This window comes from Ruegeria sp. CDSA246, assembly GCF_059611225.1.
In genome coordinates this window covers 169,930-222,352 of the sequence record NZ_JBXWPD010000006.1, presented here as the reverse complement: position 1 = coordinate 222,352, position 52,423 = coordinate 169,930, and the positions used below count along the sequence as shown (strand labels likewise).

Below are 52,423 nucleotides of genomic sequence, written 5' to 3'. Positions count from 1 at the left end.
GTCCAGCCGATCAATGCTTTCGCGATGCTCTTTCAGCAACGTCGCAGCCCGTGTCACAGGGTTGTTCATTGGCCGGTCCTCTCAGCGGTCAAAGCGGTGTCGGAAATGTCGATTATCGGGTGCCGCCAAACCTGGCAGCGTTCGCCGACAACCTCGCCTTCGCGCTCATAAGTGGCACCAAGACGTTCGGCTAATGCGCGCGAGCGGTCATTCGCGTGGGCGATGTATGAGATCGGACCGTTCACCCCCTGGTGATGGGCGGCATAGGCGCGGGCAGCCATCGCAGCTTCGTATGCAAGGCCCTTGCCTTCGAAGCCGTCGAAAACGACCCAACCTAATTCCGGCTCATCCCAGCCCGGGGCGTTGATGATCCCGGTCCAGCCTGCAAACGCGCCGCTTGCCTTTTCAACGATGTGCCAACCGCCGTAACCCATGATGGCCCAGTGCCCGAACCGGCCCAAAAGCGACCGCCATGCCTCCAGCGGCGTTTTTGGTCCACCGACCATACGGCTGCGGTCCGACGCGAAGAAGGTTGTCATCGCGGGCAGATCACCCTCTTGTGGTGCCCGCAGGATCAGGTTTTCTGTTTCAACGGTGGGGATGGTGTACGACGTCATGCGTAGGCCTCGATCCCGCCATTCACCAGATCGGCCGGCGCAGGGTGCCGCCAGACCTGCATTGTACCGAAACCCGGGTGTTCGTAGGTATAATCAAACTGCGCGCCCAGCCTTTCGGCCACGGCCTTGCTGCCCAGATTGTCCGGATCGATCAGAGAAATCGCCGTTTCCCACCCCAGCACATCATAGGCATGCGCACGCGCGGCCAGAGCGGCCTCGGTCGCGTAACCTTTGCCGGTGGCGTTATTCATCAACGTCCAGCCGATTTCGGGCTCGGGCCAACTGTGTGGGAACCACAGGCCCACATGGCCGACATAGGTGCCGGTGCCCTTTTCTTCGACGCCCCAGAACCCATATCCGCGCATGGCCCAGTGACCCAGCAGCATCGCCATTGCGCGCCAAGTTTCGTCCGGGCGTTTTGGGCCGCCGACGAATTTTGAGGCATCGCTGGCAAAGAACTCGGCCTCGGCTGCGAAGTCAGCTTCGCAGGGGGCACGCATGATCAGGCGCTCGGTTTCCAGCGTCGGGATCGCCATGGAAAGTGTCATGCCTGCACCTCGCCATAGCGCCAGACATGTTGGTCTGCGCCAAAGGCGCTCTCAGCCATGGCGTCACGGGACGCACCAAGGCGTTGAGCCAGCGCATTCGAGCGGACGTTGGATGCCGATACATAGCTGACGAACTGGCCGGACCCGAGCAGGTCAAAACCGAAGTCGCGAACGGCAGTGCAGGCCTCAATGGCGTAGCCTTGCTTGCGGTATTCGGTGCTGAAAACATAGCCAAGCTCGGGTTCTTGATCGTCCCATTCCAAGCCCAGAATGACGAAGCCAATGACCTGACCGCCATCTTTCAGGGTGACCGAGAACAGGCCATGACCATGCAGAAGCCAGCCGGAGGTATAGTAGGAAAACTCGGTCCAGGCTTCTTGCTCAGTGTCGCCAAAGCTTTCTGCACAGACTGACGTCCACACCGGCAGGTCGTCCAAAGTGGGCGCACGCAGGACCAGCCGCCGGGTCTGAATGACCGGCAAGGCCGCGCGATATTGCGCTGCTGCCATCGCCGCCTTTCCAGACGGGGGCTGGGTGCAGCGTGCTGGCGTCACTTTTTCTTTCCGAAACCGCTCAGACCCGGAGGCAGAGCCATGCCGCCGCCCATGCCAGGCATACCGGGCATCTTGCCGCCCATCGCCTTGGCGGCCTGTTCCAGCGCTTTGGGATCCATACCCGCGGCCATGTCCTCGGGCGAGGGTCCGCCTTTGCCGAACATGCCTTTCATGGCCTGTTTCAGCATCTTGCCTTTGCCCATTTTGCCCATCTTCTTCATCATGTCGGACATCTGCCGGTGCATCTTGAGCAGCTTGTTGAGGTCGCTGACCTCTATGCCCGAACCGGCGGCGATGCGTTTCTTACGGCTCGCTTGCAGCAGTTGCGGGTTGGCGCGTTCGCGTTTGGTCATGGACTGGATCATGGCGATCTGGCGTTTGAGCACCTTGTCATCCATGCCTGCTTCTTCGACTTGCTTGGCCATTTTGCCCATGCCGGGCATCATGCCCATCATGCCCTGCATGCCGCCCATCTGGATCATCTGTTCCAGCTGCATTTTCAGGTCGTTCATGTTGAACTGACCTTTGACCATGCGCTTCATCATGCGCTCGGTCTGTTCCATCTCCATCGTTTCCTGGGCTTTTTCGACCAGGGCAACGATGTCGCCCATGCCCAGAATACGACCGGCGATACGGTCCGGCTCGAAGGTTTCGAGCGCGTCCATCTTCTCACCCAGACCGACAAAGCGGATCGGCTTGCCAGTGACCGCACGCATCGACAGCGCCGCACCACCGCGCCCGTCGCCGTCCATCCGGGTCAGGACCACGCCGGAGATGCCGACTTTGGCGTCGAACTCTTCGGCGACTTCAACAGCGACCTGACCGGTCAGGCCGTCGACGACCAGCAGGGTCTCGCGCGGATCAACCGCGTTTCGGACCTGCTCGACCTCGTCCATCAGGACTTCGTCGATATGCAGACGGCCAGCGGTATCCAGCATGTAGACGTCATAGCCGCCCAGCGTGGCCTGCTGCTTTGCGCGCTTGGCGATATCAACGGGCTTCTGGCCCGGCACAATCGGCAGGGTGTCAACGCCAACCTGCGTGCCCAGAACGGCCAACTGATCCATCGCGGCCGGGCGATAGACGTCGAGCGAGGCCATCAGGACCTTTTTGCCCTCTTTCTCTTTCAGGCGCTTCGCCAGCTTACCGGTTGTGGTCGTCTTACCCGAGCCCTGGAGGCCGACCATCAGGATCGGGGCAGGAGGGTTGTCGATCTTCAGCGCACCTGGATCTTCTTCACCGCGCAGGGTGTCGACCAACGCGTCATGCACGATCTTGACGACCTGCTGTCCGGGGGTAATCGACTTGGTCACCGCCTGACCGGTGGCCTGATCCTGCACTTTCTTGACGAATTCTCGAGCTACCGGCAGCGAGACATCTGCCTCAAGCAGCGCAACCCGAACCTCACGCAGAGCGGTTTTGACGTCCTCTTCGGACAGGGCACCCTGTTTGGTCAGCCGGTCAAAGACGCCAGAAAGGCGTTCGGATAGATTTTCAAACATGCCTTCGGCCTCCTATGCCGGTTATCTGGTGGCGTGCCCTAGATAGGATGCGCCGGTTAAATGCACAAACGCCCCCACGGGCGTAACACGCTGGTGGGGGGCGATCCCTGAACGACTCAAGGGACCGGAAGATCAGACGCTTCCGGATGTTGGGTTGGGCTTTAGGCCGATCGGCTGGCAGAGTCAACCTTGCGCGCAGGAAGCCAGTCATTGACCGCATCAACCAGCCGATGCGCACCCCGACCATTTGAGAATGCCTCGACGATGGGATGCCGGCCCTCGCTCATTCCCTTGTCCAATATTAGCACAGGCCGATATCGGGTGGATGTCCCCTTATTGCTTCTCGATGCCGTGCTTTCGATCTCCGCATGGGACAAGTTTGCAAGCAAATGCTCGACGGTATCATAGCCAAAGACGGACTGCCTGCGGATCATTATTTTGTCTTTGTTCCGGTCCAAGATAACCTGAACGCGGCGCACAAAGGCGCAGAAGGCCCCAAGACCCATCCCACCGCCGAATAGGGCAAAGAAGATGCCGAACAAGATGCCCTCACCGCCCTCACTGACCATGAACAGGCCCGCGCCGACAAAAGCCAGAATGAAGAAGACCAGCGTGATGCCGATAAACCATGGCGTATCGGACAAGATCAGTTGGTTCGGAGAATTGCGCGTGACTTTCATGGCGGCACGCTAGCATCGATTTTCAGGCCTGTCGTGGCTTGAATCTGTCAGCGCATTGCGCGATTAGCGCCTCAAACGAGGAGGTACCCATGGATGCGTCATCCGCTTTTCAAGACACGCTGCCGATCAGTTCAGACGCGCTGTTGCAGCGGCTGGATGACGGGGGGCTGAGCTATCGTCTGCACACGCATATCCCCCTGCGCACGGTTGAGGATGCCAAAGGCGTTGAAGAGCAATTCCTGGTACCAGGCGAAAACACCTTGCGCCTCAAGAACCTGTACCTGCGCGACAAGAAAAAGCGGAACTATCTGGTGACGCTGGAACAAAGCCGCGAGATTGATCTTAAGGCGTTGGGCACAGAGCTGGGGATCGGTAATCTGTCGTTTGGATCGGCGGATCGGCTGTTTCAGAACCTTGGCATCCGCCCCGGCGCGGTCAGTCCGCTGGCCATGATCAACGGGGCGTCAAACGATGTGCGGTTCTTCATGGACGCCGCCGCGCAAACGGCGGACGTCATCTATATGCATCCATTGGTAAATGACCGGACTGTCGCCATGACACGCGATGACCTGATGGCATTCTTCGATCAGATCGGATGCGAGATCACCTGGCTGCCGTGATCAATCGCTCAGCGCCTCTTCGAGGGTTGCGGCGACATGGGCGGCGGACGGATTGACGAACAGGTGGCCGTCAGCTTCAAAAACAGGGTCATCCAGGTGGTCGGGAAAGGCCAGCGGCAGTTCGGTGCACGCCAGCAAGATCGCGGTTCCCGGCTTTGCGTGCCTGTCGCAGAATGTTAGTAAAAGAGCGCGCGCCGTGTCTGATGCGCCGCCGTAGAAGTCACTGTCGATCATAGCCTGCATCTCGGCAATTTCCGTTTCGGGCAAGCGATCATTTGCAGTGATCCCTTCAGCGGCCAATCGGTCTGAATAATTGCTGGCCTGCATGGTCACTGTCGTTCCCAGAACCAGGGCTGTGGACGCCTTGGCAGATGCCGTGGCCTCAGCCGTTGCATCGAAAATGCTGAGAATGGGCATGGTGATACCTTGCCGGATCGCATGCAGCCGCGCGTGCGGAGTGTTCGAGGCGATGATGCCAAAGTCGCAGCCCGCGTTTTCAAGTGTTAACAGCGCCTCGCGAAACACCGCGTCGAACCCGGACCAACTGGCCTCGTCTCCGGCGGTTCCCCGCAGGGCGCGTGTTTTGGCCTGCGTAACGGATTCGATTGTCATGGGCGGGATCGGCAGGGGCGAGCTGTGGCCGCGATTGGCAAAGTGCCTGCTGGCCCCTTCTGCGATCGCTCGGTAATAATCCACGGTCGAGGCCCAGCCCACACCGCCCAGAATGCCGATTTTCTTCATGATGAACGCCCAGTCTGCAAATCTCGCTTAAGGCAGACTGGACGTTTCACAAGGTAAAGGCCAGAGGTGGATCAAGCGGCGAGTTGAGTTACCGCTTTTTGGGCATTCGCCAACGCGGCGTCCGCATCCAGCGCCATCTTGTCAGCCGCAATCACGTCGACGTCGTGGATGCCGATGAATCCTAGAACGTGCTTGGCATAGTTGGTGGCAAAGTCGATCTCAGACCCTACCTCGGTGCCGCCGGACGCGATCGCCAGCACGGCGCGCTTACCTTCCAGCAGGCCTTTGGGGCCGGTTTCCGAATAGGCAAAGGTCAGACCCACGCGGGCGACAAGGTCGATCCAGGCCTTGAAGGCCGCAGGCACCGAGAAATTGTAGATCGGCAGCCCGATGACAATGGTGTCGGCGTTTTGCAGCTCGCCAACCAACTCGTCGGACAGGGCCAACAGATCGCGTTGAACCTCGTCACGTTGATCGGCGGGGGTGAAGTTGGCGTTGATCCAGTCTTCGGTCAGCAGGGGCAGGGGGCTGGCAAGATCGCGGCGGATAATGCGTCCGGCGCCAAGGTGCCCGATAATCTGGCCGGAAAGGTCACGGGTGGCGGATCCGGTGCGGCGGGCCGAGGCGTCGATATGCAGGATGGTCTTGGTCATGTCAGGGTTTCCTTTTTGGCGGGGAATCTGCTTCCGGTCCCAATATGAGTGTTGCGTCAGCGAACGAAACGCAGATATACCAACAGGTATTGTTGGATTTTGCACAGTAGGCTTGAGCATGGATAATTGGGACGAAGTCAAAACCGCGTATCAGGTCGCTCGGATGGGCACCGTCAGCGGCGCGGCCGAAATCTTGGGCGTTCACCATGCCACCGTGATCCGCCATATCGACGCGATCGAAGCGCGGCTGGGCGTTAAGCTGTTCCAGCGCCACGCCCGTGGCTATACCCCAACCGATGCCGGAGAGGACCTTCTGCGCGTGGCTCAGGCCACCGAAGATCAGTTCAATCAGTTGGTGGGCCGAATGAAAGGGCGTGGCGATGATGTGTCGGGCGAATTGGTTGTGACGTCTCTGGCCTCGCTGGCGCCCTTGGTCGTTCCCGCCCTGTCCGAGTTTCAATCAATGCACCCGGGTCTGATTGTACGTTACCTGACCGGGGACCGCTTGTTCCGCCTGGAATACGGCGAGGCGCATGTGGCCATCCGTGCGGGTGCCGCCCCGGACCAACCTGACAATGTTGTGCAGCCGTTTATCGAACAGGAGGTCGGCTTGTTTGCCAGCAAGTCATATATCGAACGCCGAGGCAAACCAGCGAGCATTGACGAATTTGCAGACCACTTGTTTGTCGGCACGGACGATGAAAACAGCCGCGCTCCGTTTTCCAAGTGGTTGCGTGCCACTGTCCCGGCCGAGGCCATCGCATTCCGCTGTACCAACAATTTCTGCTTGCGCGAGGCGGTTCTGGCCGGGGCAGGGATTGGTTTCATGGCGCGGTGGGAGGCATCGCGCGATCCGGAGTTGGTCGAAGTTATTGAGCCATTGCCCGAATGGTTCGGCAAACTTTGGCTGGTGACCCATGTCGATCTGCATCGCACGACCAAAGTGCAGGCCTTCCTATCGTTCCTTAAGAAAGAATCCAAAGGTTGGCTCTCGTGACACCGCAGGGGCGTGGTCATTTGGCAATGATCACATTCACTCTGCTGGTGGCGGGTAGTTTCTCGTTGGGATCGATTGTTGCCAACCAGATTGCACCGTTGGCGATTACAGCCGGGCGGTTTCTGATTGCGGCCGTCATCATCGGCATTGCGGCGCTTGCCACCACCGGGTTGCCGCGCAGCGCTGCGCACGCGCCGTGGCGATACGCTGTTTTGGGCGGGCTGTTCGCCACTTACTTTGTTCTTATGTTCTACGGCCTGAAAACCGCCGATCCGGTCAGCACATCCGCGGTCTTCACCCTGACGCCGATCATGTCGGCCATCGCCGGATGGGTTCTGCTGCGCCAGATCACCACGCCGCGCATGGCTTTTGCCCTGACGGTGGGGGCTACCGGGGCTTTGTGGGTTATCTTTCGCGCCGATTGGCAGTCCTTTCGCGCCTTCGAGATCGGTGGCGGAGAGATCATCTTTTTCTGGGGCTGCATGGCGCATGCAATCTACACGCCGATGGTGCGTAAATTGAACCGGGGCGAGCCCGCAGTCGTGTTTACATTTGGAACACTGGTTGCTGGTTGTGTGATCCTGACGGTGGTCGGCTGGTCAGACATCCGTGCAACCGATTGGGCGAACCTGCCGCTGATCGTCTGGGTCAGTCTGCTGTATCTTTCTATCTTCGCAACGGCCTCCAGTTTCGTTCTGGTCCAGTTTGCAGCGCTACGCCTGCCGTCGGCCAAGGTTATGGCCTACACTTATCTGATCCCCAGCTGGGTGATCCTGTGGGAGATCGCGCTTGGGCGGCCTGCGCCAACCGTCATGGTGCTGGTCGGTGTCGTTTTAACCGCGATCGCGCTTGTTCTGCTGCTCAAAAGCGAAGAGCAACCTGCGAAAGACACTGCGCCGCTCTCGGAATGACCCTTGTCTTTTGGCCGTAATCTAACAACCCTCGGGTCTGATGAACCATCCCGGAGGGAATGATGAAGCAAGCTATTCTATTTGTCGTCGGTGCGATGTTATCCGCCTGTACGCAAGGAGGGGGGCAGGGGTCGTCGGAGACCGACCTTCAAGGCAGTTGTGAGGCGCTGGTATCGGCTGAGACGGGTGTTCAGGCCGCTGACGTCAACGCGATTTCGACTGAATCGGTACCGACCGGAACAATCACGACAATTGAGGTCACTGGCGCTCAGGCACCGTGGTTGTGTCTTGCGGACGCAACGGGTGTGATCATCGGCGTCGAGTATAGTCAGGAAGGCTAGCTGGGAACCGGCCGAACCGGATGAAATGGTCGGAGTCATCTACATGAGACAGATCAAAGTGCTCTATTCCTGAGCCCGCTAACATCGGCGGCAGGAGGAAGATGCCATGTTTAATCACATTATGATCCCGGTCGATATTCATCTGCCGCCGGAAATTCGCAAAGCTCTGGATGTCGCGGCGCAAATGGCGAGATGGCAAAACGCCCGGATCACGATCGTCAGCGTGACCGGAACCCAGCCGGGCGACGTCACGCATTCAGACGCGGAGATCAGCGTCGAGCTGCAAGCCATTGTGGATCAACTTACCGAGCAGAGTGGCTCCGAGGTTTCAGCGCGCAACATCCACTCGGTAGATGTAGCTGCAGAGGTCGACGGTGATTTGACCCGCGCCGCTGAAGAGATTGGGGCCGACCTAATCGTCGTTGGGACGCACGCACCGCGCATCACGGACCACATCTTTTCCAGCCATGCCGGATATCTGGCCAAACACGCCAAAGTATCGGTGTTTGTAGTTAGATAGATCTAGGGATCGTCTGTTGCGGGCAGTTCGACTTCCAAAAATCGTTCAAACGCATCCAGATTGACCGGTTCGAACTGACCGAACCCCTGCATCCAGACGGATGCCGCGCGCAGCGCATCCGGTTCCAGCTTACACCACTTCACCCGCCCGCGCTTTTCCTGGCTGATCAACCCGGCCTTGGTCAGGATGATCAGATGTTTCGAGATCGCGGCCAGCGACATCTCGAACGGGTCGGCGACGTCGGTGACGGCCATGTCATCCTCAAGCAGCATCGCAAGGATGGCGCGGCGGGTCGGGTCGGCGAGGGCCGCGAAAACGGTATCGAGGTCATTGGACATGCTATCGCTCAATCACAGCGCCCGGTTTTGGTCAACCATTTGGTTGAATATACGAATTGAGTGGTTTTTACGCACGCCGATGGATCGGGACATTTTAATGGTGCTTCAATTACATGAATAAATTGCGTAAATTCAATTACTTAACCTGCGGAAAGTCAGACATTTAACACCGTTGACTCTGTGCCTTGCGCCCCTTAGCACCCTACCCAAGACTGTGCGAGGGAATTGCCCGTGACCGATGATGACCAAAAGCAGCGTATGGCGCAGCTGGAGGCCAAGATCACAGCGGCGAAAAAGGCCAAAGCGCCAAAGCCTCGTGCGGATGCTGACGTGTCCGGGGGCGAGCTTGCCTGGAGGATGGTCATCGAAATGGTTTCCGGTCTTGGGATCGGATTTGGCATCGGATACGGGCTGGACAGCCTGCTCGGGACAATCCCGATCTTTCTGGTGCTGTTCACATTGCTGGGCCTTGTCGCGGGCGTGAAGGTTATGCTCCGCAGCGCGAAAGAGGTTCAGGAGAAACAAGCGGCTGCTGAGGCGGCCGATAAGGACGAGAGGGACTGAACGTGGCAACTGAGACCACCGCAGCAGAAGGCAGCAGCCTGGTTTTCCATCCGATGGATCAGTTCATCGTTAAACCGCTTTTCGGTGACGGTGCGATTGCGTGGTACACGCCGACCAACGTGACTCTGTGGTTGTTTCTGGCTATTGCGGCGATCTTTGCCCTGCTGGTTCTCAGCACCTCGAAACGTGCCATTGTTCCGACCCGAATGCAGTCTGTTGCTGAGTTGGCCTATGGCTTCATCTACAAGATGCTGGAAGACATTTGCGGTAAAGAAGGCGTGAAGTACTTCCCCTATGTCATGACCCTGTTCATGTTCATCGTCTGCGCGAACTTCCTGGGCATGTTGCCCATGTCTTTCACCACCACGTCGCATTTCGCCGTGACCATCCCGCTGGCGCTGGCTGTGTTCCTGACCGTAACCGTTCTGGGTTTCGTCAAGAACGGCGCAAGCTTCCTAGGTCTGTTCTGGGTGTCCAGCGCACCGCTGGCACTGCGCCCTGTCCTGGCGATCATCGAGCTGATCTCGTACTTCGTGCGTCCGGTCAGCCACTCCATTCGTCTTGCCGGTAACGTCATGGCAGGCCACGCGGTTATCAAGGTTTTCGCAGGCTTTGCCGCGATTGCCGTGATCTCACCGGTGTCCGTTCTGGCGATCACCGCAATGTACGGCCTCGAGGTCCTCGTGTCCTTTATTCAGGCCTACGTATTCACCATTCTGACCTGTGTTTACCTGAAAGATGCGCTGCATCCTTCGCACTAAGGTCCGATACCCAAACATCGAAACTTCCAATTCGTAAGGAGAAACATCATGGAAGGCGATCTCGCACACATCGGCGCAGGCCTGGCAGCAATCGGTTCCGGCGCAGCCGCAATCGGGGTGGGCAACGTAGCAGGCAACTTCCTGGCCGGCGCCCTGCGCAACCCTTCGGCGGCTGCTTCGCAGACCGCAACCCTGTTCATCGGTATCGCATTCGCAGAAGCCCTGGGGATCTTTGCATTCCTGGTCTCGCTGCTGCTGATGTTCGCCGTCTAATCTGCGGAACCTGATCCTTACGCGCAGGTGGGTCCAAGCCATAGCGGCCCACCTGTTGTAAAGACAACGTTCCGACGGAGGACATCATGGCGACTGAACCCCTTGCCAAAGAAGTAGCTGGCACCTGCGTCGACGCCTACGGCTCGGCCATCGGTATGCCGCAGCTCTGCTTCGATTGGTTTCCCAACCAGATTTTCTGGCTGGTCATCACGCTGGTCGTCATCTTTCTGGTCCTGTCTCGCGTGGCCTTGCCCCGCATCGCGGCAATCCTGGCGGAACGTCAGGGGACCATTACAAATGACCTGGCTGCGGCCGAAGATCTGAAGGCCAAAGCGGTCGAGGCTGAAGAGGCCTACAACAAGGCGCTGGCCGATGCCCGTTCTGAGGCACAGCGTATCGCAGCGGAAGCCCGCGCTGAAATTCAGTCTGGTCTGGATGACGCGATTGCCAAGGCAGACGCGGAAATCGCTGCAAAGGCGGCTGAATCGGAAAAGGCAATTGCCGATATCCGAGCCGGCGCGCTGGAAAGCATTCAAGTGGTTGCCAAGGACACGGCAGCTGAACTGGTCACAGCTCTGGGCGGCGAGGCGGATGCCAAAGCCATCGACAGTGCAATTGACGCGCAGACGAAAGGATAAGTGACATGCGGAATACTCTTGCCCTTATCCTGACCGTCGGCACCGCCAGCCCCGCGCTGGCCGCAAGTGGCCCGTTCTTCTCGCTTGGCAACACCGACTTTGTGGTCCTTCTGGGCTTCATCGTTTTCATCGCGGTCCTGTTCTACTTCAAGGTTCCAGGCATGATTGGTGGCGCGCTGGACAACCGCGCCGACGGCATCAAATCCGAACTGGATGAAGCCCGCGCCCTGCATGAAGAGGCACGCAGCCTGTTGGCCTCGTACGAGCGCAAGCAGCGTGAAGTGCAGACCCAAGCGGATGCCATCGTGGCTGCAGCCAAAGAAGATGCTATTCTGGCGGCAGAACAGGCAAAGGTCGATTTGGAGAAATCCATCGCCCGCCGTCTGGCAGCAGCTCAGGACCAGATCGCTTCTGCTGAGGCGTCAGCTGTCAAGGAAGTCCGTGATCAGGCCATCACCGTTGCGGTATCGGCTGCCAACGCAGTTCTGGCCAAGCAGATGACGGCCGCACAGGCGAACAAACTGATCGACGCAGCGATTGCGGATGTTGGTGACAAACTGCACTGACACCGACAGATAGCAGACGAGTAACAGAAGTGACCCGGAAGCCGCATGCTTTCGGGTCATTTGTTTTCTACAGGGACGACGCGCGATCCTAGTCTAGTCACTTGTGCAGCGGATCCGAATTGTGATTTGACGGATGCGAAGGCGTTGTTTGGGCGTTTTATGACAGAGCCATAGTGCGTCTACCTTCCTTTCCGGAGGCTCTGGGATTGCACAGAACAAGGTCGGATGAAGTAGAAAACTGAAATCCGGAAACAGGAAAAGAGTGACCGTGCCAGCCACAGACAACACAGTTTCCATGAACATTGTCGGCGCGGTGCGTAACGGGGGTTCGGCTCTGAAAGAAACGATCCATCGGATCGAAGACCTGTCGAAACGGGTAGGGCAATACTCGGTCATCATTGCCACCAATGACAATACCGATGACACCGATCAGATCCTGTCTGAATACGCGAACCAGATTACCGAGGTTCAGATCATTCGGCTGGATGGTGTGATCTCGGACATTTCTGAACGTGTCGAGCGTATCACCGCTGCTCGAAATTCTATACTTGAAACTCTCGAAAAGAATGGTCGTGACAACCACCTGACTCTGATACTGGATTTAGACGGGCCGAACATCTGTCTGAATCCCGAAGCTGTTTTAGCAGCGGCCAAGCGTTCGGATATTCAGTGGGAAGCGGTTTTTGCAAACTCGAGGCCTGCCTACTACGACCTATATGCCTTGCGCTGCCGGGGGTGGTGCGAACAGGATGTCTGGCAACAGATACACAACGCGCGTAAACCTCTGTTTGGTAAACGAAAATGGCGTCGAAACCTATTGAAGACTATGATCCATGACCGTCAGTTTCATATTCCAGAAGATTGCCAACTTATACCTGTCGACAGCGCATTTGCGGGCGCCGGCCTTTATAAAACTCAGGCGTTACGAGGCTTGAGATATAAATGCCGAGATGAGGAGGACCGGCTGGTCTGTGAACATGTCCTGTTTCATCAGGAAATGCGTACACGAGGTGCCAGGCTCTATATCGACCCGGCGTTGATGACTATCGCGCCGCAAGAACATCTTGGTGAAGGCAGCGGAGCACCATTTCCACCGAACCTACAAGACCTTTCGAGCGGAGCAACGTGATCAATGCCCTATTCTCCAATCACCGGGCAACTTGGAGTGTTGCTTTTTGAAAGCGAAGTGATCGGGCGGCACCCGGCAAAGTACTTTCTGGATGAAAGCTGCGGTTTTATCTGGGTGGAAAACCCGACATGGCTGGAAGAAGCGTATAGCGATGCCATCGCGTTGACGGATACAGGGATCGTCGCCCGAAACCTGTCGAACCTGCGCCGTGTTTCAACAGCCATGCGTGCGAATGGTCTTGCAGATGCCCGTGGGATCGACATCGGCGGAGGCTATGGGCTGTTTGTTCGCGGCCTAAGGGACATTGGACTGAATTTTCACTGGTCCGACCCCTATGCAGAAAACCTGTTGGCGCGTGGGTTCGACGCGGATGATGGAACATATGCAGTTGCGACGGCCTTTGAAGTTCTTGAACATTTGCCGGATCCGCTTTCGCACTTAAAAGAGGCGCGCAAGAAATTTGGTTTCGAAACGCTCTTTTTTTCGGCGACTTGCTTCGATCCAAGGGATCTACCGCCGCGCGACTGGTGGTACTGGGCTTTTGAGACGGGCCAGCACATCAGCTTTTTCTCAGAGCAAAGCCTGGATTATATGGCTGAGCAGTTGGAGATGCGGAAAGTCCACCTCCGAGGAGACCTTTATGCCTTCACTGCGCTGGACAGCCTCACGTGGCCCAGCCGGTGGCAGCAATGGAGAATTCTAAAAGCGTTCCGCCGCGCCAGCCTGACGCAACAGGACTATGAAGACATGAAGCAACGCGTAAAGTCGATGCAACTCAAACGTTGACGATCATAGTGTGCCTGCCTCGTGCTGAAGGCGTTGCTGAGCGATTTCTTCGTTTCTTTCTGCTTTTTGCTGATCGGCCATGCAGCGTTCAACAAAGCTTAGATGTTCTTGAACCGCATGTCTGGCCGCAGCCGGGTCGCGTGTCTGAAGCGCCGTGTTGATGGCGCGGTGCTGGTCCAGAATTGCTTCGCGCGTTGTTTGCTGGTGGAACATCATCTGGCGGTTATAGAACACGCCCTGCCGCAACAGATCGTACATTGACCGCATCATATGCAGCATGACCACATTATGGCTGGCCTCGATGATTGCCATGTGAAATTGCGCGTCCAGCTGCGCCTCATCTTCGGTCGCGTCGCGGATGTGGGCGGCTTCCATCTTGTCAAAGATCGCCTGTACCACCTTCAGATCGCTGTCCGAGCCCAGCCGGGCCGCGCGCTCGGCGGCCAACCCTTCCATGTCGCGCCGAAACGAGAGGTAATCGAACACCGCCTCGTCATGGCTGCCGAACAGCCGGATCAGCGCCGGGGAGAAGGCTGAGCCCAGAACCTCGGCCACATAGATGCCGGACCCTGCCTTGGCTGTCAGCAAGCCTTGGTCTTGCAGGTCTGCGATTGCGTCGCGCAGGGAAGGCCGGGATACGCCCAGCCGCTCGGCCAATTCGCGTTCGGCGGGCAGACGTTCGCCGGGGCGCAGTATGCCGCGCAGTATCAGCAGTTCAATCTGGCGAACTACCGCGATTGAAAGCTTTTCGGTCTGAACTTTTTGAAAAGGCATGCGGGCGTCATTCCGGAAATTGGTCAAATGATATGACCACGGATGGCGGCGAGGTTCAAGAATGCGGGGTCACGTGGTCTATAAAATTAGGTCAGCATTGTTGACTTTATGATGTTCCTCTCTACGCTGGCCGTGACTGAGAGCGGAGGAGACTCATGTCTACGCACGAATTGTTCGCCACGCGGACATCCCGGATGAAAGCGTCTGAGATACGCGAGTTGTTAAAGCTGTTGGATCAGCCGGGGATCATCTCTTTTGCAGGCGGCATCCCCGATCCCGCGTTGTTTCCAGCCGAAGGGTTCGCGACCGCCTTTCAAGCTTCGTTGGGTCCGGACCAGCAGGCTCAGGCGCTACAATATTCCGTCAGCGAAGGTTACGTCCCGCTGCGGGAATGGCTCGTCGACCACATGCGTTCTATCGGAGTGGAATGCGGGCTTGAGAACATCCTGATCACATCAGGCTCGCAGCAGGCACTGGATTATCTGGGTAAACTCTATCTGTCGCCGGGCGATACTGCGCTGGTCGGATGGCCGACCTATCTGGGCGCATTGGCTGCATTCAATGCTTATGAACCACGTTTTGACCGGCTCAGCATCAATGGCAACCGGGGCGCGGCAGAATACGCGTCGTCAGCGGGCGAAGGCGCGGTCAAATTCGCCTATCTCTCGCCCGACTTCGCCAACCCGACAGGCGAAACCGTGGATCTACGGGGGCGGGAGGCGCTGCTGGATCTGGCAGATGAGTTGAACTGTGCGGTGATCGAGGATGGCGCCTATCAGGCCCTGCGTTATGACGGGGATGCCATCCCCTCAGTTCTGGCACTGGAATTGGCGCGTAAAGGGTCGATTGAAGATTGCCGCACGATCTATTGCGGAAGCTTTTCGAAAACCCTGTCACCGGGGTTGAGGGTTGGTTGGGTCGTGGCGGCAAAGCCGGTGATTTCTCAATTGGTGCTGATGAAACAGGCTGCCGATCTTCATTCGGCGACCATCAACCAGATGGCCATTGACCAGGTGGCACGGGCTTGTTTCGACACGCATATCCCGATGCTGCGTCGTGTCTATGGTGCCCGCCGCGACGCCATGTTGCAGGCGTTGCAGGACCATATGCCCGATGGCGTGCAGTGGACCAGGCCCGAAGGCGGCATGTTCGTGTGGTTGACATTGCCGGTCGGTACAAACGGGGCCGAACTGTTGGCCCGGGCGTTGGACACGGTCAAAGTCGCCTTTGTCCCGGGTGGAGCCTTTTTCCCGGACGGCAGCGGGACCAACACGATCCGGCTGAGTTTCTCAAACTCGGATGAGGATGCAATCCGCGAAGGTATTCAGCGATTGGGCGAGGTTTTGCGCGCCTGACCGGCGGAAAGGTTTTGTTAACCTTGATGGCGCAATGCTGGGGGTATGATCCGGTATCTGTCCCTCCTAGTGCTGGCCGCTTGCTCGGCCGGCACGCCCCACTTTCGCGATGTGCCTGCGACCCGTGTGGCGGTGAACGGCAGTGTATTTGACGTGCGGATCCGCGATCAACTGGCTGAGGCTGTACGCATCAATTCTCAATATGCTCCGCGCCTTGGCCCCATACGCGACCGGGCCGCACTGGCTATGGCACAGGTGTCAGGTTGCCCGTTGCTGGATGTTCTGGGCGACGCTGCGGTCACTGTGGGCATTCTGGGTTGCGACCGGGAACTTGGGAAAAAGCTGATTTTCGGCAGCCTTCTTCGCGGTCCCTATGAATGTTCCGACTATGGCTACTACGAAGACCATGGCTATCAGGTTTTTGAGTGTGCTCCTTACTGAGATACGCGCTTTTTTGCGTATTTTGGCAAGATATTGTGGATAACTTGGCATGAAATCCCATATCCTGCGTTACTCCGTTGACTCACCCCCAATGGGTTGCGCAGACTTCCAGATATAGGAATCATGGGACGAGCGGCCTTTGCGGTTCAGCAAACTTAAACTCACCGGCTTCAAAAGCTTTGTTGACCCGACCGATCTGATTATCGCGGATGGGTTGACCGGTGTGGTGGGCCCAAATGGCTGCGGCAAGTCCAATCTTCTGGAAGCGTTGCGTTGGGTAATGGGCGAAAACCGCCCCAAATCCATGCGCGGTGGCGCGATGGAGGATGTGATCTTTGCCGGGGCCGCAACGCGTCCGGCCCGCAATTTTGCCGAAGTTGTCCTGACGATGGATAACTCGGAACGTTTGGCGCCTTCGGGGTTCAATGACAGCGATCAGTTGGAAATTGTGCGTCGCATCACCCGCGATGTCGGCAGCGCTTACAAGACCAACGGCAAAGATGTTCGGGCGCGCGATGTCCAGATGCTTTTTGCCGATGCCTCGACCGGCGCGCATTCACCTGCACTGGTGGGGCAGAACCGCATTGCCGAGCTGATCAACGCCAAGCCCCGCGCGCGTCGCCGCATTCTGGAAGAGGCGGCCGGTATCTCGGGCCTTTATCAGCGCCGCCACGAGGCGGAGCTTAAGCTGAAGGGCACCGAATCCAACCTGACCCGTGTGGATGACGTTCTTGAACAGCTTGGCACCCAATTGGCGCAGCTTGCGCGGCAGGCGCGTCAGGCCGCGCGGTACCGTGAGATTGGGGAGCAACTACGGCAGGCTGAAGGCATGCTGCTCTATCGCCGCTGGAAAGAGGCTGACATGGCCCGCCAACAGGCCGAAGACGTCTTGCGCGAGCGGATCACCGAAGCCTCGCGCGCCGAGGCCGAAGCCCGCGCCGCCAGCGCCAAGCGGTCTGAAATCGAGGAAACTCTGCCACCGTTGCGGGAGGAGGAGGCAATCGCCGCCGCCGTCTTGCAACGTCAGCAGGTGCAGCGTGATCAGCTGGTTGATCAGGAAACCCGCGCGCGTCAGACGATCGAGACGCTGACCAACCGAATTCAGCAGTTGGCCAACGATATCGAACGCGAAACCGGCCTGAACAGGGACGCGGGCCAGATGATCGAGCGTCTCGAATGGGAAGCACGCGAACTGGCCAAAGCGGCAGAAGGGCATGACGACAAAGTGGCTAAGGCCGCCGAGATCGCGCGCGAAGCCGCATCTGTGCTGCAGGATCGTGAAGATCACTTGTCGCAGGAAACCGAGGATATGGCGCGTCTTGTAGCCCGTCACCAGTCGGCGCAACGATTGGTCGAAGACAGCCGTAAGACACTGGCCCGGTCCGAGGGTGAGGAAGAGAAAGCCCGCGCGGCGGTAGACGAGGCTAGTGATGCTTTGACCCGTGCCAGCGAAGCGTACGAACAAGCGCAGGAAGGCGAGGAGGAAGCGCGAGAGGCCGCAGAGGCCGCCGAAGAAGCGCTGGCCGCGGCAGATGAATTGCGCAACGAAACGCAGGCGCGCGAGGCCGAGGCGCGCGCGCAGCGGTCCGAGGCCGAGGGTGAACTGGGTGCAATCCGCGCCGAGACATCGGCCCTGGCCAAGCTGGTCGAACGGGATACGGCCGAAGGCGGGCAGGTTCTGGATCTGCTGCGAGTCGAGCCCGGTTATGAAAAGGCGCTGGGGGCGGCACTGGCTGACGACCTGCGTACACCGTTGGTCGACGCCGACGGACCGTCGGGCTGGGTACAAGTTTCGGGCTATGATGCAGATCAGCCCTTGCCCGACGGGGCCGAACCATTGGCGTTGCATGTCTCGGGCCCGGACCGTCTGAGCCGCCGGATCGCTCAGATCGGGTTGGTTGATGCGGATCAGGGCGCGCAGCTGCAAGCCTCATTGAAGCCGGGGCAGCGTCTGGTGTCCCGTTCAGGTGACTTGTGGCGTTGGGATGGATTTCGGGCATGGGCCGAGGATGCGCCAAGCGCTGCAGCCTTGCGGTTGGAGCAGCTCAACAAGCTTGAAGCTCTGAAACAGGAACTTACCCGCGCCGAAGCGCAGGCTGATGGTGCCCGCGCCGCGCATGAAGCGCTGTCGCAGCAATTGGCGGACGTCACCGAAGCAGACCGCCGGGCCCGCGAAGCCCGCCGAGCAGCCGACCAGCGGATGGCGGAAACCGCGCGTCAGCTAAGCCGGGCTGAGGCCGACCGCAATCTGGCGCAGGGTAAGCTGGAAACTCTCGCCCTTGCTGTTGACCGGCACAAGGAAGATGCCATGTCCGCCCGCGCGCAACTGCGCGAGGCCGAGGGAGTGCTGTCCGGCCTGGGTGATGTCGACAGCGCGCGTGCGCAGGTTGAGGATATCAAACAGACGGTCGAGGCCGCGCGGATCACGATGCTGACCCACCGCTCATCCCATGATGAGCTGCGCCGCGAAGGCGAGGCGCGGACGCGGCGGGCTCAAGAAGTGACAAAGGACCTCAGTGGGTGGCGGCACCGGTTGGAGTCAGCAGAAAAACGTATCTCGGAATTGGTCGAGCGCAAGGAAAGCTCTGAGGGGGAACTGTCTGAGGCGATGGCCGCCCCGGGTGAGATCGCCGAGGCGCGTGAAGAACTGAACGAGTTGATCGAAACAGCCGAGGCCCGGCGCGCCGAGGCCGCCGACAAGCTTGCCGAGGCTGAGACGCAGCAGCGCGAGGTTGTGTTGGCCGAGCGTGAGGCTGAACGTTTGGCGTCCGAAGCCCGCGAATCCCGCGCGGCGGCCGAGGCGCGCTGTGACGCAGCCAAGGAAGGCGTCGTGGCCGCCGCTGAGCGGATCGCTGAAGACCAGCAGCTGACGCCGAACCAGTTGCTGAACCAACTGGATGTGAACCCCGACCAGATGCCTGCCGCTGATGCATTGGAGGCCGAAGTAAACCGCCACAAGCGTCAACGAGACGCGATGGGTGCGGTGAACCTGCGGGCGGAAGAAGACAGCAAAGAAGTTCAGGAAGAATTTGACACACTGAACAGCGAAAAGGCCGATCTGGAAGAGGCGATCAAGGCTCTGCGCAGCGGCATCGCCAGTCTTAACCGCGAGGGTCGTGAGCGTCTGCTGACTGCGTTCGAGCAGGTGAATTCCAACTTCGCCTTGTTGTTCAAGCATCTGTTCGGCGGTGGCGAGGCCAATCTGGTCATGGTCGAAAGCGATGATCCGTTGGATGCCGGGCTCGAAATCATGTGCCAACCGCCAGGCAAGAAGCTGTCGACGCTTAGTCTGCTGTCGGGCGGGGAACAGACCCTGACCGCCACGGCGCTGATCTTTGGCGTCTTCCTCGCCAACCCCGCGCCGATCTGTGTGCTGGATGAGGTCGACGCGCCGCTGGACGATGCCAACGTCACCCGTTTCTGCGACCTGCTAGACGAAATGTGCCGCCAGACGGACACTCGCTTCCTGATCATCACCCACCATGCGGTGACCATGGCGCGGATGGACCGGCTGTTTGGCGTGACCATGCAGGAACAGGGCGTCAGCCAGTTGGTTTCGGTCGATCTGAAAAAGGCCGAACAGATGGTCGCCTGATCGTTCACTGCAACGTTATGCCTCAATCGCCCGGTGGCGGGGTAAGGTGGCAGCATGACCCGATATCTGATCTTTGCCTTGTTGGCTGCCAGCCCGGTTGTGGCGGCGGAATGGCCAACAAAACCCGGAGATGTCCCGCTTTCATCTGCCGAGCTGGACGCCCTCGCGGGGCGAACGCTGACCTTCTATGACGACGGACAGTCTAAGTTTTCGGCTGGTGGGGCTTATTCCTTTACCTACGCCAGCGGGGATTCCGCGTTTGGGACATATTCCATTGCCGACGACGGCAGTGTCTGCATCACGTATCGTAACGGGTTCAGCCGCTGCGATCTCTATGTACGCAGCGGTAAGCGCCTAGTTCTGATTGACGAGAAAGGCGACAGATACCCGGTCCGGCCTGAATGAGTTTGGTAGCCGCCTTGACGATCAGGCATCGAATCCAAGTAGGGCATTAGTTGATTTAAGATTCGCGTTTTGCGTTGTCATTTGATCGAAATATTGCCGAATGCTCGCGAAGAATGGTGAGTTTTCCTATCTGAGCCGGTGGTATGCTCTCAAAAAATTCATACTCAATGGGGCTAACAGATGTGCCGATTTCTGGCTTGGGCAGGCGCAAAGCGTTATCTAGATGAATTGGTTCTGAACCAAGAGCAATCGCTTGTCATTCAGAGCCGAAATGCTCTGATCGGAAAGACGCCGATCAACGCAGATGGATTTGGCCTTGCCTGGTATTCCGAACGTGAGACGCCTTGTTTTTACAAGGACACTAACCCCGCCTGGTCGGATGCCAATCTGAAACAGCTTACGCATCACACCCGGTCGCATCTCTTTCTGGCCCATGTGCGGGCATCAACGGGTACCGCAACCTCGCGGAACAACTGCCACCCGTTTGGTGTTGGAAAATGGAGTTTTATGCATAATGGGCAGGCCGGAGGGCATGACCGTATCCGGCAGGAGCTGGACGGGATGATACCACCTGACCTCTACAGCCACCGGCTTGGCGCAACCGAAAGCGAAGCGATTTTCCTGATTGCCCATGGCGAAGGTCTGGATATCGATCCGATCGGCGCCATGGAGCGGGCAGTCCAACGTGTCGAAGATCTGTCACGACGCCGAGGTACAATGCCATATCTTCGCTTTGCCGCTTGTTGGTCGGACGGCGATCGCCTTTTTGCCGCCCGATATGCCTCGGACCGCTTTGCCCCAAGCCTCCACTACAAGGCGTGTAAGGATGGGTTCATTATTTCGTCCGAACCGTTGGACGCGAATAGCGGCGAATGGACTGAAATCCCTGCCAATACGGCGATTGAAACACGGGGAGGGGCGTTGACTTCACACGCGTTTGAACCTAAAGCGCCGCATCACCGCGCCGAGGTTGCATAACTCTGTGGTGTTGCGTCCGGATGCGTCCCGTCTGTGCGGGACGCATCGGGGCTCATAACTGATTGAGCAAATCAGCTGTTGGCCACGCATCCGCGGGCAACCCCAGCCGTGCCTGTTCGGCCTGAACGGCAGCCCGCGTGCCGGCACCCAGAATACCATCGATCTTGCCCACATTATGCCCACGCGCTTGAAGCTTGGTCTGCAATTGCTTCATCTGCGCGCCCGACAGGCCTTGTGGCGGGGAACCTGCGTCATAGATTTGGCCGCCCTCCAACCGCGTACCGAAATAGGCAGCGGTCAGGACATAAACAAAGCTCTGGTTCCATTCGAAATAGACGTCAAAGTTTGGGTAGGCCAAGAATGCGGGGCCGTTGCGACCCTGTGGCAGGATCAGCGACGCGGGCAGATTGGCCAGAGATCCGCTGCGCGCTTGAACGCCCATCGCCTGCCATTCGGATACGGACCGCGACTTGCCGGGGCCGGACAGGGACCAGTCCATCTGGGCGGGAACAGTTACCTCCTGCAGCCAGGGCTCACCCGGACGCCAGCCCAGATGCGACAGCATCTTGCCGCCCGACATCAGCGCATCCGGGGCTGAGGTTTTTAGCGAGACCTTGCCGTCGCCATCCCCGTCCACGCCATTTTCCAGAATGTCGCGGGGCAACATCTGCACCATACCGATCTCACCTGCCCAGGCTCCGGTCGTGCGGTTGGGGTCGAAATCCCCTTGGGTGTAGAGCTCGATGGCTGCAAAAACCTGTGGTCGGAACAACTCAGGTCGGCGGCAGTCATGCGCCAGAGTGACCAGAGCGTTGCGGGTGTTGAAGTCACCTTGTACCGCGCCATAGTCGGTCTCGAACGCCCAGAATGCCAGCAGTACACCGCGCGACACGCCATATTCCCGCTCAATCCGGTCAAACACTGCATCGTATTTGCGAGACATGGATTTGCCGCGATCTATCCGGTTCTGCGAGATCAGGCGGCGGGAAAAATCGATGAACGGTATTTGGAACACGCCTTGCGCCCGATCCGCCTTTAGAACCGCGCTGTCCTGCTGAACACCTTTGAAAAAGCTGTTCACGGTGGATTTATCGAACCCTTGCTGAACGGCCTCGGCCTTCAGACCCTTCACAAAGGAATTGAACCCGCCGCCACATTGGGCCAGGGCGGGAGAGGCGAGCAGGGTGGCGGCAATGATGCCCGAGAGTAAACGCATTTTAGGGTCCGTCAGAAAATAAAGCTGACCCCAACCCACACCGACACGAGCCCCAGCGCAAGCCCCCAAACCCGCCAAAGCATGTCACATGCGCGGAAAATCTCCGGCGCGCCGATGTTACGTGGCGCATCACCGTTGACCCAGGCCAGATCGCGGACCTGTCCGTCATAGCTGCGCGGCCCGGCAAGGGCGACGTTTAATGCGCGCGCCATCGCGGCCTCGGGCCAACCGGCATTGGGAGAAATATGGCGGCTTGCATCCGCGACCATTTCCGGCCAGCGCGTCCATTGACCAGAAAGCGCCACGATCATCACGCAGGTCAAACGGGCAGGGATCAGGTTCAACAAATCGTCCAGACGCGCGGCGGCCCAGCCAAAGTCGCGGTACTTTTCTGACCGGTAGCCGATCATGCTATCGGCAGTGTTGACCGCCTTGTAGATCAGCAACCCCGGCAGGCCTGCGACCAGAAACCATAAGGCGGGCGCAATTACGCCGTCGCTCAGGTTTTCGGCAGCGCTCTCAATCGCAGATCGCGCGACCTGCGCCTCGGTCATGTCCCGCGTATCGCGCGAAACGATCATGGCGACTTTGGCGCGGCCCTCGGTTAAGGAGGTGCGCAGCCCGTCACCGACATCGCGGACATGGGTCACCAGTGACTTCTGTGCCAGCAGAATTGCGGCAAGGATGATTTCGATCACCGGCCCAAACAAGGTCAGCGCGCGGCCCAGAATCAATGCGCCAAAGACCAGAAGCACCACGACGGCCACGCCTTTCAGGTGCCTATTCGTTCCGCGGTTCAGGCGCAGGTCCAACCAGCCGATGACAGTGCCGATCATCACTGCCGGATGACGAATGCGCGACCAGATCCAATCTGGCTCTCCAAGCGCCGCGTCCAGACACATGGCGCAAACCAGCAGAAAAGCTGTGCTCACAACGCGGCCTCAAGCCGGCTCCACCCGTCTGCGGGCGGCAAGCCAAGGCGCAGATAGGTGTTTGAGTAGGGGAATATGCGGCTCCAGATATGGGCGCGGGCGAGATTGGCCTGCCAAGCGGCGGCATCGTCGACGTCATAAAGGCGGAACAACGTAGTGCCCCCGACCAGTTTTGCCCCCTTGCCGGTCACGATCCGGTCTAGCTGTTCTGTCGCTGCCGCCAACTGCTGACGGGTTGCTTTGGCCCAGCCCGTGTCCCGCAGCGCCCGTTCCCCGATCCGAAGGGCAGGGCCAGAGACAGACCACGGCCCGGTCAAATCGTTCAGCTTTGTGATCAGGTCCGGGTGGCCAATTGCAAATCCCAGCCGTAGCCCGGCCAAGCCCCAGAACTTGCCGAAACTTTTCAACACGATCACACCGGGCTGCTCGGCCAGATGAATTAGGGATGCTTCAGGGCAAACGTCACAAAAACTCTCATCAATCACGGTCAGCGGGGCATCGGCGTTCTGTTCGGACCAGATACGTCCATCCGGATTATTCGGGTGCACAAGGACGCGCGCCTCGGCTGGACCGTTCGATTGAACTGTCCAACCTTGCGCGGAGAAAGCTGCCGCGTGTTCGTTGTAGGTAGGTGCTGTGATCTGAACCCGACCCGTCGCAGCAAGTGCAGGCATGCGGGCGATTACTGCTGAAGCGCCGGGCGCGGGCAGAATCGCTGCACCTTTGGGAACGGACCAGAACTGGCGTGCTGCGGCAGACAGCCGTTCGAACGCACCGTGATCCGGCAGCGCGGCCCAATCCGATGGGGTCAGTCCCGACACCGGATACGGGTGTGGGTTGATGCCGGTGGACAGGTCCAGCCAGTTGTCGCGTGCCCCGCCGAACCGGGCGATAGCACCGTCCAGTCCGCCGCCATGGTCGCGCGCGGCACGGGGGTTCAAATCTGCGTTTGGGCTTGCCATCGATGTTCTCGCCGGAATTGCGCGTTTGTTGTGCTTCAAGCGGATTTTCGCCGCTTACACAAGCAAATCCGCGTGATCGGCCCGGATGACCGGCACCATTAACACTTTGTTAAGGAATAAGCGTGATCACAAACCACGGGGGTCGGCACCGCACACTCTACCAAGTGCCGAGGTTGTTGCAAATGAATGTACTGATTGTTGAGAGTAACCCCGACCTTGGTCGGGTCTGGAAAAGACATCTGGAACGGCAAGGCGCCGAAGTGACGCTTGTTGCCGGGCAAGAGGCTGCGATCCTTGCGCTGTACGGCACGGATTTCGATATCATCGTGCTGGATCTGGTGCTGGAAAATGGCAGCGCGTTGGCAGTGGCTGATTTCGCCAGCTATCGCCGCCCCGAGGCGCGGGTGATCTTTGTCACCAACACCACCTTTTTTTCAGACGGATCGATCTTTGCACACAGCCCAAACGCGTGCGCTTATGTGCAAAGCGGCACGCCGCCAGAAGATCTGGCGGCGATGGTCGAGCATTACGCGGCGGGCCGCTGACCGCGCCCGTGCGGTTCCATGTAGTCCAAAACCGGGTTGGTCGGGATGATCCGATGCGGGTTGATGCTTTCGTGGCTATAGTGATAGTGGCGCACGATGTGGTGCATGTTCACCGTCGAAGCGACGCCCGGCCATTGATACAACTCGCGCGTATAAGCCCAAAGATTCGGATAATCGATCAGCCGCCGCCGATTGCATTTGAAATGCAGATGATAGACGGGATCGAACCGGATCAGCGTCGTGAACAACCGCCAGTCAGCCTCGGTCAGGCGATCACCCATCAGATAACGGTTTAAAGTCAAACGGTCTTCCAGCCAGTCCAGTGTTTCAAACAGCGGGTCCACGGCGGTGTCATAGGCCTGTTGGCTCGTGGCAAAGCCGGATTTGTAGACGCCGTTGTTGACGTTGGAATAGATGCGCGCATTCACCTCTTCGATCTCATCGCGCATCGCTTCGGGCCAGTAATCGTCGGTGTTGCCGGTGATCCCGTCAAAGGCCGAGTTGAACATGCGGATGATTTCCGAGCTTTCGTTCGAAACGATCGTCTGCTGTTTCTTGTCCCACAGGATCGGCACTGTGACCCGGCCCGAATAAGAAGTGTCGGCCTTGGTGTAAATCTGGTGGGCAAAGTCCAGACCATAGAGAGTGTCCCCGGTTGCCCCATTGCCATCAGTCTCAAAGGTCCAGCCCTTATCCAGCATGTCGGAATGCACAACAGAAACAGAGATGTGACTGGTCAAACCCTTCAGTTCCCGGAAGATCAGAGTTCGGTGTGCCCAGGGGCAGGCATGGCTTACGTAAAGATGATAGCGCCCGGATTCAGCGTTAAACCCGCCCTTGCCCGATGGTCCGGCGCTGCCATCTGCCGTCAGCCAATTGCGAAACTGCGCGGCGCTGCGTTTGAACGCGCCGCCAGTGGATTTGGTGTCATACCAAGTGTCGTGCCATTTACCGTCGACCAACAGGCCCATCTCATGCCCTCCGAAAAGCGATTTCGCCAAACATAGGCGGTCGCAAGTGCCGTTCCTATGCGAGGGCGCGCGCATCCTTCCTGCGCATACGCACAGGATGGATTGGGATTTCTGTGCAACAAATTGATTTCTCGGCGCTGACTGTGACCGGGTTCACTGGATTTTTACAATTTGCGCCTCACAATAGACTACTCTGTTGGGGGAAATTTTTATGAGTACGTATGTTTCAAAGGAAATTACTGCCGAATTGGATGCGGCCCGAATCGCCGGTTTGAAGAAAACCAGCCGCCTGCGTGTCGAAATTGGCGACAATTCCTATAAAATTCTTCGATTGTGGAAAGACGGCTTTACGGTTGAAGCTGAAACCACGCCGCGACTGCGCGGGCTCGTCGACATCTATGATGGCGCCAACCACCTGTACCAATGTCTGATCATCGCGGATGAGGATGAAGCAGGCGAAATGCGATACGAATTCAAGCGCAGCACGGCCGCTGCCGACAAGGCTCCGCTGGATTTCTACCGCGCGCCGGACGCGCCGATTGCGTTGCTTGGGCACAAGGATTGAGGGCAAGGCCAACGACATTGCCGTTGGCCGCCTCGTTCACTGCAAATCAGCAAATGCATGCTTTAGCCGTTCGCATGCCTCTTCGACCCGCGCACGCTGAGTAGCCAGGTTGAACCGTTCGAAGGTCTCACCCCCTGCGCCGAAACCGGGGCCTGAGGACGTTGCGATTTTGGCATCTTCGCGCAGGCGGCGGACAAACTCTTCATGGGTCATGCCGGTTCCTGAGAATTCTACCCAAGCCAGATAAGTAGCCTGCAACGGCATGGACCTCAGACCAGGAATCTCGGCGATTGCTGCGTCAAAGACCTGGCAGTTGCCCGCCAGATGCGCGACCTGTTCGTCAACCCATGCCGCACCCTCGGGCGAATAGGCGGCAGTTATCATCGCCACGCCCAACGCGCTGGGGTCATAGTCCAGCGTCTGAATGCGGTGCCGCATGGCCGCGCGCAGTTTGGGGTCCGGAATGATCATGTTACCGGTGCGTTGACCGGCGATGTTAAATGTCTTGGACGCCGCAGTCAGGGTCACGGTCCACGGCCGCGCATCCGGCGCAGCCACATCCATCGGCACGAACGTATTGCCAGGATAAACCAGATCGTGGTGGATCTCATCCGAGACCAAAATCAACCCATTACGTTCGGCGAATGCGGCCACGGCACGCAATTCATCCGGTGTCCACACCCGGCCCGAGGGGTTTTGCGGCGAGCACCACAGCAACAGCTTTTCCGACCCGTCCAGACGCGACTGAGCGTCGTCCAGATCCAGCCCATAGGTTTCGCCTTGGCGAACTAGCGGGCACTCGACAACGCGACGTCCCGATTTGTTCACCTTGTGGGCAAACTCATGGTAGACGGGGCTGAAGATGACGACGCCGTCGCCGGGTTCGCTCCAGACATCCAGAGACAGGGCGATCGCATTGCCTAACCCCTGTGAAGTCAGCACCCAATCGGTGTCGATGTCCCAGCTATGGCGGTTCTTCATCCACCACTGAATCGATGCCAGATATTCCGGGTGAATCCACGAATACCCAAAGACCCCATGGTCAGCCGCTTTGCGAACCGCATCAATTACGCAAGGCGCTGTTGGGTAATCGGAATCTGCCGTCCACATGGCCAGCCCGTCCTGCGGGGGCACACCGTAGATTTGCTCCATCTTATCCCATTTTGAACTGTTGGTTCCCCGGCGGTCGATCAGGTCGTTGAAAGTCATGTCTGCTCCATCTGTCCGGACGAAAGCTAGCTACAATTCCAGCGGGTGCAAGGGGGGCGTTGCGGTGCAGTGCGGGATGGCCTAAATCAACCCCATGAAACGTAATATCCTGATCCATCCCGACCCCCGCCTGAAAAAGGTCTGCGCGCCTGTGGCAGATATCAGCGACGAGCTGCGCAAGCTGGCCGACGACATGCTGGAGACGATGTATGACGCGCCTGGCGTTGGTCTGGCCGCGCCTCAGATCGGCGTGCTGGATCGGTTGATCGTGTTGGACTGCATTAAGGAAGAGGGCGAAGCCCCGCGTCCGCTGATCATGTTCAACCCCGAGGTTATCGCCTCGTCCGATGAGACCAATGTCTACGAGGAAGGTTGCCTGTCGATCCCCGAGCAATTCGCCGAAGTCACGCGCCCCAAAGTGGTTGATGTCACGTGGATTGACCAGGATGGGAACTTGCAACAGGAAACATTCGACGGCCTGTGGGCGACCTGTGTTCAGCATGAGATCGACCATTTGAACGGCAAGCTGTTCATCGACTATCTCAAGCCGCTGAAACGGCAGATGATTACGCGGAAGATGCAGAAACTAAAGCGCGAGCAGGCCCGCGCATGACCGCTCGCACCTGCCTGCCATGGCCCGACAAACGCCTGCGCACCAAGGCGGAGGACGTCGCCGAGATCACCGATGAAATCCGTGCCATCTGGGACGACATGATCGACACGATGGAGGCGATGCCCGGTGTTGGCCTTGCCGCGCCGCAGATCGGCGTCATGTTGCGACTGGCTGTGGTGGACGGCTCGGCTGAACGCGGTAAGGCTGTGCGTCTGGCCAACCCGGAAATCCTGCACAGCTCAATCGAATTGCGCGAACATGATGAGGCCAGCCCGAACCTGCCTGGTGTTTCGGCCAAGGTGAAGCGCCCACGCGCGGTGACGGTCAAGTTCCTGAATGAGCAGGGGATGGTGGATCGCCGCGACTTTGTCGGGATCGAAGCCACAAGCGTACAGCACCAGATCGACCATCTGAACGGGAAGATGTATTTCGACCGGCTCAGCAAGGTCAAACGGGACATGCTTCTGCGCAAAGCCAAAAAGCTGGGGTAGAGATGCGCGTTGTATTCATGGGTACGCCCGACTTTTCGGTTCCGGTTCTGGATGCGCTGGTCGAAGCTGGGCATGATATCGTCGCCGTGTATTGCCAGCCCCCGCGCCCGGCTGGTCGGGGCAAAAAGGACCGACCGACACCGGTTCACGCACGCGCCGAAGCGTTAGGCCTGACTGTCCGCCATCCGGTGTCTCTGAAATCGTCAGATGAACAGGATGCCTTTGCTGCACTGAACGCAGATGTGGCTGTGGTGGTCGCTTATGGCCTGATCCTGCCGCAGCCCATTCTGGACGCGCCTGCCCAGGGATGTCTGAATATCCATGCCAGCCTGTTGCCGCGCTGGCGCGGGGCGGCCCCGATCCATCGCGCCATCATGTCCGGCGATGCGCAAACCGGTATCTGCATCATGCAGATGGAGGCCGGTCTGGACACTGGCCCGGTTCTTATGCGCGAAGCAACCGATATCGGGGTCGAGGAAACCACCGACCAGTTGCATGACCGGCTGTCGATAATGGGCTCCAAACTGATCGTTGAGGCTTTGCATGACCTGCCGGATCTGACGCCCGAGCCGCAGCCCGAGGTCGGTGTGACCTATGCCGCCAAGATCGACAAATCAGAGGCACGGATTGACTGGTCCCGGCCCGCAGCAGAGGTGGACCGGCAGATCCGTGGTCTGTCCCCGTTCCCAGGTGCCTGGACCGAGATTGACGGGGACCGCGTGAAACTACTGGCGTCGCGTCTGGCCGAGGGGCAGGGCGTACCCGGCGAAGCTCTGGACGATGCCTTGACAATAGCTTGCGGCGAGGGTGCCGTTGATCTGTTGCGCCTGCAACGGGCGGGCAAAGGCGCACAGAATAAGGAAACCTTTCTGCGGGGCTGGCCTGTGGCCAAGGGAAGTCGGATTTAGAAGGAATAACAGACTTGTACATGACTTTGATGGGGACGGTGTTAATCGCAGCCGTCGTTGGAAGCCTCGCGGAAAAAACCGGGTTTACCCGAAACGGCTATCTGCAATCTATCATCATTTGTATCGGCGGTGCCTTTCTGTTTTTCTTTGCTCAGATCATGTTTGGCAGGATGTTCGGGTTTAACCTTGCTTTTGGGTCCCCGGGATTGAACGCTATTGTGTCATCCGTCGGCGCGCTGATCATCGTGCCGACTCATTGGAGGAAGTGACATGCCTGTCATCGCCCTGATCGTTATCGGAGCCGCCGCAGGGTTCCTGGCCACCCGTTTAATGCGGATCGAGGCCAACATTCCCACAACCATGTTGATTGGCATCGTTGGTGCACTGGTTGGCGGATTTCTGTTGCGGGCCTTGATCACCGTGGCAGGATGGTTGTCCGGATTTGTAGGCGCGGTTCTGGGTGCGCTGCTGGTAATCTGGATATGGCAGACCTATCTACGACGTTGAGCGGGGCTACCGCTCGTCGCAAATCACTGTTGATCCCAACGATTTCGAATTGCGCGTCGCCATTTTAAAGCGATTGGCTTCCTCTGCTGACATCCAGTGCATTTCGTCCTCGGACGCTGCATCAAGCGTGAACCAATAAAAGGCCGGGTCGACACCAATATCATTGAAATAGTCGAGATAGCGATCGTGCTCGGGGTGGTTTTCGGGCAGGTTGGCAGCCACATATCCGCCGCCGCCCCAGCTATGAACCCCGACACATGCGCCAGGTTCCAGAGTGCGACGATTGCCTGCCAGGAACAGATCGGTGCCACCAGAGGCGACCAAGCCGTTTGAGGGCACCACAGTATCGAACCCTTCGTCCCGAACAACGCGGCTGAAAACGACATTTGCATCATCATCGACCGAGCCTTCGATGTTCTGCAGTACAAGTGTCTTGATCTCGGGATTGGCCGCAGTGATTTCTTCAAAAGCGCTGAGTGTCGTGTGATCAATAGCCCCCGAAGCAACGATTTCGTCGCCTTGTACAACGAAGCTGACCGCGTCGTATCGCTCTGCACACGCACCCAGAAGAGCTAGTGAGGCGACAAAAATGGGGAAAGTGAATTTCATTTCAGTTCTCATTTCTGTGGCACAGGAAATGCAGATCGAACATTTTGCACCCATTTATTGCCGCGGCGGGCGCGCCTTGTAAACCGGAAGCCGCCAGCCAAACACCAATGATCCCGCCCGCAATGCCCAGCAGATCAACGCACATGCGGCCAGTGTGGCCAGCTCGTCGAAACCAAGTTGGGTCGCAATCACAGCGGCAAAAGCCCCGGCAAACGCGCAAGAGACGTAGAGCTCACCCTGTTTCAGGACCAGTGGCACTTCGTTGCAGACCACGTCCCGCATCAGGCCGCCAAGGCAGCCCGTTGTGACGCCCATCAGCACAACGATGACACCGGATTGGTTCAGAGACAAGGCTGCGCCAGCACCTGCTGCCGCGGCAATCGACAGAGCGAAACTGTCCAGCCAGACCAGCAAGTTGTATCGGCTTTCGACCAAATGGGCTGTGAAAAACACCACCACGGCAGCCGCTGTGGCGATCAGGATATAGTCCGGTTGACCAACCCAGAACACCGGGTGCCGGTCCAGCAGCAGGTCGCGGACGGTTCCGCCGCCCACAGCAGTCAGGCAGGCCATAAAGGCAAAACCCACCAAATCCAGCTGTGCCCGGCTGGCCACCAATGCACCCGTCAGGGCAAAAACCAGAACTGAGGCATAGTCGAGCAGTGCCAGACCGCTCACGTTTGCGCCTTTTTTGGTTTGAACGGGGCCATGCCCGCGCGGGCCAGCTCGTCGGCTTTTTCGTTTTCGGGATGGCCAGCATGGCCTTTGACCCATTCCCAGGTCACGTCATGGCGGGCCTGTGCCTCATCCAGTCGCTGCCACAGATCGACATTCTTGACCGGTTTCTTGTTCGAGGTCTTCCAGCCGTTGCGTTTCCAGCCGAAAATCCAGCCGGTCACGCCATTTTTTACATAGGCGCTGTCGGTCACCACAGTGATCTTCGAGGCCCGCTCCAGGGTTTCCAGCGCGCTGATCGCGGCCAGCAATTCCATACGATTGTTGGTGGTCTCAGCTTCGCCGCCGTTCAGCTCGCGTTCTTTCAGGACTTTCTCGCCATCCATTGCGCGCATCAACACACCCCAGCCCCCGGGACCAGGATTGCCCGAACAGGCACCATCGGTATAGGCAAACAACTCAGGCATGGGCGATCACCAGAATAAAACCGTCATAAGATCCAGCCAGGCCTTTGCCCACGCCAGTTGTGATCCGGTCAATTGTGAACCCCGCCTTCGCCAGAGCCTCTTCGATCTCGGTCTGTGAGAAATAGGTGTAATAGCGATCAATGTCGTCGCGGTGTTCACCGGTTCCCAGTTTCAGACCAAGGAAAAAGATACTCTCAGGCTTGAGTGCCCGGTGGATGGCCGCCAAATGGCGCGGGAAATCCTTGCGCGGCGCATGTAGCAGCGAAAAGCTGGCATAGATGCCGTCAAACGTGGCCGTTTCGGTCACATCGTCAAATGTACCGACATGCGCATCCACGCCATTTTCGCGGGCGTGTTCCACAAAGGCCGGCGTCGCATCCAATGCCCGTACCCGCAGCCCCTCACGCATGAAGAACATACTGTCCGCCCCGGGGCCTGAGCCGAGGTCAAGCACATAGCCGCCCGGCGCAACCGCTTCGGCAAAGGCCATGCGGGCCTCGATCTGTTCGGGCGGCAATGGGACGCTCAGGTACTCGGCAACACGTGTGGTGTAGGCGTCAATTGTCTTGCGGTCGGTCACAGGTACACTCCTACGGCAAGGCATATCAGGACGATGGCTGTCAGCAGAACGCGCAGCCTCAGCCACCATGTTGGGGTCAGCCGCCAATATGCAAATATCGCATCCAACATCAGCAAACCGGCGAAGCCGTACATTAGGTTGATGCCCGCCTCAACAGGTCCACCGCCGGTCATGAAAAACGCCCAAAGCGCCGGGAGGACTGACAGCACATAGCATGTCGCTGCCTTACTGCCCGAGGTCTTGGTGGCGAACCCCCACAGAACACCGGACATAAAACTTAAAATCACAGAGCCGTAGAACAGTTGAATATACGGTCCGACGAACCGCGACCCAAGCTCTTGCCTGCCCCAATCCTGCAAATCGCCGTTCAAGGAGGTCAGCGCGCCCCAAATGAACGGGATCAACCCCGCCAGCGCCAGAACCAACGGCGCCCTGGGGACGCCTCTCATGCGGTTTGCCTCAGGACGCGGGGCACTTTGAATTCGACATTTTCGACGGCGGTTTCGACCAGTTCAACCGTCACGTCATAGTGGGTGTCGAAAGCGTCAATCACCTCATTCACCAGCACTTCGGGTGCTGAAGCGCCTGCGGTAATGGCGATGGTTGAGATGCCTTCCAGCGCCCGCCAGTCGATATCGTGGGCGCGCTGCACCAATTGCGCATAGTTGCACCCGGCGCGGGCCGCAACCTCGACCAGTCGGCGTGAGTTCGAAGAGTTCGGTGCGCCAACAACAAGCAAAGCATCCGATTTTGGAGCCACGGCTTTGACGGCCTCTTGCCGGTTGGTGGTGGCGTAGCAGATGTCTTCCTTATGCGGGCCAACGATGGCCGGGAACCGGACTTGGAGGGCTGCGATAATATCCTTGGTGTCATCCACCGAAAGCGTCGTCTGGGTGACAAATGCCAGCTTTTCCGGATTGCGTACCTGAACCGAGGCCACGTCATCGACGGTTTCAACCAGCAGCACTTCGCCGTCGGGCAACTGGCCCATGGTGCCGATGGTTTCCGGATGGCCCTTGTGCCCGATCATGATCATCTGCAATCCGGCCTCAGCATGGCGCTGAGCCTCCACATGAACCTTGGAGACCAGCGGGCAGGTGGCATCGACATAGATCATCTCGCGCTGGGCCGCCGACGCGGGAACGGATTTCGGTACGCCATGCGCTGAAAAAATAACGGGTCGGTCGTTAGGACACTCGTCCAGCTCTTCGATAAAAACGGCCCCCTTGGCGCGCAGACCATCTACGACGAATTTGTTGTGCACAATTTCATGCCGCACATACACCGGGGCACCCCATTTCTGCAGCGCCATTTCAACGATCTTGATCGCCCGGTCGACACCGGCGCAGAACCCGCGCGGCGCGGCGAGGTATAGGGTAAGGGGCGGCTTGGTCATGTCTTGGTCTCCATAGGCCACAGGTAAGTCTTTTCCCGGCTATGGTCCAGACAGGACATTGTCATTGATATGACATGAATCACTGCTAGCCAGCAGGTGTTTCAGTACCTGCTTTTAGTTAAAGAAGCGCGGTCAGGTTGGTACAGCCTGACCGCGCTAATTTCTTCCCCCGGGTTTGGTGAGTGGCCCGGTCTTACTGTCCACCCGCAGCAACGCTGCGTGGCTCCATGGGCATTTCACGCGGAGGCCGCCCGATCACGTCGCGCAGGTCCTCAAGCTCGATGAAGTTGTCGGCCTGGCGGCGCAACTCGTCCGAGATCATCGGCGGCTGGCTGCGGATGGTCGAAACCACCGAAACGCGCACGCCCTGACGCTGCAGGCTGGCAATCAACGGGCGAAAATCCCCATCGCCCGAAAACAGCACAATATGATCGACACGTGGTGCCAGTTCCATAGCGTCGACTGTCAGTTCGATGTCCATGTTACCTTTGACTTTCCGACGCCCCATGCTGTCGGTGTATTCCTTCGCCGGTTTTGTCACCATGGTGAAGCCGTTGTAATGCAGCCAGTCAACCAAGGGGCGGATCGGGGAATACTCGTCGTTTTCCAATAGCGCCGTATAGTAAAAAGCCCGAAGCATCTTGCCGCGGCGCATAAACTCCTGGCGCAGCAATTTGTAGTCGATGTCAAACCCCAGTGCTTTTGCGGCTGCATAAAGATTCGAGCCGTCGATGAACAGCGCTAGCCGTTCGTCTTTATAGAACATAAATAGGTCCTTCCGGTACAATACAGAGCGCCGTGGTGTTACGTGAGTGGGTATTTGAAAAATAGGCGGCGCGCTGATCTTCTATAATTAGGCCATTTCGGTCGTATCGCAAGTATGCAATTCGCCGAATATAGTGAATGGAACGTACAAATCTATGTCAAAAGCGGTTATCGCGCTGGGAGCAAATCTCAAATTGAGAGGTATTGGCCCCAAGGTGACACTTCAAAGCGCACTTGACGCGATCTTGCGTCACGGGGTGGTGATTCGTGCCGTCAGCCGTTTTTTTGAGACCCCGTGCTTCCCGGCAGGTGCCGGGCCTGACTACGTCAATGCGGCTGCTTTGATCGAAACGGACAGGACGCCGACCGATTTGTTGCACCTGCTTCACCAGATTGAGCATCAGTTTGGGCGCGAAAGGGTGCAGCGATGGGGTATGCGAACGCTGGATCTGGATCTGGTCTGCTATGATGATCTGGTTCTGCCAGATCGCACCGAATTTGACAGCTGGCTGACCCTGCCAGCACAGGAGCAGACGCAAAAGGCGCCGGACCGGCTGATTATTCCACATCCGCGCCTGCAGGATCGTGCTTTCGTCCTTGTTCCGATGGCGGACGTCGCCCCGGATTGGCGGCATCCGGTGCTGGGCCGGACGGTAACCGAAATGCTGGCAGACCTGCCCGCGTCGGATATTGCGGCAGTCACGGCTGTGTGAACGGTGCATTTGCAGCATTTCTTGCTTGTCAAGGCGGGGATTCGCCCTTAGATAAACCTCTTCCTGACATGGATTCAGTAACGGAGAGCGCCCCATGGCCCGCGTGACGGTTGAAGATTGCGTAGACAAGGTTCCTAACCGGTTTGAACTGGTGATGCTTGCCGCCCATCGTGCGCGCGAGATTTCTGCCGGCGGCCCGATCACCGTCGACCGTGACAATGACAAGAATCCCGTCGTGTCGCTGCGCGAGATTGCGGACGAAACCCAAAGCGCGGATGAACTGCGCGAGCGCCTGATCGAGGCCAACCAGACCCAGATTGAGGTCGATGAGCCGGAAGAAGATCAGATGGCTCTGCTGATGGGTGCGGAATCGGACAAACCGGCCGATGACGATATGTCGGAAGAGAAGCTGCTGCGCGCTCTGATGGAGGCTCAAGGCCAGGGGTAAGCCCCAAAGATGAAGGTGCGGACCGGATGATTTCTGCAGACGACTTGATTGCGCTGGTCCGCAACTACAACCCCAAGACAAATGCTGACCGCATCGCCCGAGCCTATGAGTTCGGAAAGCAGATGCATGACGGTCAGTTCCGCCATTCAGGCGAACCCTATTTCACACATCCCGTTGCCGTGGCCGCCATCCTGACCGAACAGCGCCTGGATGATGCGACGATCATTACAGCGTTGCTGCATGACACGATCGAAGACACCAAAGCCAATTATGGCAAAGTGTCCGAACTGTTCGGGGAAGAGGTTGCCAAGCTGGTCGACGGCGTCACCAAACTGACCAACCTGCAACTGTCCAGCCGCGAAACCAAACAGGCCGAGAACTTCCGTAAGCTGTTCATGGCCATGTCCAAGGATCTGCGGGTTATTCTGGTCAAGCTCGCTGACCGTCTGCACAACATGCGCACGATCAAGGCAATGCGCCCGGAAAAGCAGGTGCAGAAGGCACGCGAGACGATGGATATTTATGCGCCGCTCGCGGGTCGCATGGGTATGCAGTGGATGCGCGAAGAGCTTGAGGATCTTGCTTTCCGCGTTCTGAATTCCGAAGGTCGCCAGTCGATCATTCGCCGCTTTATCACCTTGCAACGTGAAACCGGCGACGTGATTCACCGGATCACCGGCGACATGCGGCACGAGCTGGAAAAGGCGGGCATCGAAGCCGAAGTGTTTGGTCGCGCCAAAAAGCCTTATTCGATCTGGCGTAAGATGCAGGAAAAGGATCAGGGCTTTTCGCGCCTGTCCGACATCTACGGTTTTCGCATCATTACCCGGTCCGAGGAAGATTGTTACCGGACGCTGGGTGCCATTCACCAGCGCTGGCGCGCGGTGCCGGGTCGGTTCAAGGATTATATCAGCCAGCCGAAATCGAACGGTTATCGCTCGATCCACACAACAGTTTCCGGCCGCGACGGGAAACGGGTCGAGGTTCAGATCCGCACCCGTCAGATGCATGATGTGGCAGAAACCGGCGTTGCAGCGCATTGGTCGTACCGCGACGGTGTCCGCTCGGAAAACCCATTTGCCGTTGATCCGGCCAAGTGGATTGCGAACCTGACTGAACAGTTCGACAGTGAGGAAGATCACGAAGATTTCCTCGAAGCGGTCAAACTGGAAATGTACTCGGACCAGGTGTTTTGCTTCACGCCCAAGGGCGATGTTGTCAAGCTGCCGCGCGGGGCTACGCCGATTGATTTCGCCTATGCGATCCATACGCGCATTGGACATGCCTGTGTTGGCGCCAAGGTGGACGGCATCCGTGTGCCACTGTGGACGCGGATCAAGAATGGTCAGTCGGTGGATGTAATTACCGCTGACGGCCAGACGCCTCAGGTAACGTGGCTTGAGATTGCGGTGACCGGCAAGGCCCGGACCGCCATTCGGCGTGCGCTGCGCGAGGTCGACCGCGAGCGGTTCATCAAGCTGGGCAAGGAACTTGCGCGTTCCGGTTTCGAACATGTCGGTCGAAAGGCAACCGACAAGGCGCTTGATACCGCGGCGAAACACCTGCGCCTGAAGGATCGTCACGAATTGTTAGCGCGTCTCGGCAGCGCCGAGCTGACGGCGCATGATGTGGTCAGTGCCGTGTATCCTGAACTGACCCAGGATGAGGGGGATGCCATTTCCCCGCGCCGCGCGGTGATCGGCCTTGAGCCCGGCCAAAAATTCGACCGCGCCCCCTGTTGCCAGCCTTTGCCGGGCGAACGCATCGTCGGCATAACCTATCGCGGCAAAGGTGTTGTCGTGCATGCGATCGACTGCGACCGCCTATCCGAATTCGAAAGCGAACCTGATCGCTGGGTCGATTTGCACTGGCACTCGGGAACGCACCCGGCTGTCTATGGTGCGACGCTGGATATGACCATTGGTAACGATGCCGGTGTTCTGGGACGCATTTGCACGTTGATCGGCGAGAAAAAGGCCAATATCTCGAACCTCGAATTCGTCGACCGCAAACCGGATTTTTACCGCTTGCTGATCAATGTCGAACTGCGTGACCTGGAGCAGCTGCATTCGCTCATGCTGATGCTCGAGGCCGAAAGCGACGTGGCGGCAGTGGAGCGGTATCGGGACAGGGCAAAAACCGCAGTTGCGGCTGGCTGAGAAGGGGTGATCAGGAGTGGTATTTAAGCGCCGAGACCGACGCTCGCCTGTCCAGATCGCGTCTGAATTCGTCTATCCCCGTGGTGGATGGACGCGGGCCTTTCACTACGTCAAGCATCGTGTTCGTAGGCTGCCGGATTCCCCCGAGCGCATTGCGCGTGGCATCGGTGCAGGCGTCTTTGCCTCATTCACTCCGTTCTACGGATTGCATTTTCTTGTCGCTGCTGTGGTGGCGCGGCTGCTGAACGGCAATATTCTGGCGGCTCTGAGTGGAACATTCTTCGGCAACCCACTCACCTATGTGCCAATCGGCGTGGTTTGCCTGCAGACCGGGCATTTCCTGCTGGGAACCAAATTCCACAAGGGTGATACACATGGGCTGATGGGCAAGTTCACAGATGCAATGGGTGATCTGAAGAACAATTTTATTGCCATGTTCACCGATCGTGTCGCGGACTGGCATGGGCTCAGCATCTTCTATAACGAAGTGTTCTTTCCCTACATGATTGGCGGCGTTCTTCCGGGCATTTTGGCGGGTGTAATCTGCTCCTATCTCAGTTTGCCGCTGATCCGCACCTATCAGCAACGCCGTCGCGACAAGATCAAGGCAAAGTTTGACGAAATCAAACGCTTGGCCGAAACAAAGCCTGCCGTTCCATTGATGAATGCCCTAGGTTCAGATCAGGGCCTTAAGAAGGATTCGAGCGATGTCTGACAACCACCTGCGTCTTGGCGTGAATATCGACCACGTGGCCACAGTTCGCAACGCGCGGGGCGGGGCCTATCCTGATCCGCTGCGTGCCGCCAAGTTGGCAGAAGAGGCTGGGGCTGACGGGATTACCGCGCATCTGCGCGAAGACCGTCGCCATATCTCGGACGCCGATATCGATGGCCTGATGGAGGTCCTGTCGGTGCCGTTGAACTTTGAGATGGCTGCGACGCCTGAGATGCAGAAAATTGCTTTGCGCCATAAGCCGCATGCCGTTTGCATCGTCCCTGAAAAGCGCGAAGAACGCACCACCGAAGGCGGGCTGGAGGTCGCGCGCGAGGAAAACAAGCTGGCTCATTTTATCGCGCCGCTGCGTGATGCCGGGTGTCGTGTGTCGATCTTTATCGCTGCTGATCAGCGCCAGATCGAGGCCGCGCACCGTATCGGCGCCGAAGTGATCGAGCTGCACACCGGTGCCTATTGCGATGCCATGGCCGAAGGCCACGCGGACAAGGCCAACAGTGAGTTGGAAGCTCTGCGCGAAATGTCCGCTTTTGCCCATTCATTGGGCCTTGAGGTGCACGCGGGTCACGGCCTGACCTATGACACCGTACAACCGATCGCGGCATTCCCCGAAGTGCGCGAGCTGAATATCGGCCACTTCCTTATTGGCGAGGCGATCTTTCGCGGCCTCACGCCTGCCATGGCCGAGATGCGGCGTCTAATGGATGAGGCGCGCGGATGATCACACCCGGATTTGTTGCGATCTGGTTTGCCTGGCTGATGGCCGGTGGCTCTCCGGGGCCTGCAACAATGGGGATTGCCGGAACGGCAATGAACGAAGGTCGCCGCGCCGGCCTGGTCTTTGCCTTGGGCATTTGCGCAGGCTCTGCCGCTTGGGGCATCGCCGCAGCGCTGGGCCTATCAGCAATCATGCTGGCCAATGTCTGGGTGTTCGAGGTCATCCGCTATGTTGGTGTGGCCTATCTGGGTTGGTTGGCGTTCAAAGCGCTGCGCCGGGCACTGACGTCTGATGAAGTTGCTATCGGCAACCCGGTGGCCGGCTCACTACGCACAATCTTTGCAAAGGGCGCAGCTATCCACCTGACCAACCCCAAGGCGATCCTGAGCTGGGGCTCGATCTATGCCATCGTCGCCCCGAATGATGCCAGCCTTTCGATGTTGCTGGGCTATTTCGCCATGCTTTACGCAGGATCGTTGTTGATCTTCATCGGCTACGCCTTCCTCTTTTCCTCCGAGCGTATGGTGCAGGCCTACCGCCGCGCTCGCCGGTGGTTCGACTTCGCCTTTGCCGGGTTCTTTGGGGTCGCGAGTTACAAGATTTTGACTGTGCGGCTGTCATGATACTCGGCATCGGCACAGATCTTGCAAATATCGACCGCATTCAGGGCACATTGGATCGGTTCGGAGATCGGTTCCGCAATCGTGTCTTCACCGAAATCGAACAGAGCAAAGCGGAACGTCGCGCTGATGTTGCGGGAACATACGCCAAACGCTGGGCCGCGAAAGAGGCTTGTTCCAAGGCGCTGGGCACCGGTTTGGCCATGGGCATCGCCTGGAAGGACATGTCGGTGACCAATCTGCGCACGGGTCAGCCTGTGATGCATGTCACGGGGTGGGCGGCAGATCGGCTGAAAGAGATGACGCCCGAAGGGTATGAGGCGATTATCCACGTCACCCTGACCGACGATCACCCTTGGGCACAGGCATTCGTGGTGATCGAGGCGCGTCCGCTTCACGATGCGCCTGCGCAGTCTTGACTTGCCCCCAACCGACCCGCATGTAGCACCCCAACGAATAAACGACCGGAGAGCAGTATGGCCGAGGAAGCCAAAACAGGTAACGCCGTTTGGGAGACGATCAAAACCATCGTCTATGCCCTGCTGATCGCGGGCGTCTTCCGCACGATCCTGTTCCAGCCATTCTGGATTCCGTCGGGTTCGATGAAGCCCACCTTGTTGATCGGGGATTTCCTGTTCGTCAACAAAATGTCTTACGGTTATTCCTACGCGTCTTGCCCCAGCCTGATCATCCCAAGCGTCGGCCTGAATGTTGACGCCGAAGATCTCTGCGGCTGGATGCAGAGCGATGAAAACACTCGTATCTGGGGCGGCGACCCCGAACGCGGTGACGTCATTGTTTTCCGCCACCCGGTCAGCGGCCGCGATTACATCAAACGTCTGATCGGTCTGCCCGGGGACCGTATTCAAGTACGGGACGGTCAGATCATTCTGAACGGTACGCCAGTGCAACAAGAACCCGATGGTGTATTCACCGAAGTCGCCGAACCACAAGGCTCGCAAGGTCTGCGCCCGCGCTGCGAAAACGGTCCTGTCGGCTTTGGCGGTGTCTGCGAAAAATCGCGTATGATCGAAACACTGCCAAACGGTGTGTCTTACGAAGTGCTGAACATCGGCAATCAGGCGGCTGACAATACCGGCATCTACACGGTTCCCGAAGGCCATTACTTTTTCATGGGTGACAACCGCGACAACTCCAGCGACAGTCGCGTGCCGCAATCCGCAGGCGGCGTCGGCTATGTGCCTTACGAAGACCTGATCGGGCGGGCTGATCGCATCCTGTTCTCATCCGCTGGCCGGTCGATGCTGTTCTTCTGGACGTGGCGCGGGGATCGCTTCTTCAAGGCGGTCAATTGAAGCTTTCAACCGAGATAAAGGCGTTCCAGCAGCGTCTGGGGTACGAATTCTCGAACCCTGAACTGCTGGTGCGCGCCCTGACCCATGGATCGGTCTCGTCCTCGACACGACCTGACAATCAGCGGTTGGAGTTTCTGGGCGATCGGGTTTTGGGTCTTGTCATGGCCACCGCGCTGTTGGAGGCCGACAAAAAAGCATCAGAAGGGCAGTTGGCTCCTCGGTTCAACGCGTTGGTCCGCAAAGAGGCCTGCGCTGATGTGGCCCGGCAGATCGATCTTGGCGTGGTGCTGAAACTGGGCCGGTCCGAGATGCTGTCAGGCGGGCGCCGCAAACAGGCCTTGCTGGGTGATGCGATGGAGGCTGTAATCGCCGCAATCTATCGCGATGCCGGTTTCGAGGCCGCGCGCGACGTCATCCTGCGACTGTGGGGGGATCGCGTCCACAACGTTGAAGCGGATGCGCGCGACGCCAAAACCTCGCTTCAGGAATGGGCGCAGGCGCGCGGGCAAAAGCCGCCCGCTTACGTCGAGGTCAAGCGCAGCGGCCCCGATCACGCCCCGGTGTTTACTATTGCGGCTCGGTTGCAGGACGGGACCGAAGCGCAGGCAACGGCGGGGTCGAAACGTCAGGCGGAACAAGCCGCCGCAAAGGCGCTACTGGATCAGTTGAAATAGCAACCCTCGACAGCCCGAACATGTCACAATTCTCAATCTAACTTGAGGCCTATGGCAGACCTCGGGTCGCAGTCGTATCTGAACATCATCCGCTTTGGCGCATGTCTAAGAACAAGCGAGCAAAGCGAAATTGATACAATGAGTTGAGGCATTTCCATGCAAAACGCAAAACTGACTACCGTGAATATCGGCTTTTTGTTCATCGCCGGTTTTATCGCCACGATCGCCTTCGATTTCTGGGGGCAGGTTGTCAGCCCCGGCATCGGCTGGGCCAATCTGTCGCCCGAAGGACTGGCCCAAAGCCTGCTGGCCAGTCTCGGCTTGCCCAGCAATGCCTTCCTTGGTTTCTTCGTGCATTTCTACCTTGTGGGTCTGATTGCCTACCCGATGGGGTGGTTTCTGATCTTCAAGCCGATCTGGGTTAAGGTCCTTGGCCCGGTTCATATGTTCGTCGCCTCGGCCATCTATGGGTTTGGCCTTTGGGTTTTTGCCCTGGGCGGGATCACCACCTTGTCCGGATTGCCGACTTTCCTGAACTTCTCGGCGATCACCTGGGTCGCGTTGATCGGGCATGTTTTTTACGGGATCGTCATGGTTGCCGTTCTGCGCCTGATCGAACGTCAGAACGGATGAGTCAAAGGGGGGCGTCTAGTGCGCCCCTCATACCACTCGGATAAATCCTGTTAGCCCGGTCTTCTGGTGCTCTATGACATGACAGTGAAATGCCCAGTCGCCCGGGTTATCGGCGACCAGCGCGATCTCGGCCACCTCGTCCTTCAGCAGCAGCATCGTGTCGGTCATCAGGGGCGGCAGTTGTCGCAGGTTCGACCGTAGCGGGACAAACGCCAGCCCGTGCAGGTGGATCGGGTGCAGGTTCGGGGATTCATTTCGCAGTCGCAAGACATAGGTTTTGCCCATTTCCAGCGTTGCGAGCGGACCGACACCCTTTGCCGCGTCACCGGGCCATGGTTTGCGATTGATGGACCAGAAGTTATACCCCAGCGAGCCGCAGGATCCATTGTTGGGCTGACCTCCTTCGGGGGTCCAACCAAAAACAAACTCGTGCAGCTCGGCGTTGGTCAGATCGGGTTTGGACACCGGGTTTAATGGCAGAGGGCGCAATTCTTGCAGGTCCCGTGCCGCCGATGATCCAATCGCGCGCAGCTGTGCCATAGGTCTGTGCGGCTGACCGGGCAGTTTGGCCATCAGCGCAACGTTGCTCCCTTCGTCGCCGGGCATTGCAACCGCAAAATCCACGCGCTGACCTGGTCCCACCAGAAGTGGCTCATCTGCGCTGGGCATTGGAATGCTGATCTCAAGCGGATGGCCATCCCACGCGATGATCCGCGCATCGCCACCCTCAAGATGTAATTTGTAGATGCGCGTTGTGTCCGTATTCACCACCCGCAGTCGCACCAGACTGCCTGCGGCGTGATCGTAGATAGGCCCTTGCAGCCAATTGGCAGTGTGGACATTGCCAAAGGTCCCGGCCCGTGCGGCGCCGCGCTGGGTATAGGCGGGTAAAAACGCACCATCATCGTCCAGCCGAAAATCGCGCAGGTTGATCACCTGTTCGCTGTCAAAACCGGGGTTTTCGGGTTCGGCAATGACCATGACGCCCGTCAGGCCGTGGGTCATCTGCTCCATCGTCATGCAATGTGGATGATACCAGTAGGTGCCTGCATCGGGCGGAGTGAATTCATAGGTGAAGGCCTCACCTTCACCCAATGGCATTTGGGTCAGGTAAGGCACCCCGTCCATGTTGTTCGCGATCCGCATCCCGTGCCAGTGCATTGCCGTGTATTCCGACAGGGTATTGCGCACGGGCAGCCACATCACTTCCCCTTGCTTGCCGTACAATACCGGCGGCGGTGCGTTAGAGGACAGGCTGACCATTCCGGTCGTCACCGTATCCCGCAGGGCAAAGCTTGCTGGTTGAATGGTCAACTCCGGCGTGCCTTGCGCCAACCCGAAACCGCCCAGACCCAGCGCGCCGGCAGCGGCCCCGCTGCCCAAAAGAAACTCGCGACGTTTCATGTCTTGCCTCATTTTCCGATGGTCGCCTGGCTGGATTTGGCGCGGCCTGGATTAGGCGTGCCACCGATTTTGCATGACCGCAATGCGACAAATCCCTCTGGCCCGCGCGGCCTTTCTGCTATAGGGGTGCGCACTTGCAACCAGGAACGCCAGACACATGACCACACGCGCCGGATTTATCGCCCTGATCGGAGAGCCCAACGCAGGCAAATCCACCCTGCTGAACCGCATGGTCGGGGCCAAGGTTTCGATCGTGACGCATAAGGTTCAGACGACCCGTACCCGCATTCGCGGTGTGGCAATGGAAGGCGATGCGCAGCTGGTCTTTGTAGACACACCCGGCCTGTTCAAACCGCGTCGTCGTTTGGATCGCGCCATGGTTGCCGCGGCCTGGGGCGGAGCGGCGGATGCAGATGTCGTCGTTCTGATGATCGAGGCGCATCGCGGCATCACCGAAGGGGTAGAACGTATCCTCGAAGGTCTGGAAGAGATCGGGCAGGGCCGAAAGGTTGCGCTGGCGATCAACAAGATCGACAAGGTCCAGTCTGAGGTGCTGCTGGCCCTAACAAGTGACCTGAACGCACGCTACCCGTTTTCCGAAACCTTTATGATTTCCGCCGAAAAGGGCTATGGCGTTGAGGATCTACGCAAATGGCTGGCTGCGGAATTGCCCGAAAGCCCGTGGCTGTATCCCGAAGATCAGATCGCCGATCTGCCCCTGCGCATGATCGCGGCTGAGATGACGCGCGAGAAACTGACCCTGCGCCTGCATCAGGAGTTGCCCTATCAGCTGACGGTCGAGACCGAAAACTGGGAAGAGCGCAAAGACGGCTCTGCCAAGATCGACCAGATCATCTATGTCATGCGCGATGGTCACAAGGGCATCGTGCTAGGCAAAAAGGGCGAGACGATCAAAGCGGTCAGCCAGGCCGCGCGGGCGGAACTGGAAGAGTTCCTGGACCGTAAGATACATCTGTTTCTGCAGGTCAAAGTGCGTCCGAACTGGCTCGAGGAATCCGAGCGTTACTCGGAAATGGGTCTGGATTTCAAAGACGGTAATGCATGACTCGCCTGACGGCTGATTTCTGGGTCCACGCCTATCTGGCGCGGCTGCGTTTTCAGGAAATCCCGGCGTTTGTCGTAGCCCATGGCGACGATACGGCGGGTGCAGTGCTTGTCAAATTGAACACTCTGGACGGGCACGCCGTGGCGTTCCAACGCAGCTTTGATCTGATGAGCGGTGAACGCAAATGGGTCGAGCTTTCCTCCGGCGTCGAAGCAGAGGTTGACGACGCCATCACCCGGCAACGCAGTTTTGATCCGGACCTCTGGGTGATTGAAGTCGAAGACCGGCAAGGCCGGCATCTGTTGGGTGAAGAGGGGTTGGACTAGCCCGCGGTTCAATGGGTCTTGGTCACTCGGGTCAAAACGTTTATTTTACCCTATACTATATCGGTGAGGATCGCCGTACCGTTTGAACAAATTATGGGGGTGTGTGTGGCCGAAACACTCGCTGAAAAGCTTGAAAAATCAGAATTTGGGCATTGGATGCAGCGGTTTGAGGGCTTTATGGTCTTCATTGGCGTTGTCGGCCCTTTTGCCACGTTGCCGCAGCTGATCAAGCTGTACTTCACGCATTCGCAACACGCGACCGGCCAGTCTCTGCTGTCTTGGTCGCTCTATGCTGCGCTGTCATTCCTATGGTTTGCCTACGGGTTGGTGGTCGGCAAGTTGCCCATCTATTTGGGCAACGGTATTTCGATGGTGCTGAACCTCCTGATGGTCCTGGGCATCCTGATCCACGCCGGTTTAACGTTTTGACCGGCCGCCACAGTCCGGTGCTAAGACGTCACCAACCGCTGCTTTTAAGCGTGATATCGTGCCCGGTGGTGGTCAATGTATCACCGGCGAATTGCTTTACTTTGGGTGCGAAGGCCTGAAAATAGGGTTGCGACTGCACGTGAGCCAATGTCTCGGCGCTGTCCCAGCGGCCCCAATGAACCCGGGACTTTCCGTCATCAGCGACCGCAACCTGATAGGTGAATTTTCCGGCCGCCTCAGGATCGGCGTCGATTGCCTCGATAAAGGTGCGGATAGTGGTCTGCCATTCGGCCTCATCACCGTCATACCGGTATGAGATTGTGATGCCTCGCATGATCTGGCCCCTTGTTTAACAATATTGTTAATTAAGTATAGGAATGCCCGCAAGTCAAGCATTCGCGGTTGCGGCTGCCCGCAATGCCGGGTCAAGTTGAGCAAGGTAAACAGTGCGGAGGCCCAATTGGACTGGCGTGATCACGGCATACTTCTGACCTCTCGCGGCCATGGCGAGACAGCGGCGATTATCGAGGTCTTCACCGAGGGCCACGGTCGTCATGCAGGCGTCGTGCGCGGTGGCACCAGCCGCAAGATCGCTCCGATCCTGCAACCCGGTGCGCAACTGGATGTTTTGTGGCGGGCGCGGTTGGAAGAACACCTTGGCACATTTCAGGTTGAACCTTTGCGCTCCCGCGCAGCAGCGGCGTTTTCGGGTCGGATGGCGTTGGCAGGATTGAACGCGTCCGTTGCGCTGTTGTCTTTTTGCCTGCCAGAACGTGAACCGCATCCTGCAATCTACAAACAGACCGAACAGTTGTTGGATCTGCTGGGGCAGGACGAAATCTGGCCGCTGGCTTATCTACGCTGGGAATTGGCGTTGCTTGACGAACTGGGCTTTGGCCTGGACCTGTCGGCCTGTGCTGTGACCGGGGCGGCTGATGGGTTGGTCTATGTCTCACCCAAGACCGGCCGTGCCGTCAGTGCCAAGGGTGCCGGTGAATGGGCAGATAAGCTGTTGCCCCTGCCACCCTGTCTGCGCGGTGAAGGTCAAGCACCGGACGCTGAGATTGCCGCAGGGTTTAAGACCACCGGTTACTTTCTGGAGCACCATCTAGCCCCGTCCCTGGGGCATAACCCCTTGCCGGATGCGCGGGCAAGATTTGTGGATCAGTTCACTCGGCGGCTTTGAACACCATCTCGTGCCCGTCATCATTGCGTAGTATCAGCAGGTCGCCTGATACTTCGGACTGCGTCATCGCAATCAGCGCAGCGAAATAGAACCCTTCGGCCACAAGCCCGGCACAGGCCGCGCGTGTTGCGGTCAGGTCCATAATCTCGAACCAGGGGTAGGGCGCGTTCAGGGTGCCGCTATAGCTGTTGCACGGGGCGTTACCCGTGATCTTGCCCTCTTCGGGGAACTGCAACAAGGCGCTGGCCTCGAAAGGCTGCCCGTCAATTTCCTGCAGCACCCAAGTCTGGTCTGCAGCGCCATAGGCCGCAACGGATTCGTCCCTGTCGCACTGAAACAAGGCAATCAGGGGCAGTGTCAGGATCAGGCGTATCATACGGGTGTCTTACTTTCTTACTGGTGCCGAGGGAACCGGCGAAGCCAGCTTAGTAGGGGATCTCACCGCTGATAAGTTCTTCGCGAACGTCCAGGCGTGGCCTCCAGTTGTATCTGGTGTCCTCGCTTACCTGATCCCAAAACAACGCACCGCTGTTGCGCCATGGGTCAAGGATGATGCCGTCCTTCATTGCATCCCCCTTGGCGCTGATTGCTGCCGAGTGGTGGATGATCCGGAATGCGGTTGGCGGCGAGGTGGCCCAGTGGATGTCCAAAGTGCGGAAGTTTTCCTTCTGCAGGCGGCGACTCATGGCTTGTGCCCAGTCGTTGCACAACCCCTTTTCCCGGAACCCGTTGATGACCTTGGCGTTGTGGATAATCGCCGGGTCTGTGACGTTCCAATCCCGCTTCAGTTGCTGCGAATAGGTGTAGGCGATGTTGGCGGCCTTTTGCGCCTCGGCGGGATCGACTTGGGGGCCAAGGTTTTCGATCGCCAGTGCCAGCTCGTCCATCTCGGTGTAGCCCGCCACAGGTTGGGTTGTGGCGCATCCGCCCAGTATCAGGGCTGCAACGGTCGCCCAAAGCGCAAATAATAGTCGGGTCATTCTGTCATCACCATCCTTGGGCCCGGTCTGGGTCGCAGCGTGCCCTAAAGGGGTTTCAACAAAAAGCAAAGGGGGAAGTTTTTTCGGTCAAGGATCAGAAAAGGTCTCTATCTGGTCACAGATCGGATGGCATGAATTTCAAACTGGGGTACGGAATAAAGAAAATGACCCGGCGCAAGGCCGGGTCTAGTTGGGGAAACGGGATACCTAATTCCGGTTAGCCCAGCAAACGCCGTGCAATAACCTGTGCCTGAATTTCGGCAGCCCCTTCAAAAATATTTAGAATGCGCGCGTCACACAGAACGCGGCTGATTTTGTATTCCAGAGCGAACCCGTTGCCGCCATGGATCTGCAGGCCGTTGTCAGCCGCAGCCCAGGCCACACGAGCGCCAAGCAGCTTGGCCATACCGGCCTCAAGGTCGCAGCGATGACCGTGGTCTTTTTCCCAGGCCGAGAAATATGTCAGCTGACGTGCGATCATGATTTCGACCGCCATCATGGCCAGTTTGCCGGACACGCGGGGGAAGTTGATCAGCGACTTGCCAAATTGCTTACGATCCTGCGCGTATTGCATCGCGATATCCAGCGCGCTTTGGGCGACCCCAATGGCGCGGGCGGCGGTCTGAATGCGTGCGCTTTCGAAGGTTTCCATAAGCTGTTTAAAGCCTTTGCCTTCTTCACCGCCCAGCAGGTTTTCACCTTTGACTTTGAAACCGTCAAAGCCCAGCTCGTATTCCTTCATGCCGCGATAGCCCAAAACTTCGATCTCACCGCCGGTCATGCCGGGGGTGGGGAAAGGGTTCTCATCTGTGCCCGGCGTCTTCTCCGCAAGGAACATGGACAGACCGCGGTGATCGGTGGTGTCCGGGTTGGTCCGGGCCAGCAGCGTCATCACATGGGTCCGCGCCGCGTGGGTGATCCAGGTTTTGTTGCCGGTGATTTCATAGTCACCGTCCGCGTTCTTGACCGCACGTGCACGCAGGCTGCCCAGATCCGAGCCGGTGTTTGGTTCGGTGAAAACTGCGGTCGGCAGAATTTCGGCGCTGGCCAGTTTTGGCAGCCAGTTGGCTTTTTGTTCATCGGTGCCGCCCGCGATTATCAGCTCGGCCGCGATTTCGGAGCGCGTACCAAGAGAGCCCACGCCGATATAGCCGCGTGACAGTTCCTCGGACACGACGCACATCGAGGCTTTGGACAAGCCGAAGCCGCCAAATTCTTCGGGGATGGTCAGGCCAAAGACACCCATTTCCGCCAGTTCCTCGATGACTTCCATCGGGATCAGTTCGTCTTTGAGGTGCCAGTCATGAGCGTGGGGCTCGACCTTTTCGACCGCATAGCGGCGGAACTGGTCACGGATCATCTCAAGCTCTTCGTCCAGACCCGAGGCACCGAACATGGTGGCACCTGCCTGATCTTCCATCAGCTTGACCAGACGGCTGCGGGCGGCCTGAGAATTGGCCTGCGCCATCAGTGTTTGAATTTCGGGGATCTGAAAACCGGAAAGCGCGTCCCAGCCAAGACCCATGTCCTGAAGGCGGACAACCTCGCCCTGGTTCATCGGAATGCCGCCTGCAACCTGGTGCAGGTATTCGCCAAAGGCGATTTGGAGCAGCAACTGTTCGATTTCACCGAACTTGCCTTCGGCCTCCAGCGTTTCGGCCCAGCGTTGCATCTGTTTCAGGGACTGAGAATATGTGGCCAGCCATGACAAGCCATGGGCGGCAGTTTGATTGGCTTCGATCAAGGCACCGGAAACACGGCCATCGGCGGAAACCATACCGCGCACCGACTCGCGCGCACGCTCGAACACTGTTTCAACGGCGGGTGCGGCCGCACGGGTCAGCGTCAGAAGATCGGGCAAAATCGCAGGTGTTGTCATCTGGGTCATATCCTGTCCGTCATGGGCCATGAATCGTGTCCTTTTCTCGTGTCGTCTGGTCATATCATGCTGCACGTGCAGCGCAACAAAAATACGTATTACGTTGCGAAAAAGTTCTAATATTTCTCGAACGTTTTTGCAGTGCAGCGCCCGTCAGGAATGATATCAGGGGGCCATGACATTGTTTTCTTTATTACCTCCACAGGATCTTCTGCTGGCTCTGAGCGTTGCGTTTCTGGCAGGGTGGGTCAAAGGTATCGTCGGTTTTGCCATGCCGATGGTTATGGTTTCAGGGTTGAGTGTCTTTCTGCCGCCCGAGTTGGCCATCGCGGGTCTGATCCTTCCGACACTGGTAACTAATGTCTTTCAGGCTTTGGGACAGGGTGTTTCCGCGGCCGTGTCGTCGGTCAGGGAGTTTCGTATATTTCTGATTGTGGGCTTGGTGTTCCTTCTGGCCGGAGCCAAGCTGGTCACTTTGGTGCCGACATCGACCTTCCTGTTGATGATCGGCGTTCCAATCACCTTCTTTGCCTTGATCCAGGTCCTGGGTGTGAAACTGGTGCTGAAAGAACCATCGGCCCGTGTTGAGGTTCTCATTGGGGCCGTCGCAGGATTTGTGGGCGGTATGTCTGGTATTTGGGGGCCGCCAACGGTGGCGTACCTGACGGCCCTGAACACACCGAAAGCCGTGCAAATGCGGGTACAGGGGGTTATCTATGGGCTGGGCGCAATTGCCTTGATGGTCGCCCATATGGGATCAGGTATCCTGCGGGCCGACACGGCGCCGTTCTCGGCTGCTCTGATCGCTCCAGCAGTGATCGGGATGTGGGTGGGTATGCAGTTGCAATCGAGAATCGATCAGGCGTTGTTTCGCAAAGTAACTTTGGTTGTGCTGTTGGCCGCTGGATTGAACCTGCTGCGCCGCGGTCTGATGGGTTAAGTTCTGCGGTCCATATACCGAAACGCGAAGTAAAGCCCCAGCATCAGGAAAAACAGCCCTGAGATATCGCCGATCAGAAAGGCGATGTACTCTACCCCTGCGCTGCCAAAACTCATGTTTGTCATAGCGGATGCCAAGAACGACGTGATCACGCCGACACCCATGACGCACAACCAGCAGGGTTTGCGATCGGGTCTGGGGAACAAGTCCCAACCTGCCCACTTGAGCAAGTAGAACACGGTGGGAACCGTTGTGACCGCGATGACAATTGCCAACAAGCGGCTGGGCAAAAAGACATCCGCACCCCCCAGGAATGCAAAGACTGCAAAGACGCCCGGCAACAATGCGAAAATCGCACGCCACCCTAATAGCCACGCCGCCAGGACCCGAACCCCGTGAGGTAGGAACAGCAGGCTGGCCCGGCTTGGATATTCCGGAAAGAACACGTTTTGCAGCGGCATCAAGACCTCAAAGGTGAGGAATGATGCAACTATGTAAGCCAGTGAGGCGAAGAAAGTGTCAGAGGCCCATCTGCGCACGATGATTAGCCATCAACACGCAGGTTGGCGGTGTCACCTGGGCGCATGTACGATATACCGCCCCCGGTTGGCATTGCCGCTTTGGGACAGATAGCCCTTTTGAACCAGCGATTTCAGCGCGCGGAAGAATGTCGGGCGCGAGACGCTCTGAACAAGGGTGTGCTCGATCAGACCGAAGGTGCGGACTTCTTGATCGGCTTTCGACAATTCTTCGGCCGCGTAGTAAATGTCACGCTCAACCGGAGAGAGTTGTTCCAGTCCAAGGGTCCGTTCCATACTTTGCATCAGTTTGCGAAGTTCGGTCAGTTTCGAGATTTCCGTCATTTGCCTACCTGTTGTTTTCCTTGCCGCCTTTCGCGCTGGAGCGAAAGTTAGAAACTCGCTGAAACAGAATTTTTCCAGCATGTCTCATATTGACACCCATCCCCGATGGATTAAACTAGATACCTGATTAGGTTGCTCAAATCGCGAATGTGAGTGCGCGCTTATTGAGTGTCCCCAAGGTCTTTTTACTTCCCGCCCGGTGCGCAAGCGCCGGGCTTTTACGTCATAATGACACAGTGAAGTACTGCAATCTGCTGCAGCGGGCAATGAATTTGTATATGCTTGGTGCATTATACAACCACAGGAAGATTGCAGAAAGGTTACTCGCCCGGAGAAAAGAAAAGGGGCGAAAACCGCCCCCTTTGGATATCAACCGATTGCTACGGCTTTGATGTCATCATCAATAAAGGGCAGGTACTGCTCAAAGTTCTCTGCAAACATCTGCACCAGTTTTTCCGCTTGCTTGTCGAATGCGGCCTGATCATCCCAGGTGCGGCGCGGATCCAGCAGAACTTCGGCCACACCGGGCACGGAGACCGGGACGTCAAATCCGAAATTGGCGTCCTTGCGGAATTCGGCGTCGCGCAGCGATCCTTCCAAGGCAGCTGTCAGCAACGCGCGGGTCGCGCGGATTGGCA

At 58.1% G+C, this 52,423-nt stretch carries 69 protein-coding genes (2 of these 69 running past the window's edge); 39 read left to right on the top strand and 30 right to left on the bottom strand.

Going from position 1 to position 52,423, the window contains the following annotated elements; all coding sequences use genetic code 11:
- The 6 genes from AC2FI9_RS09855 to AC2FI9_RS09830 all read right to left on the bottom strand — a co-directional run.
- Positions 1-69 carry the 5' end (the start) of a chorismate mutase gene (locus AC2FI9_RS09855; RefSeq protein ID WP_170561253.1) on the bottom strand. It extends 228 nt beyond the left edge of the window, so the window shows 69 of its 297 coding nt (coding positions 1-69); it begins with the start codon at positions 67-69; the stop codon falls past the left edge of the window.
- Positions 66-617, bottom strand: coding sequence for a GNAT family N-acetyltransferase (locus tag AC2FI9_RS09850; protein WP_496767243.1), 552 nt, complete (start codon positions 615-617; stop codon positions 66-68). Before AC2FI9_RS09850 ends, AC2FI9_RS09855 begins: the two co-directional genes overlap by 4 nt.
- Complete coding sequence (locus tag AC2FI9_RS09845; RefSeq protein WP_496767241.1) at positions 614-1,165, bottom strand: GNAT family N-acetyltransferase; 552 nt, start codon at positions 1,163-1,165, stop codon at positions 614-616. The genes AC2FI9_RS09850 and AC2FI9_RS09845 overlap by 4 nt, the downstream gene beginning before the upstream one ends.
- A complete protein-coding gene (locus AC2FI9_RS09840) occupies positions 1,162-1,719 on the bottom strand; it encodes a GNAT family N-acetyltransferase (RefSeq protein ID WP_496767239.1) in 558 nt (185 codons plus the stop codon). The genes AC2FI9_RS09845 and AC2FI9_RS09840 overlap by 4 nt, the downstream gene beginning before the upstream one ends.
- Positions 1,716-3,221 carry a signal recognition particle protein gene (gene ffh, locus AC2FI9_RS09835; protein WP_496767238.1) on the bottom strand — a complete coding sequence of 502 codons (1,506 nt, stop codon included), beginning with the start codon at positions 3,219-3,221 and terminating at the stop codon, positions 1,716-1,718. The genes AC2FI9_RS09840 and ffh overlap by 4 nt, the downstream gene beginning before the upstream one ends.
- Before the next feature lie 161 nt (positions 3,222-3,382).
- Positions 3,383-3,901 (bottom strand): hypothetical protein, encoded by a 519-nt coding sequence (locus AC2FI9_RS09830; protein WP_496767236.1) that lies wholly within the window; start codon positions 3,899-3,901, stop codon positions 3,383-3,385.
- An 89-nt stretch (positions 3,902-3,990) separates the two neighbouring features.
- On the opposite strand from AC2FI9_RS09830, the gene AC2FI9_RS09825 reads away from it, so the two are divergent.
- Positions 3,991-4,521, top strand: a complete 531-nt coding sequence (locus AC2FI9_RS09825) for a prolyl-tRNA synthetase associated domain-containing protein (RefSeq protein ID WP_496767234.1) — start codon at positions 3,991-3,993, stop codon at positions 4,519-4,521.
- Here the strand turns inward: AC2FI9_RS09825 and AC2FI9_RS09820 are convergent, their stop codons facing one another.
- Positions 4,522-5,262, bottom strand: coding sequence for an aspartate/glutamate racemase family protein (locus tag AC2FI9_RS09820; RefSeq protein ID WP_496767232.1), 741 nt, complete (start codon positions 5,260-5,262; stop codon positions 4,522-4,524). It lies immediately after the preceding gene.
- Positions 5,263-5,333: 71 nt separating this feature from the next.
- On the bottom strand, positions 5,334-5,915 hold the full coding sequence (locus AC2FI9_RS09815; RefSeq protein ID WP_496767230.1) for an FMN-dependent NADH-azoreductase: 582 nt from the start codon (positions 5,913-5,915) through the stop codon (positions 5,334-5,336).
- Positions 5,916-6,033: 118 nt separating this feature from the next.
- Here AC2FI9_RS09815 and AC2FI9_RS09810 point away from each other — a divergent pair, with 118 nt between their 5' ends.
- From AC2FI9_RS09810 to AC2FI9_RS09795, 4 genes are all read left to right on the top strand, one after another.
- Entirely contained in the window at positions 6,034-6,912 is an 879-nt protein-coding gene (locus AC2FI9_RS09810; RefSeq protein ID WP_058273318.1) for a LysR family transcriptional regulator, read from the top strand.
- A complete protein-coding gene (locus tag AC2FI9_RS09805; protein ID WP_496767229.1) occupies positions 6,909-7,823 on the top strand; it encodes a DMT family transporter in 915 nt (304 codons plus the stop codon). Before AC2FI9_RS09810 ends, AC2FI9_RS09805 begins: the two co-directional genes overlap by 4 nt.
- A gap of 62 nt (positions 7,824-7,885) precedes the next feature.
- Positions 7,886-8,164 carry a hypothetical protein gene (locus tag AC2FI9_RS09800; protein WP_496767227.1) on the top strand — a complete coding sequence of 93 codons (279 nt, stop codon included), beginning with the start codon at positions 7,886-7,888 and terminating at the stop codon, positions 8,162-8,164.
- A gap of 106 nt (positions 8,165-8,270) precedes the next feature.
- Positions 8,271-8,684 (top strand): universal stress protein, encoded by a 414-nt coding sequence (locus tag AC2FI9_RS09795; RefSeq protein WP_496767225.1) that lies wholly within the window; start codon positions 8,271-8,273, stop codon positions 8,682-8,684.
- 2 nt (positions 8,685-8,686) lie between these two features.
- On the opposite strand, the gene AC2FI9_RS09790 is transcribed toward AC2FI9_RS09795, so the two are convergent.
- Positions 8,687-9,022 carry an ArsR/SmtB family transcription factor gene (locus AC2FI9_RS09790; RefSeq protein WP_058273314.1) on the bottom strand — a complete coding sequence of 112 codons (336 nt, stop codon included), beginning with the start codon at positions 9,020-9,022 and terminating at the stop codon, positions 8,687-8,689.
- Positions 9,023-9,253: 231 nt separating this feature from the next.
- Here AC2FI9_RS09790 and AC2FI9_RS09785 point away from each other — a divergent pair, with 231 nt between their 5' ends.
- From AC2FI9_RS09785 to AC2FI9_RS09755, 7 genes are all read left to right on the top strand, one after another.
- Entirely contained in the window at positions 9,254-9,586 is a 333-nt protein-coding gene (locus AC2FI9_RS09785) for an AtpZ/AtpI family protein (RefSeq protein ID WP_058273313.1), read from the top strand.
- 2 nt (positions 9,587-9,588) lie between these two features.
- On the top strand, positions 9,589-10,347 hold the full coding sequence (locus AC2FI9_RS09780) for a F0F1 ATP synthase subunit A (RefSeq protein ID WP_058278975.1): 759 nt from the start codon (positions 9,589-9,591) through the stop codon (positions 10,345-10,347).
- A 48-nt stretch (positions 10,348-10,395) separates the two neighbouring features.
- Positions 10,396-10,620: a F0F1 ATP synthase subunit C gene (locus AC2FI9_RS09775; protein ID WP_005981269.1), complete on the top strand. Its 225-nt coding sequence runs from the start codon at positions 10,396-10,398 to the stop codon at positions 10,618-10,620.
- A gap of 86 nt (positions 10,621-10,706) precedes the next feature.
- Positions 10,707-11,258: a F0F1 ATP synthase subunit B' gene (locus AC2FI9_RS09770; protein WP_496767222.1), complete on the top strand. Its 552-nt coding sequence runs from the start codon at positions 10,707-10,709 to the stop codon at positions 11,256-11,258.
- Between the two features lie 5 nt (positions 11,259-11,263).
- Complete coding sequence (locus tag AC2FI9_RS09765; protein ID WP_496767220.1) at positions 11,264-11,824, top strand: F0F1 ATP synthase subunit B; 561 nt, start codon at positions 11,264-11,266, stop codon at positions 11,822-11,824.
- A 262-nt stretch (positions 11,825-12,086) separates the two neighbouring features.
- A complete protein-coding gene (locus tag AC2FI9_RS09760; RefSeq protein WP_496767218.1) occupies positions 12,087-12,953 on the top strand; it encodes a hypothetical protein in 867 nt (288 codons plus the stop codon).
- A gap of 3 nt (positions 12,954-12,956) precedes the next feature.
- Positions 12,957-13,739: a class I SAM-dependent methyltransferase gene (locus AC2FI9_RS09755; protein ID WP_496767217.1), complete on the top strand. Its 783-nt coding sequence runs from the start codon at positions 12,957-12,959 to the stop codon at positions 13,737-13,739.
- Positions 13,740-13,742: 3 nt separating this feature from the next.
- On the opposite strand, the gene AC2FI9_RS09750 is transcribed toward AC2FI9_RS09755, so the two are convergent.
- On the bottom strand, positions 13,743-14,513 hold the full coding sequence (locus tag AC2FI9_RS09750; protein ID WP_496767214.1) for a FadR/GntR family transcriptional regulator: 771 nt from the start codon (positions 14,511-14,513) through the stop codon (positions 13,743-13,745).
- Positions 14,514-14,668: 155 nt separating this feature from the next.
- Here AC2FI9_RS09750 and AC2FI9_RS09745 point away from each other — a divergent pair, with 155 nt between their 5' ends.
- The 5 genes from AC2FI9_RS09745 (at position 14,669) to AC2FI9_RS09725 (ending at position 21,287) form a co-directional block, all read left to right on the top strand.
- Positions 14,669-15,868 carry an aminotransferase-like domain-containing protein gene (locus AC2FI9_RS09745; protein ID WP_496767212.1) on the top strand — a complete coding sequence of 400 codons (1,200 nt, stop codon included), beginning with the start codon at positions 14,669-14,671 and terminating at the stop codon, positions 15,866-15,868.
- 45 nt (positions 15,869-15,913) lie between these two features.
- Positions 15,914-16,309: a hypothetical protein gene (locus AC2FI9_RS09740; RefSeq protein WP_496767209.1), complete on the top strand. Its 396-nt coding sequence runs from the start codon at positions 15,914-15,916 to the stop codon at positions 16,307-16,309.
- Positions 16,310-16,448: 139 nt separating this feature from the next.
- A complete protein-coding gene (locus AC2FI9_RS09735; RefSeq protein ID WP_496767207.1) occupies positions 16,449-19,904 on the top strand; it encodes a chromosome segregation SMC family protein in 3,456 nt (1,151 codons plus the stop codon).
- Between the two features lie 54 nt (positions 19,905-19,958).
- Complete coding sequence (locus AC2FI9_RS09730) at positions 19,959-20,309, top strand: hypothetical protein (RefSeq protein ID WP_109312259.1); 351 nt, start codon at positions 19,959-19,961, stop codon at positions 20,307-20,309.
- Positions 20,310-20,489: 180 nt separating this feature from the next.
- Positions 20,490-21,287: a class II glutamine amidotransferase gene (locus tag AC2FI9_RS09725; RefSeq protein ID WP_282120838.1), complete on the top strand. Its 798-nt coding sequence runs from the start codon at positions 20,490-20,492 to the stop codon at positions 21,285-21,287.
- 52 nt (positions 21,288-21,339) lie between these two features.
- On the opposite strand, the gene AC2FI9_RS09720 is transcribed toward AC2FI9_RS09725, so the two are convergent.
- Genes AC2FI9_RS09720 through cobD form a run of 3 tightly spaced genes read right to left on the bottom strand, consistent with a single transcriptional unit; the run spans position 21,340 to position 24,397 of the window.
- Positions 21,340-22,503, bottom strand: coding sequence for a lytic murein transglycosylase (locus AC2FI9_RS09720; RefSeq protein WP_496767204.1), 1,164 nt, complete (start codon positions 22,501-22,503; stop codon positions 21,340-21,342).
- An 11-nt stretch (positions 22,504-22,514) separates the two neighbouring features.
- Positions 22,515-23,435 (bottom strand): adenosylcobinamide-phosphate synthase CbiB, encoded by a 921-nt coding sequence (cbiB, locus tag AC2FI9_RS09715; protein WP_496767202.1) that lies wholly within the window; start codon positions 23,433-23,435, stop codon positions 22,515-22,517.
- Positions 23,432-24,397, bottom strand: coding sequence for a threonine-phosphate decarboxylase CobD (cobD, locus tag AC2FI9_RS09710; protein ID WP_496767200.1), 966 nt, complete (start codon positions 24,395-24,397; stop codon positions 23,432-23,434). The genes cbiB and cobD overlap by 4 nt, the downstream gene beginning before the upstream one ends.
- Positions 24,398-24,579: 182 nt before the next feature.
- On the opposite strand from cobD, the gene AC2FI9_RS09705 reads away from it, so the two are divergent.
- Positions 24,580-24,942: a response regulator transcription factor gene (locus AC2FI9_RS09705; protein ID WP_108861296.1), complete on the top strand. Its 363-nt coding sequence runs from the start codon at positions 24,580-24,582 to the stop codon at positions 24,940-24,942.
- Here the strand turns inward: AC2FI9_RS09705 and AC2FI9_RS09700 are convergent.
- Positions 24,924-25,913 (bottom strand): glutathione S-transferase family protein, encoded by a 990-nt coding sequence (locus AC2FI9_RS09700; RefSeq protein WP_496767197.1) that lies wholly within the window; start codon positions 25,911-25,913, stop codon positions 24,924-24,926. The genes AC2FI9_RS09705 and AC2FI9_RS09700 overlap by 19 nt on opposite strands.
- A gap of 211 nt (positions 25,914-26,124) precedes the next feature.
- On the opposite strand from AC2FI9_RS09700, the gene AC2FI9_RS09695 reads away from it, so the two are divergent.
- Entirely contained in the window at positions 26,125-26,478 is a 354-nt protein-coding gene (locus AC2FI9_RS09695; protein ID WP_496737154.1) for a hypothetical protein, read from the top strand.
- A gap of 36 nt (positions 26,479-26,514) precedes the next feature.
- Here AC2FI9_RS09695 and AC2FI9_RS09690 read toward each other — a convergent pair whose 3' ends face one another.
- Positions 26,515-27,687: a MalY/PatB family protein gene (locus AC2FI9_RS09690; protein WP_496767193.1), complete on the bottom strand. Its 1,173-nt coding sequence runs from the start codon at positions 27,685-27,687 to the stop codon at positions 26,515-26,517.
- Positions 27,688-27,781: 94 nt separating this feature from the next.
- Here AC2FI9_RS09690 and def (AC2FI9_RS09685) point away from each other — a divergent pair, with 94 nt between their 5' ends.
- From def (AC2FI9_RS09685) to AC2FI9_RS09665, 5 genes are read left to right on the top strand one after another with little or no spacing between them, the layout of a single operon-like run.
- Positions 27,782-28,300, top strand: coding sequence for a peptide deformylase (gene def / locus AC2FI9_RS09685; protein WP_058278958.1), 519 nt, complete (start codon positions 27,782-27,784; stop codon positions 28,298-28,300).
- Positions 28,297-28,791, top strand: coding sequence for a peptide deformylase (gene def, locus AC2FI9_RS09680; protein WP_109312268.1), 495 nt, complete (start codon positions 28,297-28,299; stop codon positions 28,789-28,791). The genes def (AC2FI9_RS09685) and def (AC2FI9_RS09680) overlap by 4 nt, the downstream gene beginning before the upstream one ends.
- Positions 28,792-28,793: 2 nt before the next feature.
- Positions 28,794-29,699, top strand: coding sequence for a methionyl-tRNA formyltransferase (gene fmt, locus AC2FI9_RS09675; protein ID WP_496767191.1), 906 nt, complete (start codon positions 28,794-28,796; stop codon positions 29,697-29,699).
- Between the two features lie 14 nt (positions 29,700-29,713).
- Positions 29,714-29,968 (top strand): hypothetical protein, encoded by a 255-nt coding sequence (locus AC2FI9_RS09670; RefSeq protein WP_058278955.1) that lies wholly within the window; start codon positions 29,714-29,716, stop codon positions 29,966-29,968.
- 1 nt (position 29,969) lies between these two features.
- Positions 29,970-30,206, top strand: coding sequence for a GlsB/YeaQ/YmgE family stress response membrane protein (locus AC2FI9_RS09665; RefSeq protein WP_058273291.1), 237 nt, complete (start codon positions 29,970-29,972; stop codon positions 30,204-30,206).
- A gap of 6 nt (positions 30,207-30,212) precedes the next feature.
- Here AC2FI9_RS09665 and AC2FI9_RS09660 read toward each other — a convergent pair whose 3' ends face one another.
- The 7 genes from AC2FI9_RS09660 to AC2FI9_RS09630 form a co-directional block, all read right to left on the bottom strand.
- Complete coding sequence (locus AC2FI9_RS09660; RefSeq protein WP_496767189.1) at positions 30,213-30,815, bottom strand: COG3904 family protein; 603 nt, start codon at positions 30,813-30,815, stop codon at positions 30,213-30,215.
- A 54-nt stretch (positions 30,816-30,869) separates the two neighbouring features.
- Positions 30,870-31,493, bottom strand: coding sequence for a trimeric intracellular cation channel family protein (locus AC2FI9_RS09655; protein ID WP_496767186.1), 624 nt, complete (start codon positions 31,491-31,493; stop codon positions 30,870-30,872).
- On the bottom strand, positions 31,490-31,957 hold the full coding sequence (rnhA, locus tag AC2FI9_RS09650; RefSeq protein ID WP_108861286.1) for a ribonuclease HI: 468 nt from the start codon (positions 31,955-31,957) through the stop codon (positions 31,490-31,492). Before rnhA ends, AC2FI9_RS09655 begins: the two co-directional genes overlap by 4 nt.
- Positions 31,950-32,537, bottom strand: coding sequence for a class I SAM-dependent methyltransferase (locus AC2FI9_RS09645; RefSeq protein WP_496767184.1), 588 nt, complete (start codon positions 32,535-32,537; stop codon positions 31,950-31,952). The genes rnhA and AC2FI9_RS09645 overlap by 8 nt, the downstream gene beginning before the upstream one ends.
- Positions 32,534-32,986, bottom strand: a complete 453-nt coding sequence (locus AC2FI9_RS09640; RefSeq protein WP_496723284.1) for a DUF3429 domain-containing protein — start codon at positions 32,984-32,986, stop codon at positions 32,534-32,536. The genes AC2FI9_RS09645 and AC2FI9_RS09640 overlap by 4 nt, the downstream gene beginning before the upstream one ends.
- Positions 32,983-33,933, bottom strand: a complete 951-nt coding sequence (gene ispH / locus AC2FI9_RS09635; protein ID WP_496767182.1) for a 4-hydroxy-3-methylbut-2-enyl diphosphate reductase — start codon at positions 33,931-33,933, stop codon at positions 32,983-32,985. Before ispH ends, AC2FI9_RS09640 begins: the two co-directional genes overlap by 4 nt.
- 193 nt (positions 33,934-34,126) lie before the next feature.
- Positions 34,127-34,699, bottom strand: a complete 573-nt coding sequence (locus AC2FI9_RS09630) for a LabA-like NYN domain-containing protein (RefSeq protein ID WP_058278950.1) — start codon at positions 34,697-34,699, stop codon at positions 34,127-34,129.
- Between the two features lie 154 nt (positions 34,700-34,853).
- Between AC2FI9_RS09630 and folK the strand changes: the two genes are divergently transcribed.
- The 10 genes from folK (at position 34,854) to AC2FI9_RS09580 (ending at position 42,712) form a co-directional block, all read left to right on the top strand.
- Positions 34,854-35,411, top strand: a complete 558-nt coding sequence (gene folK, locus AC2FI9_RS09625; protein ID WP_496740284.1) for a 2-amino-4-hydroxy-6-hydroxymethyldihydropteridine diphosphokinase — start codon at positions 34,854-34,856, stop codon at positions 35,409-35,411.
- A gap of 94 nt (positions 35,412-35,505) precedes the next feature.
- Positions 35,506-35,859: a DNA-directed RNA polymerase subunit omega gene (gene rpoZ / locus AC2FI9_RS09620; RefSeq protein WP_010437681.1), complete on the top strand. Its 354-nt coding sequence runs from the start codon at positions 35,506-35,508 to the stop codon at positions 35,857-35,859.
- Between the two features lie 26 nt (positions 35,860-35,885).
- Positions 35,886-38,018 carry a RelA/SpoT family protein gene (locus tag AC2FI9_RS09615; protein WP_480792254.1) on the top strand — a complete coding sequence of 711 codons (2,133 nt, stop codon included), beginning with the start codon at positions 35,886-35,888 and terminating at the stop codon, positions 38,016-38,018.
- Positions 38,019-38,034: 16 nt separating this feature from the next.
- Positions 38,035-38,733 carry a DUF2062 domain-containing protein gene (locus AC2FI9_RS09610; protein WP_058273282.1) on the top strand — a complete coding sequence of 233 codons (699 nt, stop codon included), beginning with the start codon at positions 38,035-38,037 and terminating at the stop codon, positions 38,731-38,733.
- Complete coding sequence (locus AC2FI9_RS09605) at positions 38,726-39,472, top strand: pyridoxine 5'-phosphate synthase (RefSeq protein ID WP_496727060.1); 747 nt, start codon at positions 38,726-38,728, stop codon at positions 39,470-39,472. Before AC2FI9_RS09610 ends, AC2FI9_RS09605 begins: the two co-directional genes overlap by 8 nt.
- A complete protein-coding gene (locus AC2FI9_RS09600; RefSeq protein ID WP_496767180.1) occupies positions 39,469-40,092 on the top strand; it encodes a LysE family translocator in 624 nt (207 codons plus the stop codon). Before AC2FI9_RS09605 ends, AC2FI9_RS09600 begins: the two co-directional genes overlap by 4 nt.
- A complete protein-coding gene (gene acpS, locus AC2FI9_RS09595) occupies positions 40,089-40,508 on the top strand; it encodes a holo-ACP synthase (RefSeq protein ID WP_496727062.1) in 420 nt (139 codons plus the stop codon). The genes AC2FI9_RS09600 and acpS overlap by 4 nt, the downstream gene beginning before the upstream one ends.
- Before the next feature lie 57 nt (positions 40,509-40,565).
- Positions 40,566-41,405 carry a signal peptidase I gene (lepB, locus tag AC2FI9_RS09590; RefSeq protein WP_496767178.1) on the top strand — a complete coding sequence of 280 codons (840 nt, stop codon included), beginning with the start codon at positions 40,566-40,568 and terminating at the stop codon, positions 41,403-41,405.
- Positions 41,402-42,079, top strand: a complete 678-nt coding sequence (gene rnc / locus AC2FI9_RS09585; protein WP_058273658.1) for a ribonuclease III — start codon at positions 41,402-41,404, stop codon at positions 42,077-42,079. Before lepB ends, rnc begins: the two co-directional genes overlap by 4 nt.
- 180 nt (positions 42,080-42,259) lie before the next feature.
- A complete protein-coding gene (locus AC2FI9_RS09580) occupies positions 42,260-42,712 on the top strand; it encodes a hypothetical protein (protein ID WP_496767177.1) in 453 nt (150 codons plus the stop codon).
- A 27-nt stretch (positions 42,713-42,739) separates the two neighbouring features.
- Here AC2FI9_RS09580 and AC2FI9_RS09575 read toward each other — a convergent pair whose 3' ends face one another.
- Positions 42,740-44,116 carry a multicopper oxidase family protein gene (locus AC2FI9_RS09575; protein WP_496767174.1) on the bottom strand — a complete coding sequence of 459 codons (1,377 nt, stop codon included), beginning with the start codon at positions 44,114-44,116 and terminating at the stop codon, positions 42,740-42,742.
- Between the two features lie 157 nt (positions 44,117-44,273).
- On the opposite strand from AC2FI9_RS09575, the gene era reads away from it, so the two are divergent.
- The 3 genes from era (at position 44,274) to AC2FI9_RS09560 (ending at position 45,937) form a co-directional block, all read left to right on the top strand.
- Positions 44,274-45,182: a GTPase Era gene (era, locus tag AC2FI9_RS09570; protein ID WP_058273275.1), complete on the top strand. Its 909-nt coding sequence runs from the start codon at positions 44,274-44,276 to the stop codon at positions 45,180-45,182.
- A complete protein-coding gene (locus AC2FI9_RS09565; RefSeq protein ID WP_496740295.1) occupies positions 45,179-45,508 on the top strand; it encodes a DUF1491 family protein in 330 nt (109 codons plus the stop codon). Before era ends, AC2FI9_RS09565 begins: the two co-directional genes overlap by 4 nt.
- A gap of 105 nt (positions 45,509-45,613) precedes the next feature.
- Complete coding sequence (locus AC2FI9_RS09560; RefSeq protein ID WP_496727069.1) at positions 45,614-45,937, top strand: SemiSWEET transporter; 324 nt, start codon at positions 45,614-45,616, stop codon at positions 45,935-45,937.
- Positions 45,938-45,965: 28 nt separating this feature from the next.
- Here the strand turns inward: AC2FI9_RS09560 and AC2FI9_RS09555 are convergent, their stop codons facing one another.
- Positions 45,966-46,271: an NIPSNAP family protein gene (locus tag AC2FI9_RS09555; RefSeq protein ID WP_496767172.1), complete on the bottom strand. Its 306-nt coding sequence runs from the start codon at positions 46,269-46,271 to the stop codon at positions 45,966-45,968.
- 126 nt (positions 46,272-46,397) lie between these two features.
- Here AC2FI9_RS09555 and recO point away from each other — a divergent pair, with 126 nt between their 5' ends.
- Entirely contained in the window at positions 46,398-47,123 is a 726-nt protein-coding gene (gene recO, locus AC2FI9_RS09550; protein ID WP_496767170.1) for a DNA repair protein RecO, read from the top strand.
- Here the strand turns inward: recO and AC2FI9_RS09545 are convergent.
- The 3 genes from AC2FI9_RS09545 to AC2FI9_RS09535 all read right to left on the bottom strand — a co-directional run bounded on the left by AC2FI9_RS09545 (position 47,107) and on the right by AC2FI9_RS09535 (position 50,012).
- Positions 47,107-47,499 carry an META domain-containing protein gene (locus AC2FI9_RS09545; protein WP_496767168.1) on the bottom strand — a complete coding sequence of 131 codons (393 nt, stop codon included), beginning with the start codon at positions 47,497-47,499 and terminating at the stop codon, positions 47,107-47,109. The two genes, recO and AC2FI9_RS09545, sit on opposite strands and share 17 nt — an antisense overlap.
- A 49-nt stretch (positions 47,500-47,548) precedes the next feature.
- Entirely contained in the window at positions 47,549-48,103 is a 555-nt protein-coding gene (locus AC2FI9_RS09540; RefSeq protein WP_496767167.1) for a hypothetical protein, read from the bottom strand.
- Positions 48,104-48,320: 217 nt separating this feature from the next.
- Positions 48,321-50,012, bottom strand: coding sequence for an acyl-CoA dehydrogenase family protein (locus AC2FI9_RS09535; RefSeq protein WP_496767166.1), 1,692 nt, complete (start codon positions 50,010-50,012; stop codon positions 48,321-48,323).
- Between the two features lie 145 nt (positions 50,013-50,157).
- On the opposite strand from AC2FI9_RS09535, the gene AC2FI9_RS09530 reads away from it, so the two are divergent.
- The gene (locus AC2FI9_RS09530) at positions 50,158-50,922 is read left to right on the top strand and encodes a sulfite exporter TauE/SafE family protein (protein WP_496727074.1); all 765 of its coding nucleotides are present in this window, start codon (positions 50,158-50,160) and stop codon (positions 50,920-50,922) included.
- On the opposite strand, the gene AC2FI9_RS09525 is transcribed toward AC2FI9_RS09530, so the two are convergent.
- The 3 genes from AC2FI9_RS09525 to AC2FI9_RS09515 form a co-directional block, all read right to left on the bottom strand.
- Positions 50,919-51,383, bottom strand: coding sequence for a hypothetical protein (locus tag AC2FI9_RS09525; protein WP_496727075.1), 465 nt, complete (start codon positions 51,381-51,383; stop codon positions 50,919-50,921). The two genes, AC2FI9_RS09530 and AC2FI9_RS09525, sit on opposite strands and share 4 nt — an antisense overlap.
- A gap of 111 nt (positions 51,384-51,494) precedes the next feature.
- Complete coding sequence (locus tag AC2FI9_RS09520) at positions 51,495-51,785, bottom strand: hypothetical protein (RefSeq protein WP_058273655.1); 291 nt, start codon at positions 51,783-51,785, stop codon at positions 51,495-51,497.
- A gap of 369 nt (positions 51,786-52,154) precedes the next feature.
- On the bottom strand, positions 52,155-52,423 hold the 3' portion of the coding sequence (locus AC2FI9_RS09515) for a phosphoenolpyruvate carboxykinase (protein WP_496767165.1). It continues 1,330 nt past the right edge of the window; only the last 269 of its 1,599 coding nucleotides appear in the window; its start codon lies off the right edge, out of view; it ends in the stop codon at positions 52,155-52,157.

Excerpts from the sequence above, each read along its gene's own strand:
- AC2FI9_RS09850 (WP_496767243.1), bottom strand. The coding sequence starts at position 617 with ATGACGTCGTACACCATCCCCACCGTTGAAACAGAAAACCTGATCCTG.
- AC2FI9_RS09845 (WP_496767241.1), bottom strand. The coding sequence starts at position 1,165 with ATGACACTTTCCATGGCGATCCCGACGCTGGAAACCGAGCGCCTGATC.
- ffh (WP_496767238.1), bottom strand. The coding sequence starts at position 3,221 with ATGTTTGAAAATCTATCCGAACGCCTTTCTGGCGTCTTTGACCGGCTG.
- AC2FI9_RS09830 (WP_496767236.1), bottom strand. The coding sequence starts at position 3,901 with ATGAAAGTCACGCGCAATTCTCCGAACCAACTGATCTTGTCCGATACG.
- AC2FI9_RS09825 (WP_496767234.1), top strand. The coding sequence starts at position 3,991 with ATGGATGCGTCATCCGCTTTTCAAGACACGCTGCCGATCAGTTCAGAC.
- AC2FI9_RS09820 (WP_496767232.1), bottom strand. The coding sequence starts at position 5,262 with ATGAAGAAAATCGGCATTCTGGGCGGTGTGGGCTGGGCCTCGACCGTG.
- AC2FI9_RS09815 (WP_496767230.1), bottom strand. The coding sequence starts at position 5,915 with ATGACCAAGACCATCCTGCATATCGACGCCTCGGCCCGCCGCACCGGA.
- AC2FI9_RS09810 (WP_058273318.1), top strand. The coding sequence starts at position 6,034 with ATGGATAATTGGGACGAAGTCAAAACCGCGTATCAGGTCGCTCGGATG.
- AC2FI9_RS09800 (WP_496767227.1), top strand. The coding sequence starts at position 7,886 with ATGAAGCAAGCTATTCTATTTGTCGTCGGTGCGATGTTATCCGCCTGT.
- AC2FI9_RS09795 (WP_496767225.1), top strand. The coding sequence starts at position 8,271 with ATGTTTAATCACATTATGATCCCGGTCGATATTCATCTGCCGCCGGAA.
- AC2FI9_RS09790 (WP_058273314.1), bottom strand. The coding sequence starts at position 9,022 with ATGTCCAATGACCTCGATACCGTTTTCGCGGCCCTCGCCGACCCGACC.
- AC2FI9_RS09775 (WP_005981269.1), top strand. The coding sequence starts at position 10,396 with ATGGAAGGCGATCTCGCACACATCGGCGCAGGCCTGGCAGCAATCGGT.
- AC2FI9_RS09770 (WP_496767222.1), top strand. The coding sequence starts at position 10,707 with ATGGCGACTGAACCCCTTGCCAAAGAAGTAGCTGGCACCTGCGTCGAC.
- AC2FI9_RS09765 (WP_496767220.1), top strand. The coding sequence starts at position 11,264 with ATGCGGAATACTCTTGCCCTTATCCTGACCGTCGGCACCGCCAGCCCC.
- AC2FI9_RS09755 (WP_496767217.1), top strand. The coding sequence starts at position 12,957 with ATGCCCTATTCTCCAATCACCGGGCAACTTGGAGTGTTGCTTTTTGAA.
- AC2FI9_RS09750 (WP_496767214.1), bottom strand. The coding sequence starts at position 14,513 with ATGCCTTTTCAAAAAGTTCAGACCGAAAAGCTTTCAATCGCGGTAGTT.
- AC2FI9_RS09745 (WP_496767212.1), top strand. The coding sequence starts at position 14,669 with ATGTCTACGCACGAATTGTTCGCCACGCGGACATCCCGGATGAAAGCG.
- AC2FI9_RS09740 (WP_496767209.1), top strand. The coding sequence starts at position 15,914 with ATGATCCGGTATCTGTCCCTCCTAGTGCTGGCCGCTTGCTCGGCCGGC.
- AC2FI9_RS09730 (WP_109312259.1), top strand. The coding sequence starts at position 19,959 with ATGACCCGATATCTGATCTTTGCCTTGTTGGCTGCCAGCCCGGTTGTG.
- AC2FI9_RS09725 (WP_282120838.1), top strand. The coding sequence starts at position 20,490 with ATGTGCCGATTTCTGGCTTGGGCAGGCGCAAAGCGTTATCTAGATGAA.
- AC2FI9_RS09720 (WP_496767204.1), bottom strand. The coding sequence starts at position 22,503 with ATGCGTTTACTCTCGGGCATCATTGCCGCCACCCTGCTCGCCTCTCCC.
- cobD (WP_496767200.1), bottom strand. The coding sequence starts at position 24,397 with ATGGCAAGCCCAAACGCAGATTTGAACCCCCGTGCCGCGCGCGACCAT.
- AC2FI9_RS09705 (WP_108861296.1), top strand. The coding sequence starts at position 24,580 with ATGAATGTACTGATTGTTGAGAGTAACCCCGACCTTGGTCGGGTCTGG.
- AC2FI9_RS09700 (WP_496767197.1), bottom strand. The coding sequence starts at position 25,913 with ATGGGCCTGTTGGTCGACGGTAAATGGCACGACACTTGGTATGACACC.
- AC2FI9_RS09695 (WP_496737154.1), top strand. The coding sequence starts at position 26,125 with ATGAGTACGTATGTTTCAAAGGAAATTACTGCCGAATTGGATGCGGCC.
- AC2FI9_RS09690 (WP_496767193.1), bottom strand. The coding sequence starts at position 27,687 with ATGACTTTCAACGACCTGATCGACCGCCGGGGAACCAACAGTTCAAAA.
- def (WP_058278958.1), top strand. The coding sequence starts at position 27,782 with ATGAAACGTAATATCCTGATCCATCCCGACCCCCGCCTGAAAAAGGTC.
- def (WP_109312268.1), top strand. The coding sequence starts at position 28,297 with ATGACCGCTCGCACCTGCCTGCCATGGCCCGACAAACGCCTGCGCACC.
- fmt (WP_496767191.1), top strand. The coding sequence starts at position 28,794 with ATGCGCGTTGTATTCATGGGTACGCCCGACTTTTCGGTTCCGGTTCTG.
- AC2FI9_RS09665 (WP_058273291.1), top strand. The coding sequence starts at position 29,970 with ATGCCTGTCATCGCCCTGATCGTTATCGGAGCCGCCGCAGGGTTCCTG.
- AC2FI9_RS09660 (WP_496767189.1), bottom strand. The coding sequence starts at position 30,815 with ATGAAATTCACTTTCCCCATTTTTGTCGCCTCACTAGCTCTTCTGGGT.
- rnhA (WP_108861286.1), bottom strand. The coding sequence starts at position 31,957 with ATGCCTGAGTTGTTTGCCTATACCGATGGTGCCTGTTCGGGCAATCCT.
- AC2FI9_RS09640 (WP_496723284.1), bottom strand. The coding sequence starts at position 32,986 with ATGAGAGGCGTCCCCAGGGCGCCGTTGGTTCTGGCGCTGGCGGGGTTG.
- ispH (WP_496767182.1), bottom strand. The coding sequence starts at position 33,933 with ATGACCAAGCCGCCCCTTACCCTATACCTCGCCGCGCCGCGCGGGTTC.
- AC2FI9_RS09630 (WP_058278950.1), bottom strand. The coding sequence starts at position 34,699 with ATGTTCTATAAAGACGAACGGCTAGCGCTGTTCATCGACGGCTCGAAT.
- folK (WP_496740284.1), top strand. The coding sequence starts at position 34,854 with ATGTCAAAAGCGGTTATCGCGCTGGGAGCAAATCTCAAATTGAGAGGT.
- rpoZ (WP_010437681.1), top strand. The coding sequence starts at position 35,506 with ATGGCCCGCGTGACGGTTGAAGATTGCGTAGACAAGGTTCCTAACCGG.
- AC2FI9_RS09615 (WP_480792254.1), top strand. The coding sequence starts at position 35,886 with ATGATTTCTGCAGACGACTTGATTGCGCTGGTCCGCAACTACAACCCC.
- AC2FI9_RS09605 (WP_496727060.1), top strand. The coding sequence starts at position 38,726 with ATGTCTGACAACCACCTGCGTCTTGGCGTGAATATCGACCACGTGGCC.
- AC2FI9_RS09600 (WP_496767180.1), top strand. The coding sequence starts at position 39,469 with ATGATCACACCCGGATTTGTTGCGATCTGGTTTGCCTGGCTGATGGCC.
- acpS (WP_496727062.1), top strand. The coding sequence starts at position 40,089 with ATGATACTCGGCATCGGCACAGATCTTGCAAATATCGACCGCATTCAG.
- lepB (WP_496767178.1), top strand. The coding sequence starts at position 40,566 with ATGGCCGAGGAAGCCAAAACAGGTAACGCCGTTTGGGAGACGATCAAA.
- AC2FI9_RS09575 (WP_496767174.1), bottom strand. The coding sequence starts at position 44,116 with ATGAAACGTCGCGAGTTTCTTTTGGGCAGCGGGGCCGCTGCCGGCGCG.
- era (WP_058273275.1), top strand. The coding sequence starts at position 44,274 with ATGACCACACGCGCCGGATTTATCGCCCTGATCGGAGAGCCCAACGCA.
- AC2FI9_RS09565 (WP_496740295.1), top strand. The coding sequence starts at position 45,179 with ATGACTCGCCTGACGGCTGATTTCTGGGTCCACGCCTATCTGGCGCGG.
- AC2FI9_RS09555 (WP_496767172.1), bottom strand. The coding sequence starts at position 46,271 with ATGCGAGGCATCACAATCTCATACCGGTATGACGGTGATGAGGCCGAA.
- AC2FI9_RS09545 (WP_496767168.1), bottom strand. The coding sequence starts at position 47,499 with ATGATACGCCTGATCCTGACACTGCCCCTGATTGCCTTGTTTCAGTGC.
- AC2FI9_RS09540 (WP_496767167.1), bottom strand. The coding sequence starts at position 48,103 with ATGACCCGACTATTATTTGCGCTTTGGGCGACCGTTGCAGCCCTGATA.
- AC2FI9_RS09535 (WP_496767166.1), bottom strand. The coding sequence starts at position 50,012 with ATGGCCCATGACGGACAGGATATGACCCAGATGACAACACCTGCGATT.
- AC2FI9_RS09530 (WP_496727074.1), top strand. The coding sequence starts at position 50,158 with ATGACATTGTTTTCTTTATTACCTCCACAGGATCTTCTGCTGGCTCTG.
- AC2FI9_RS09525 (WP_496727075.1), bottom strand. The coding sequence starts at position 51,383 with ATGCCGCTGCAAAACGTGTTCTTTCCGGAATATCCAAGCCGGGCCAGC.
- AC2FI9_RS09520 (WP_058273655.1), bottom strand. The coding sequence starts at position 51,785 with ATGACGGAAATCTCGAAACTGACCGAACTTCGCAAACTGATGCAAAGT.